Source organism: Paractinoplanes globisporus DSM 43857 (genome assembly GCF_000379645.1).
GTDB classification, from domain to species: Bacteria; Actinomycetota; Actinomycetes; order Mycobacteriales; family Micromonosporaceae; genus Actinoplanes; species Actinoplanes globisporus.
This window is the reverse complement of sequence record NZ_KB903306.1, coordinates 329,607-387,277: the sequence shown is the minus strand read 5'-3', so window position 1 is coordinate 387,277 and position 57,671 is coordinate 329,607. Positions and strand designations below refer to the sequence as shown.

Annotated in this window: 42 protein-coding genes, 1 tRNA gene, 2 pseudogenes and 1 riboswitch (2 of these 46 cut by a window edge); of the genes and pseudogenes, 27 read left to right on the top strand and 18 right to left on the bottom strand. The window is 72.2% G+C overall.

The genetic code is table 11. The annotated features are described in order from the left end of the window. The 5 genes in view from A3CQ_RS0122145 to rlmB are tightly spaced (at most 42 nt apart) and all read left to right on the top strand, a layout consistent with a single transcriptional unit that may run on beyond the window. Positions 1–427 carry the final stretch of an AfsR/SARP family transcriptional regulator gene (locus A3CQ_RS0122145; protein ID WP_020513138.1) on the top strand. The gene continues 2,471 nt to the left of window position 1, outside the view, so 427 of the gene's 2,898 nt are visible here — the last part of the coding sequence; its start codon lies off the left edge, out of view; it ends in the stop codon at positions 425–427. Further along, positions 424–3,312, top strand: a complete 2,889-nt coding sequence (locus A3CQ_RS0122140) for an AfsR/SARP family transcriptional regulator (protein ID WP_020513137.1) — start codon at positions 424–426, stop codon at positions 3,310–3,312. Before A3CQ_RS0122145 ends, A3CQ_RS0122140 begins: the two co-directional genes overlap by 4 nt. A gap of 42 nt (positions 3,313–3,354) precedes the next feature. Then, complete coding sequence (locus A3CQ_RS0122135) at positions 3,355–4,752, top strand: class II fumarate hydratase (RefSeq protein ID WP_020513136.1); 1,398 nt, start codon at positions 3,355–3,357, stop codon at positions 4,750–4,752. A 22-nt stretch (positions 4,753–4,774) separates the two neighbouring features. Continuing rightward, the gene (gene cysS / locus A3CQ_RS0122130; RefSeq protein WP_020513135.1) at positions 4,775–6,187 is read left to right on the top strand and encodes a cysteine--tRNA ligase; all 1,413 of its coding nucleotides are present in this window, start codon (positions 4,775–4,777) and stop codon (positions 6,185–6,187) included. Continuing rightward, a complete protein-coding gene (gene rlmB / locus A3CQ_RS0122125; protein ID WP_020513134.1) occupies positions 6,187–7,302 on the top strand; it encodes a 23S rRNA (guanosine(2251)-2'-O)-methyltransferase RlmB in 1,116 nt (371 codons plus the stop codon). The genes cysS and rlmB overlap by 1 nt, the downstream gene beginning before the upstream one ends. A 7-nt stretch (positions 7,303–7,309) precedes the next feature. On the opposite strand, the gene A3CQ_RS0122120 is transcribed toward rlmB, so the two are convergent. Next, positions 7,310–8,488 carry a low temperature requirement protein A gene (locus A3CQ_RS0122120; protein ID WP_020513133.1) on the bottom strand — a complete coding sequence of 393 codons (1,179 nt, stop codon included), beginning with the start codon at positions 8,486–8,488 and terminating at the stop codon, positions 7,310–7,312. After that, complete coding sequence (locus A3CQ_RS0122115; RefSeq protein ID WP_020513132.1) at positions 8,481–8,912, bottom strand: GNAT family N-acetyltransferase; 432 nt, start codon at positions 8,910–8,912, stop codon at positions 8,481–8,483. Before A3CQ_RS0122115 ends, A3CQ_RS0122120 begins: the two co-directional genes overlap by 8 nt. Positions 8,913–9,053: 141 nt before the next feature. Between A3CQ_RS0122115 and A3CQ_RS0122110 the strand changes: the two genes are divergently transcribed. Beyond that, a complete protein-coding gene (locus A3CQ_RS0122110; protein ID WP_020513131.1) occupies positions 9,054–12,206 on the top strand; it encodes an Hsp70 family protein in 3,153 nt (1,050 codons plus the stop codon). Between the two features lie 50 nt (positions 12,207–12,256). Here A3CQ_RS0122110 and A3CQ_RS0122105 read toward each other — a convergent pair whose 3' ends face one another. Beyond that, positions 12,257–13,345: an ABC transporter ATP-binding protein gene (locus A3CQ_RS0122105; RefSeq protein WP_020513130.1), complete on the bottom strand. Its 1,089-nt coding sequence runs from the start codon at positions 13,343–13,345 to the stop codon at positions 12,257–12,259. A 136-nt stretch (positions 13,346–13,481) separates the two neighbouring features. Between A3CQ_RS0122105 and A3CQ_RS0122100 the strand changes: the two genes are divergently transcribed. Further along, positions 13,482–13,555, top strand: a tRNA-Thr gene (locus A3CQ_RS0122100). Here A3CQ_RS0122100 and A3CQ_RS0122095 read toward each other — a convergent pair. Further along, positions 13,555–13,974 (bottom strand): MarR family winged helix-turn-helix transcriptional regulator, encoded by a 420-nt coding sequence (locus A3CQ_RS0122095; RefSeq protein WP_157296142.1) that lies wholly within the window; start codon positions 13,972–13,974, stop codon positions 13,555–13,557. The two genes, A3CQ_RS0122100 and A3CQ_RS0122095, sit on opposite strands and share 1 nt — an antisense overlap. A gap of 63 nt (positions 13,975–14,037) precedes the next feature. On the opposite strand from A3CQ_RS0122095, the gene A3CQ_RS0122090 reads away from it, so the two are divergent. After that, the gene (locus A3CQ_RS0122090) at positions 14,038–15,777 is read left to right on the top strand and encodes an FAD-dependent oxidoreductase (protein ID WP_020513129.1); all 1,740 of its coding nucleotides are present in this window, start codon (positions 14,038–14,040) and stop codon (positions 15,775–15,777) included. 50 nt (positions 15,778–15,827) lie between these two features. On the opposite strand, the gene A3CQ_RS0122085 is transcribed toward A3CQ_RS0122090, so the two are convergent. Next, positions 15,828–16,733 carry a hypothetical protein gene (locus A3CQ_RS0122085; RefSeq protein WP_020513128.1) on the bottom strand — a complete coding sequence of 302 codons (906 nt, stop codon included), beginning with the start codon at positions 16,731–16,733 and terminating at the stop codon, positions 15,828–15,830. A gap of 114 nt (positions 16,734–16,847) precedes the next feature. On the opposite strand from A3CQ_RS0122085, the gene A3CQ_RS0122080 reads away from it, so the two are divergent. Further along, complete coding sequence (locus A3CQ_RS0122080; protein ID WP_157296139.1) at positions 16,848–18,638, top strand: potassium channel family protein; 1,791 nt, start codon at positions 16,848–16,850, stop codon at positions 18,636–18,638. Here the strand turns inward: A3CQ_RS0122080 and A3CQ_RS0122075 are convergent. Next, positions 18,618–19,838: a DUF4032 domain-containing protein gene (locus A3CQ_RS0122075; RefSeq protein WP_020513126.1), complete on the bottom strand. Its 1,221-nt coding sequence runs from the start codon at positions 19,836–19,838 to the stop codon at positions 18,618–18,620. The two genes, A3CQ_RS0122080 and A3CQ_RS0122075, sit on opposite strands and share 21 nt — an antisense overlap. 114 nt (positions 19,839–19,952) lie before the next feature. On the opposite strand from A3CQ_RS0122075, the gene A3CQ_RS0122070 reads away from it, so the two are divergent. Together A3CQ_RS0122070 and A3CQ_RS0122065 are read left to right on the top strand one after the other, a co-directional pair. Then, on the top strand, positions 19,953–21,356 hold the full coding sequence (locus A3CQ_RS0122070) for a trypsin-like serine peptidase (RefSeq protein WP_040432707.1): 1,404 nt from the start codon (positions 19,953–19,955) through the stop codon (positions 21,354–21,356). 10 nt (positions 21,357–21,366) lie between these two features. Beyond that, positions 21,367–22,068 carry a phosphatase PAP2 family protein gene (locus A3CQ_RS0122065; RefSeq protein ID WP_020513124.1) on the top strand — a complete coding sequence of 234 codons (702 nt, stop codon included), beginning with the start codon at positions 21,367–21,369 and terminating at the stop codon, positions 22,066–22,068. Here the strand turns inward: A3CQ_RS0122065 and nagA are convergent. From nagA to A3CQ_RS62925, 3 genes are read right to left on the bottom strand one after another with little or no spacing between them, the layout of a single operon-like run. Further along, on the bottom strand, positions 22,034–23,125 hold the full coding sequence (nagA, locus tag A3CQ_RS0122060) for an N-acetylglucosamine-6-phosphate deacetylase (protein ID WP_040432665.1): 1,092 nt from the start codon (positions 23,123–23,125) through the stop codon (positions 22,034–22,036). The genes A3CQ_RS0122065 and nagA overlap by 35 nt on opposite strands. Then, positions 23,122–24,045 carry an ROK family protein gene (locus tag A3CQ_RS62930; RefSeq protein ID WP_020513122.1) on the bottom strand — a complete coding sequence of 308 codons (924 nt, stop codon included), beginning with the start codon at positions 24,043–24,045 and terminating at the stop codon, positions 23,122–23,124. Before A3CQ_RS62930 ends, nagA begins: the two co-directional genes overlap by 4 nt. Next, a complete protein-coding gene (locus A3CQ_RS62925) occupies positions 24,042–24,965 on the bottom strand; it encodes an SIS domain-containing protein (RefSeq protein WP_020513121.1) in 924 nt (307 codons plus the stop codon). The genes A3CQ_RS62930 and A3CQ_RS62925 overlap by 4 nt, the downstream gene beginning before the upstream one ends. A gap of 192 nt (positions 24,966–25,157) precedes the next feature. Here A3CQ_RS62925 and A3CQ_RS0122045 point away from each other — a divergent pair, with 192 nt between their 5' ends. From A3CQ_RS0122045 to A3CQ_RS0122025, 5 genes and pseudogenes are all read left to right on the top strand, one after another. After that, the gene (locus A3CQ_RS0122045) at positions 25,158–25,943 is read left to right on the top strand and encodes a DeoR/GlpR family DNA-binding transcription regulator (RefSeq protein WP_020513120.1); all 786 of its coding nucleotides are present in this window, start codon (positions 25,158–25,160) and stop codon (positions 25,941–25,943) included. Positions 25,944–25,987: 44 nt separating this feature from the next. Further along, positions 25,988–27,676: a hypothetical protein gene (locus A3CQ_RS0122040; protein ID WP_020513119.1), complete on the top strand. Its 1,689-nt coding sequence runs from the start codon at positions 25,988–25,990 to the stop codon at positions 27,674–27,676. A 31-nt stretch (positions 27,677–27,707) separates the two neighbouring features. Next, positions 27,708–28,679, top strand: coding sequence for an ABC transporter ATP-binding protein (locus A3CQ_RS0122035; protein WP_026206017.1), 972 nt, complete (start codon positions 27,708–27,710; stop codon positions 28,677–28,679). Then, positions 28,676–29,683: an ABC transporter permease subunit gene (locus A3CQ_RS0122030; RefSeq protein ID WP_020513117.1), complete on the top strand. Its 1,008-nt coding sequence runs from the start codon at positions 28,676–28,678 to the stop codon at positions 29,681–29,683. Before A3CQ_RS0122035 ends, A3CQ_RS0122030 begins: the two co-directional genes overlap by 4 nt. A 128-nt stretch (positions 29,684–29,811) precedes the next feature. Next, positions 29,812–30,063, top strand: a pseudogene (locus A3CQ_RS0122025) (DUF3263 domain-containing protein); the annotation flags it as partial. Between the two features lie 2 nt (positions 30,064–30,065). On the opposite strand, the gene A3CQ_RS0122020 reads toward A3CQ_RS0122025, so the two are convergent. After that, entirely contained in the window at positions 30,066–32,276 is a 2,211-nt protein-coding gene (locus A3CQ_RS0122020; RefSeq protein ID WP_020513115.1) for an AAA family ATPase, read from the bottom strand. 110 nt (positions 32,277–32,386) lie between these two features. Between A3CQ_RS0122020 and A3CQ_RS0122015 the strand changes: the two genes are divergently transcribed. Together A3CQ_RS0122015 and A3CQ_RS0122010 are read left to right on the top strand one after the other, a co-directional pair. Then, complete coding sequence (locus A3CQ_RS0122015) at positions 32,387–35,167, top strand: alpha/beta fold hydrolase (protein WP_020513114.1); 2,781 nt, start codon at positions 32,387–32,389, stop codon at positions 35,165–35,167. Next, entirely contained in the window at positions 35,164–36,024 is an 861-nt protein-coding gene (locus tag A3CQ_RS0122010; RefSeq protein WP_026206016.1) for a DUF2705 family protein, read from the top strand. The genes A3CQ_RS0122015 and A3CQ_RS0122010 overlap by 4 nt, the downstream gene beginning before the upstream one ends. Positions 36,025–36,274: 250 nt before the next feature. Here the strand turns inward: A3CQ_RS0122010 and A3CQ_RS59265 are convergent. Beyond that, positions 36,275–36,433, bottom strand: a pseudogene (locus A3CQ_RS59265) (transposase); the annotation flags it as partial. A gap of 122 nt (positions 36,434–36,555) precedes the next feature. Further along, positions 36,556–36,693, top strand: a riboswitch (SAM riboswitch). Positions 36,694–36,703: 10 nt separating this feature from the next. On the opposite strand from A3CQ_RS59265, the gene thrC reads away from it, so the two are divergent. Then, a complete protein-coding gene (gene thrC, locus A3CQ_RS0122005; RefSeq protein WP_020513112.1) occupies positions 36,704–37,984 on the top strand; it encodes a threonine synthase in 1,281 nt (426 codons plus the stop codon). A gap of 255 nt (positions 37,985–38,239) precedes the next feature. On the opposite strand, the gene A3CQ_RS0122000 is transcribed toward thrC, so the two are convergent. Next, complete coding sequence (locus A3CQ_RS0122000; RefSeq protein WP_084699176.1) at positions 38,240–38,701, bottom strand: GNAT family N-acetyltransferase; 462 nt, start codon at positions 38,699–38,701, stop codon at positions 38,240–38,242. Between the two features lie 147 nt (positions 38,702–38,848). Here A3CQ_RS0122000 and A3CQ_RS0121995 point away from each other — a divergent pair, with 147 nt between their 5' ends. Then, positions 38,849–39,775, top strand: a complete 927-nt coding sequence (locus tag A3CQ_RS0121995) for a hypothetical protein (RefSeq protein ID WP_157296137.1) — start codon at positions 38,849–38,851, stop codon at positions 39,773–39,775. A gap of 288 nt (positions 39,776–40,063) precedes the next feature. Next, a complete protein-coding gene (groL, locus tag A3CQ_RS0121990) occupies positions 40,064–41,686 on the top strand; it encodes a chaperonin GroEL (RefSeq protein ID WP_020513109.1) in 1,623 nt (540 codons plus the stop codon). Positions 41,687–41,768: 82 nt separating this feature from the next. Here groL and A3CQ_RS0121985 read toward each other — a convergent pair whose 3' ends face one another. Beyond that, on the bottom strand, positions 41,769–47,099 hold the full coding sequence (locus A3CQ_RS0121985; protein WP_157296135.1) for an Ig-like domain-containing protein: 5,331 nt from the start codon (positions 47,097–47,099) through the stop codon (positions 41,769–41,771). 64 nt (positions 47,100–47,163) lie between these two features. Between A3CQ_RS0121985 and A3CQ_RS64060 the strand changes: the two genes are divergently transcribed. After that, complete coding sequence (locus A3CQ_RS64060) at positions 47,164–48,504, top strand: RNA-guided endonuclease InsQ/TnpB family protein (protein WP_084699168.1); 1,341 nt, start codon at positions 47,164–47,166, stop codon at positions 48,502–48,504. Here A3CQ_RS64060 and A3CQ_RS0121980 read toward each other — a convergent pair. After that, the gene (locus tag A3CQ_RS0121980; protein WP_020513107.1) at positions 48,484–49,419 is read right to left on the bottom strand and encodes a GNAT family N-acetyltransferase; all 936 of its coding nucleotides are present in this window, start codon (positions 49,417–49,419) and stop codon (positions 48,484–48,486) included. The two genes, A3CQ_RS64060 and A3CQ_RS0121980, sit on opposite strands and share 21 nt — an antisense overlap. A 72-nt stretch (positions 49,420–49,491) precedes the next feature. Here A3CQ_RS0121980 and A3CQ_RS0121975 point away from each other — a divergent pair, with 72 nt between their 5' ends. Continuing rightward, complete coding sequence (locus tag A3CQ_RS0121975) at positions 49,492–51,291, top strand: glycerol-3-phosphate dehydrogenase/oxidase (RefSeq protein ID WP_026206015.1); 1,800 nt, start codon at positions 49,492–49,494, stop codon at positions 51,289–51,291. Beyond that, positions 51,288–51,557 carry a DUF4031 domain-containing protein gene (locus A3CQ_RS0121970; protein WP_020513105.1) on the top strand — a complete coding sequence of 90 codons (270 nt, stop codon included), beginning with the start codon at positions 51,288–51,290 and terminating at the stop codon, positions 51,555–51,557. The genes A3CQ_RS0121975 and A3CQ_RS0121970 overlap by 4 nt, the downstream gene beginning before the upstream one ends. On the opposite strand, the gene A3CQ_RS0121965 is transcribed toward A3CQ_RS0121970, so the two are convergent. Continuing rightward, the gene (locus A3CQ_RS0121965) at positions 51,532–52,176 is read right to left on the bottom strand and encodes an HD domain-containing protein (RefSeq protein WP_020513104.1); all 645 of its coding nucleotides are present in this window, start codon (positions 52,174–52,176) and stop codon (positions 51,532–51,534) included. The genes A3CQ_RS0121970 and A3CQ_RS0121965 overlap by 26 nt on opposite strands. 31 nt (positions 52,177–52,207) lie before the next feature. On the opposite strand from A3CQ_RS0121965, the gene A3CQ_RS0121960 reads away from it, so the two are divergent. Both A3CQ_RS0121960 and A3CQ_RS0121955 read left to right on the top strand, forming a co-directional pair. After that, the gene (locus A3CQ_RS0121960) at positions 52,208–53,374 is read left to right on the top strand and encodes an FUSC family protein (protein WP_020513103.1); all 1,167 of its coding nucleotides are present in this window, start codon (positions 52,208–52,210) and stop codon (positions 53,372–53,374) included. A 71-nt stretch (positions 53,375–53,445) separates the two neighbouring features. Next, a complete protein-coding gene (locus A3CQ_RS0121955; protein WP_020513102.1) occupies positions 53,446–55,158 on the top strand; it encodes a PrsW family intramembrane metalloprotease in 1,713 nt (570 codons plus the stop codon). 6 nt (positions 55,159–55,164) lie between these two features. Here A3CQ_RS0121955 and A3CQ_RS0121950 read toward each other — a convergent pair whose 3' ends face one another. Then, positions 55,165–55,461 carry a GroES family chaperonin gene (locus A3CQ_RS0121950; RefSeq protein ID WP_211216660.1) on the bottom strand — a complete coding sequence of 99 codons (297 nt, stop codon included), beginning with the start codon at positions 55,459–55,461 and terminating at the stop codon, positions 55,165–55,167. A gap of 181 nt (positions 55,462–55,642) precedes the next feature. On the opposite strand from A3CQ_RS0121950, the gene A3CQ_RS0121945 reads away from it, so the two are divergent. After that, positions 55,643–56,902, top strand: coding sequence for an AI-2E family transporter (locus A3CQ_RS0121945; RefSeq protein WP_020513100.1), 1,260 nt, complete (start codon positions 55,643–55,645; stop codon positions 56,900–56,902). Between the two features lie 48 nt (positions 56,903–56,950). On the opposite strand, the gene A3CQ_RS0121940 is transcribed toward A3CQ_RS0121945, so the two are convergent. Further along, positions 56,951–57,283 carry a DUF1416 domain-containing protein gene (locus A3CQ_RS0121940; protein ID WP_026206014.1) on the bottom strand — a complete coding sequence of 111 codons (333 nt, stop codon included), beginning with the start codon at positions 57,281–57,283 and terminating at the stop codon, positions 56,951–56,953. Between the two features lie 2 nt (positions 57,284–57,285). After that, positions 57,286–57,671 carry the end of a sulfurtransferase gene (locus A3CQ_RS0121935; RefSeq protein ID WP_020513098.1) on the bottom strand. The gene runs 463 nt beyond the window's last position, so 386 of the gene's 849 nt are visible here — the last part of the coding sequence; the start codon falls outside the window, past its right edge — the gene reads right to left on this strand; its stop codon occupies positions 57,286–57,288.

The window sequence follows — 57,671 nt, the reverse complement described above, 5'->3', positions numbered from 1 at the left end:
CCTGGCCCGGCGCAGCGGCAACCGGTCCGCCGAGGCCGAGGCGATCAACGAACAGGCACTGGTGCTGCGCGAGCTCGGCCGTCTCGCCGAGGCCATTCCGCTGCACGAGGCGGCGATCGCGATCATGCGCGACACCTCCGACTCGTTCTACGTGGCCACCTTCACGTACGACCTCGCGATCACCCGCGGCCTGACCGGAGACGGGGCCGGCGCGCTCGACCTGCACCGGCAGGTTCTGCGGGACGCCCAGACGCTCGGCGCGACCCACGTCGCCGCGTGCGCCGAGGCCGGGATCGCCGCCTGCCTGGCCGAGACCGACCCGGAGCGGGCGCGTCGCTCGTGGACGGCGGCTCTCGCCGACTTCCGCGAGATGGGCGTCCCGGAACAGTTCGACGTGGAGCGCCGCCTGGCGGCGGCGCCGGGATGACGTACGGGATCCTGGGCCCTCTCCTGCCCGCCGTGACGGCGGGCCGGGACCGGATCGTGCTGGCGATGCTGTTGCTGCACACCGACCGGGTGGTGAGCGTCGGCGAGCTGGTCGAGGCGGTGTGGGGCGACGATCCGCCGTCGACCGCCCGGGCTCAGCTGCAGGCCTGCGTCTCCCGGTTGCGCCGGGTGCTGCCGGATTTCGCGATTGGCACCGATCCGGCCGGTTACCGGCTGCGGGTCGGCGCCGGCGAGCTGGACTACCTGGTCTTCGCCCGGTTGATCGCCCGGGCCCGGGCCGAGGGCGACGCGGGACTGTTCCGCGAGGCGCTCGATCTGTGGCGGGGCGCGGCGCTGGTCGGCATCGACAGCCGGCCGGTGTGCATGGCCGCGGCCGCGCTGGACGAGCAATATGCGGCGGCCGTCGAGGACTGGGCCGAGCTCGAGTTGGCCGCCGGCCACGACCGCGAGCTGATCGGCGCGCTCTCCGAGCCGGTCGAGCGGTTCCCGCTGCGCGAGCGGCTGCGCGGGCAGTTGATCCGGGCGCTGGCCGGGGCGGGCCGGGCCGCCGACGCGCTGGCCGAGTTCCGCCGCGCCCGCGAGGTGCTGCGCGACGAGCTCGGCATCGAGCCGGGCCCGGATCTCCAGGAGCTGCACCGGCGGATCCTCAACGCGGCGGAAGTGGCGCCGGTCCGGAACCTGCCGCGCACGGTCGGCGACTTCACCGGCCGTGACGACGCGGTCCGGCGGCTGCTCCGGATGATCGAGGGGGGCGGTCACTGGTCGCCGGTCATCGCGCTGCTCGACGGGATGGCCGGCAGCGGGAAGACGACTCTCGCCCTGCACGTGGCGTCGCTGGTCGGCGACCGGTATCCCGACGCGCATCTCTTCGTCGACCTGTCCGGCTACGGCGAGCGCGAGCCGGTCGAGCCGTCGGCGGCGCTGCTGATCCTGCTGCGTCAGCTCGGCATCCCGGCCAAGGCGGTGCCGGCCGACCTGGACGGCCGGGTCACGATGTGGCGCAGCGAGCTGTCCCGGCGACGGGTGCTGGTGGTGCTGGACAACGCGTACTCGAGCGTGCAGCTCGCCGACCTGCTGCCCACCTCGCCGGGCACGCTGGCGCTGGTGACCAGTCGGCGGCGGCTGGCGGGAGTGGACGGTGCGTACCCGGAATCGCTGCCGGTGCTGGCCCTGGACGAGGCGATGGCGCTGCTGGCGAGGATCGCGGGTGATCGCGTACGGGCCGAGCCGGAGGCCACCGCCGAGGTGGTGCGCCGCTGCGGCGGGTTGCCGCTGGCGCTGCGGCTGGCCGGGGCGCGGCTCGCCCATCGGCCGCGCTGGCGGGTCGCCGACCTGGTGCGCCGGCTCGGCGAGTCGGCGCTGCCCGAGCTGTCCGCCGAGGACCGCTCGGTCGGCAGCGCCTTCGCCCTCTCGTACGGGCAGCTCGCCGACGGGGCGAAGCGGATGTTCCGGCTGCTCGGCCTCTATCCCGCGCCGCGCTTCGACGCCCCGGCCGCGGCGGCGCTCGCCGGGCTGCCGCTCGACGACGCGCAGGACCTGCTCGACGACCTCATCGACGTGCACCTGCTGGACGAGCCCGAGCCCGGCATCTTCCGCCCGCACGAGCTGCTGCGCGAGTTCGCGGCCACGCTCGCCGCCGACCTGCCCGCCGACGAGCGCCGCCGGGCGATCGGCGAGGTCCTCGACCTGCAGGTGCACGCGTTCGCGGCGTCGAATCCCCCCGCCCGGCGGATCGCCTTCGACGTGGATCTCGGCCGTCCCACACCCCGGCGCCCCGACCTGGTGGCCGCCGTCGCCGACCCACTGGCCCGGCTGGAGTGGGAGCGCCCGCAGCTGTCCTCGTACGTCGAGGCCGCGGCCGGCGCTGGCTTCGTCACCTACGCCTGGTGGATCCCCCGGGCGGCCTGGTGGTACCTGTTCAGCCGCAGCTACGGCGACGACATCGGGACGCTGTGCCGGCTGGGCCTGGCGGTGGTCGAGAAGGCCGGTGACCGTCGGGGCGTCGGGGTCCTCGCCAACTACCTCGCCTCGGCGTACATGCGGATGAACGTCTTCCCGCCCGCGCTGGACCTGCTCGAGCGATCCGTACGCGTGCACGAGGAACTGGGCGACCTGAGCGCGGTGGCCAAGGCGCTGGGCAACCGGGCCGGCGTCTACGCGGCGCTGGGCCGCTTTGCCGAGTGCGTCGCGTCGGGGCGGGCGTCGCTGCGGCTGCGTGCCCTGGCCGGCGACCGCACCACGTCCCGGGTGCAGCACCACAACCTCGCCGAGGGCTACCTCCGGCTCGGCCGCTACGAGGACTCGCTGCGCTCCGGCCGGCTGTCCCTGTTGGCCGCGATCGACAACAAGGATCCCGGGGCCGAGTCGGTCGCGCTGACCCACATCCAGCGGGCGAAGCGGGCGCTGGGGATCGGCGGGCATCGGCAAAGGCAGCTCTTCAATGCCGTCATGCTGCAGGCGACCAGGGCCGATCACCTCGGCTCGCTGGCGGACGGCCGCAACGAGCAGGCCATCACGCTGCGGGACGAGGGCGGTCATGCGGAGGCGATCCGGCAGCACGAGGCGGCCATCGCGATCACCCGGCGATACCACGACCGACTGCACGAGGCTCTCTACCTCACCGATCTTGCCCGTACGCGCCAGATCGCCGGCGATCCGGCCGGTGCGCTCGAGGACTTTCGGCTGGCGCTGAGCATCGCCGACGGGCTGGGCGCGCGGTACGTCTCCGCCCGCTCCCTGGCCGGTATCGCCGCCTGCACGGCCGACCCGGTGGAGGCCGGTCGATGGCGGGAGGTGGCGTCGGCCGCGTTCCGCGAGATGGGGGTGCCGCCCTGGGGTCTCCCCGACGACGGCGCTCGGTGGTGAGGATCATCTGCGTCCGGCGGCCGGGCGAGAGACGATAGAGCCGTGACTACCGAGCAGAGTGGCTTCCGGGTCGAGCGGGACACGATGGGCGAGGTCCGGGTGCCGGCCGACGCCCTGTGGCGGGCGCAGACGCAGCGCGCGGTGGAGAACTTCCCCATTTCCGGGCGAGGGCTCGAGCCCGCCCACATCGCGGCCCTGGCCCGGATCAAGGGCGCGGCCGCCCAGGCGAACGCCGCCCTCGGCGTACTGGATGAAGATCTCGCCAAAGCGATAGCGACGGCGGCGGCGCACGTGGCCGCCGGGGGTTACGAGGACCAGTTCCCGATCGACGTCTTCCAGACCGGGTCGGGCACCTCGTCGAACATGAACGCGAACGAGGTCATCGCCACCCTCGCCGCCCGCGACCTCGGCCGGCCGGTGCACCCGAACGATCACGTCAACGCCTCGCAGTCCAGCAACGACGTGTTCCCGTCCTCGATCCACCTGGCCGCCACCGAGGCCGTGGTGTCCCAGCTGATCCCGGCGCTCGGCCACCTGGCGACGGCGCTCACCGCCAAGGCCGACGAGTGGGCCACGGTGGTCAAGAGCGGGCGGACGCACCTCATGGACGCCACGCCGGTCACCCTGGGCCAGGAATTTTCCGGGTACGCGGCCCAGGTCGACGCGGGCATCGAGCGGATCACGTCGACGCTGCCCCGGCTGGCCGAGCTCCCGCTGGGCGGCACGGCCGTGGGCACCGGCGTGAACACCCCGCCCGGCTTCGCGGCCACGGTGATCGCCAATCTGCGCGACGCCACCGGCCTGCCGCTGACCGAGGCACGCAACCACTTCGAGGCACAGGGCGCCCGCGACGGCCTGGTCGAGGCGTCCGGCCAGCTCCGCACGATCGCGGTCGGCCTCTACAAGATCGTCAACGACATCCGCTGGATGGGCTCGGGTCCCCGGGCCGGCCTGCGCGAGCTGCGCCTGCCCGACCTGCAGCCCGGCTCGTCGATCATGCCCGGCAAGGTGAACCCGGTCGTCCCCGAGGCGGTCCGGCAGGTCTGCGCCCAGGTGATCGGCAACGACGCCACCGTGGCGTTCGCCGGCACCCAGGGCGACTTCGAGCTCAACGTCATGCTCCCGGTGATGGCTCGCAACCTGCTCGAGTCGATCCGGCTGCTGGCGCACGCGGCCCGGCTGCTCGCCGACCGCTGTGTGGCCGGCCTCGAGCCGAACGTCGAGGTGGCGCTCGCGTACGCGGAAGGCTCGCCGTCGATCGTCACCCCGCTCAACCGGTACCTCGGCTACGACGAGGCCGCCGCGATCGCGAAGGCCGCGCTCGCCTCCGGCCGCAGCATCCGCGAGGTGGTGATCGAGCGCGGGCACGTGACCGAGGGCCGGCTGACCGAGGCGCAGCTCGACGAGGCCCTCGACGTGCTCCGGATGACCCGTCCCTGACCGCGCTCGCTACCCTTGTACGGTGACGCTGCGCTTGTACGACACCGCGACCCGATCCGTCCGGGACTTCGTCCCGAAGACGCCCGGTCAGGTCGGGATCTACCTGTGTGGTCTGACCGTCCAGTCAACCCCGCACATCGGTCACCTGCGCGGCGGCGTCAACTACGACGTGCTGCGGCGATGGCTGCTGCACACCAACCACGACGTCACCTTCGTCCGCAACATCACCGACGTCGATGACAAGATCCTCGACAAGGCGGCGGTCTCGGGCCGGCCGTTCTGGTCGATCGCGTTCGCGAACAAGCTCGTCCTCGACGCCAACTACCGCGACCTCAACGTGCTCCCGCCGACGTACGAGCCGCTGGCCACCGGCCACATCCCCGAGATGCACGAGCTGATCGCCACCCTGATCGAGCTCGGTCACGCCTACCCGGCCGCCGGCGGCAACGGCGACGTCTACTTCGACGTGCCGTCGTACGCGCAGTACGGCGCGCTGTCCGGTCAGAACCCCGACGACATGCGCCCGCCGACCGACGGCGGCGAGCCCGACAAACGGGACTACCGCGACTTCGCCCTGTGGAAGGGCGTCAAGGCCGACGAGCCCGCCGACGCGTCCTGGCCCTCCCCGTGGGGCCGCGGCCGCCCCGGCTGGCACATCGAGTGCTCCGCGATGGCCCGGCGCTACCTGGGTGACGAGTTCGACATCCACGGTGGCGGCCTCGACCTGACGTTCCCGCACCACGAGAACGAGATCGCCCAGTCCCGCTCGGCCGGCCTGCCGTTCGCCCGCTACTGGGTGCACAACGCGCTGCTCAACCTGGGCGAGGCCAAGATGAGCAAGTCGCTGGGCAACGTGATCGACGTGGCCGCGGTGACCGCGATGGGCATCCGCCCGGTCGAGCTGCGCTACTACCTGGCCGCGCCGCACTACCGCTCCCGCATGGACTACTCCGACGAGTCGCTGCGCGAGGCCGCCGTGGCGTACCGGCGGATCGAGGGTTTCGTGCAGCGGGCCGCCGAGGTCGTCGGCCCCGGCCGCCCCAAGGACGTGCCCCCGTCGTTTGCCGCGGCGATGAACGACGACCTCAACACGTCGGCCGCGCTCGCCGTCGTGCACGACACGATCCGCGAGGGCAACACGGCGCTCGCGGCCGGCGACGAGGCGGGCATCCGCGGGGCGCTCACCGCCGTGCGGGCCATGCTCGGCCTGCTCGGGCTCGACCCGCTCGACCCGGCGTGGGGGAACGGCGAGGCCAAGAGCGACCTCAAGCCGGTCGTCGATGCGCTGGTCAAGCTGGCGCTCGAGCAGCGGGCGCAGGCCCGGGCACGCAAGGACTGGTCGGCCGCCGACTCGGTCCGTGATCAATTGAAGAACGCGGGAATTCAGGTGGAGGACACTCCGGCCGGTCCGCGATGGACGGTAGGAGAGCACTGATGCCGGGTACTTCCCGAAACCCGAGTAAGCGGGTCGTGTCCAAGAAGGTCGCGTCCGGCGGCTCCGGGGGTAAGAACAGGGCCGGCCTCAAGGGCCGGGGCAAGACCCTGCCCGCCGACGAGCGTCCCTGGCACAAGGGCTACTCGGGCAGCGAGAAACTGCCCGAGAAGACGGCCCGCAAGCAGGACAAGGAGCGCCGGGCCGCGGCCGCCGAGGGCCGCGCGCCCAAGGTCGGCGTGCCCGGCACCAAGGACACGACGTGGGGCCGCGGCGGGCGCAACGCCGGCCGTCCCACTCCGCAGCGCGGCAAGCTGCCCGGGCGCGGTGGGCCGCGGGTCGCACCGGGCCGCCGCTCCAACCCGACCAAGGAGGGCCCGGAGCTGCTGCTCGGGCGCAATCCGGTGGTCGAGGCGCTGCGGGCCGCGGTGCCGGCGACGGCGCTCTACGTGGCCCAGGGCATCGACATCGACGAGCGGATCACCGAGATCGTCCGTACGGCGGGCGACCGCGGCATCCCGATCCTGGAGATCGGGCGGCACGAGCTCGACCGGATGACCGGCGGCGTGCTGCACCAGGGCATCGGCCTGCAGGTGCCGCCCTTCGCGTACGAGAACTTCGACGACCTGATCGCCGCGTCCCTCGAGCAGACCGCCCCGCTGCTGGTGGCGCTCGACGGCGTGACCGACCCGCGCAACGTGGGCGCGGTCATCCGCTCGGTCGCCGCGTTCGGCGGGCACGGCGTCTTCATGACCGAGCGCCGCGCGGCCGGCATCACGGCGACAGCGTGGCGCACCAGCGCGGGAGCCGCGGCCCGCGTCCCGGTCTCCCAGGTGGTCAACCTGACCCGGGCGATCAAGGCGGCGCAGAAAGAGGGCTTCACCGCGATCGGCCTCGACGCCGACGGCGAGACCGACCTCTACCAGCTGGAGGCCGCGATCGGCCCGCTGCTGGTGGTGGTCGGCTCCGAGGGCCGCGGCCTGTCGCGCCTGGTCGGCGAGACCTGTGACCTGCGGGTGAGCATCCCGATGGCCTCCGACGTGGAATCGCTGAACGCGAGCGTGGCGGCGGCCGTGACGCTGGCCGAGGTCGCCCGGCGCCGCCTCTACGGTCGGTAGGGGCGGTTCACGCCACCCGGTCGGGGACGCGCCTGCTCAGCATTCCGTTGACCGCCACCAGGACGATCATGAGGGCGGCCAGCAGCTCCAGCGTGGCCGGGGCCAGCGGAGTGAGCAGGACCAGTACCGCCGCGACCGGGAACGCCGCCAACATCGGGCCGCTCTGGTGCGGCCGGATGTGCAGCAGCCAGACGAAGAACAGGTAGACCGCCACCGGCACGGCGATCGCGTAGCCGACCATCACCGACGAGATCTCGGTGTGGTGGGCCGCGTGGTCGACCGAGACGCCCAGGCCGGCGCCGACCGCGGCGGCCGACGCGAAGATGAAGTAGTGGCCGTAGCCCCACAGGATCGAGGTGCGCAGCGAGTTGAGCAGGTTGTGCGCCGAGCGGTCGAAGTAGAGCCACCAGAGCCCGAAGACCACCACGAGACCGGCCACGGCCAGCCGGATCAGCGCGGCCACGTGCTCGCCCTCGTCGAGGGCCCCGCGGAAGGCGACCGTGGCCGCCGACACCGACTCGCCGAGCACGATGATCGTGAACAGTCCGTACCGCTCGGCGATGTGGTGCGGGTGGTAGGTGGTCGGGCCGCCCGGCGCCCGCTCGGCCCAGATCGGCACCGCGAGCTCGAGCACGACGAGCAGCATGAAGACCGGCACGACCGGCCACGACTCGGGGACGGCCAGCCGCAGCAGCCAGAGCAGCTGGATCACGGCGACCCCGGCCGCGTAGCGCAGGGCGGTCGCGCGTCGATGCGGGTCGGACTTGGCGGCGCGCAGCCACTGCGCCACCAGGGCCAGCCGCATGATCACGTACCCGATGGTGATCACGCGGTAGTCGGTCTTCTCGAACGCCGGGCTCACCCCGGCCGCCAGGACCAGCGCGCCGGAGATCTGGACGAACGTGGTGATCCGGTAGACGTCGTCGTCGGTGTCGTAGGCCGAGGCGAACCAGGTGAAGTTCATCCAGGCCCACCAGATGGCGAAGAAGACCATCAGGTACGAGCGGAGGCCGTCGAGCACGTGATGCTCGGCGACGGCGTGATGCAGCGGCGCGGCGGCCTGGGCCACCGCCACCACGAAGCAGAGGTCGAAGAAGAGCTCGAGCGGGGTGGAGACTCGGAACTGCTCGTCGGCCGACCGGCCAACCATCGGCGTCAGGAAGCGCCGTTTCGGCTGCTCAGACATCGGCGGCGCCCTCGATCAGATCCCAGCTGAGCAGCGTGAACGGCGCCTCCTCGGACGCGCCGGCCCGGCGGTACGTGGCCAGCGCCGCGTCGTTGCCGATCTCGGTGCCCACCCACATGCCGTAGCAGCCGTTGCGCCGGGCGATCGCGCCCAGCTCGGCCACCAGCCGCGAGCCGATGCCCTGCAGGCGGGCGGCCGGCGCGACGCCGAGCTCGTAGATGAACATCTCGGTGCCCTTGTCCGGGTGGGTCATCTCGATGCCCGAGATCATGCCGACCGCGCGGCCGCTGTCGTCGTAGGCGAAGAGCAGGTGGTGCCCCGGTTCCGCGAGGAAGCGCTCGGTTGCCGCCGAGATCGGCGGCGCATCAAAGAGGTCCGCCGCGGCATGCACCGCGTCGCAGCTCAAGATCCGTTCGATGCGCATGGCAGCACTCTAGGGGCCGATGGTCACGGGCTGGTCATGCTCCCCTCGCCTGAGCGATCGGCGGGTCGCGCCCGTCGCCGGGGATGTCGTAGGCGGGTCGTAGCATGACGGGGCCGAGGTGGTGGCTGAAGGGATACCAGCGTGACCGACATCGACGGCTTCGTGCTCGGCGTCGACCTGGGCACGTCGCACACGGTCGCCATGCTGCGGCACCCCGACGGGCGTACCCGGCCGCTGCTGTTCGACGGCCAGCCGCTGATGTCCTCGGCGGTCTATCTCGACACGACCGGCCGCCTGCATGCGGGCGCCGACGCGGTGCGCCTCGGAAACGCCGATCCCGGGCGGCTCGAGCCCCATCCGAAACGCCGCGTCGACGACGGCACGGTGCTGCTCGGCGAGGGCGCGGTGCCGGTGGCCGACCTCCTCGCGGTCCTGCTCGGCGCGGTCGCTCGTGAGGCGGTGGCGACGGCCGGCCTGCTGCCGCCCGCGATCCTGACCTACCCCGCCGCCTGGGGCGCGGCTCGCCGCGCCGTGCTCACCGAGGCGCTCGGCAAGGCCGGGTGGCCGGCCGGGACCCGGCTGGTCCCCGAGCCGGTCGCCGCCGCGCGATACTTCGCCGACGTGCTGCGCCGCCCGGTGTCCTCCGGCGCCTCACTCGCGGTCTTCGACTTCGGCGGCGGCACGCTCGACGTCGCCGTGGTGCGCAACGACGGGCCCGGCCCGGGTGGCCGTCCGCAGTTCTCGGTCACCGCCTCGGGCGGCGCCGACGATCTGGGCGGCCTCGACCTCGACGCCGCGCTCGTCGACCACCTGGGCAAGTCGCTGGCCGGGTCCGAGCCCGAGGCGTGGCGGCGGCTCACCGAGCCGGTGACACTGGCCGAGTGGCGGGCCCGGCGCCAGTTCTGGGAAGACGTGCGCGGCGCCAAGGAGATGCTGTCCCGCGGCTCGTTCGCGCCCGTCCCGGTGCCCGGCGTCGAGCACGCGGTGCAGCTGACCCGCGACGAGCTCGAGGCCGCGATCGACCCGCTCGTCCGCCGGGGCGTCGGCGAGGCCGCCGCGGTGCTGGCGGCGGCCGGCCTGCGCGCCTCCGAGCTGGCCGGCCTGTTCCTGGTCGGTGGCTCCTCCCGGGTGCCGATGGTCGCCCGCCTGCTGCACGCCGAGTTGGGCATAGCCCCGACCGTTCTCGAGCAGCCCGAGCTCCCGGTGGCCGAGGGTGCAATCATCGCGGCGGGCGCCGCCACCCCGCCGCGCTTCGCCCCGGGCCAGGGCACGGCCGCGACCCCGACGCCCACGCCGCCGACCGTGCCCGACTCGCCGCCCCCGATCACCGACACCCGGGCCGACCCGGCCGCGACCCCGACGCCGAGTCCGGCCCCGGCGTCGGCTCCGAGTTCGCCCCCGTCGTCTGGGCCGAGTCCGCGGCCGGGTCCGACTCCGATTTCGACCGCTCCTGCGGCCCGCCGGCCGGACGAGCCCACCGACGAGCGGCTCAAGTCCGAGCCGGTCGACCCCTGGGCGACCGGCGAGGCGGCCGCGCTCGCCGCCGGCGGCCACGGCGCCCCGATCTCCCTTCCGCCCACGCCGTCGTCGCCACCGACACCCTCGCCTCCGTCGCCGGTCGCGACCTCACCGCCGCCGTTCGGCACACATCAGCCGTCCGGAGGTTGGGCGGCGGCCGGCAGCCCGGCCTACCCGAGCAGCCCGGCCTACCCCGGCGGCGCGGTTCATCAGGTCTCACCGGGCGGCGCGGGTCATCCGGTCTCGCCCGGCGGCGGGGGTCGTCCGGTCTCGGCGGGCGGCACGGGACACTACGCGGCGTCCCCCGGGCCGGGGCAATACGCGTCGCCCGCGGGGCCGGGGCACTACGCGCCAGCCGGCCCGGACCACCCGGGACAGCCCGGCGGCTGGGCGCCGGGGGCGACCACCCCGAAAGCGGCCCGTGCACGCCATCGACTTGGCAAACGCTCGTACATCTTGATTGCCGTGGCCTTGATCATCGCACTGGGCGCAACCGCGACGTGGTATTTCTGGCCGGGCTACGGGGCGCTCGACTATCAACCGCTCAGCGAGCCGAAACGGATCGCGCCGGTGGTGCCGGTCGGCTCGGACTGGTCGGACGCCGAGATCCTCGACGGCCGGGTCTATTTCGCCAGCTCCGACTCCGCGTCCGGCAACGCGGGGGTGGTCGCGATGGGTCTGGGCGACTCGAAGCCCGCCTGGCGGATGACGGTCGCGGGCGGCAAGGACGTCCGGTGGAAATCGATGATGGCGCTGCCGGTCGGGGTGGCGCTGTTCACCGAGACCGACTCGACCAGCTCGACCCGCCAGATCGTGGTGCTCGGCGCGGAGAAGGGCAAGACGCTCTGGAGCCGGACGATCGGCGGCACCGACGTCGTGCTGTTCGCCGGCGGCACTGCGGTGATCGCCGACCGGAAGCAGCATCAGTTGATCGGCGTGCGGCTCAGCGATGGCAGCGTGCGCTGGACGCAGCCCGATCCGCCCAGCCAGTACCCCGAGGACACCAACGTCGTCGCGGTGACCACGCCGAAGGACCTGGACGGGCCGGCCACCGTGTTCGGGCGGCCGTTCGAGCCCGACTTCACCGATGACCCGCGGATCGTGCAGATCGGGGCCGACAAGTCGGCCCGGGTGATCAACGCGGACACCGGCAAGATCCTCGTGACCCGGCAGAACGTCGCCGATCCGGACGACGAGGTCGTGGCGCACAACGGGCGGCTGATCGTGCTGCAGCCCGACGACCAGCGGATCGTCGCCTACGACCTCGGCAAGTTCGGTGAGCCGCGGGTGCTCTACACGACCCAGCAGCAGCACAGCCAGATGAAGGACGTCACCCCGTGCGGCGACGACCGGGTCTGCTTCGACGAGGAGGTCGGGTACGACGGGAAGTCGGCCACCGTGGTCGCGCTCGACGTGGCCGACGGCAAGCAGCTGTGGCGCTACCCGCTGGCGAACACCGAGTCGATCGTGCCGGTCGGCGAGGCGCTGCTGGTCACCACCACGACGCCCGACATGACCCTGCTCGACCCCAAGGGCACCAAGGTCTGGACGCACACCGGCGAGGCGGCCCGGCTCGACGCCGGCAACCTGCTGGAGTTCTCGCAGCAGCTCAGCCGGAACGCGGGCGAGACCGCGCTCTACGGCCGGCACCTCGGCGACGAGGCGGTGCCGCTCGGCTCGTTCACCGACGTCCGCGCCGACACCTGCGCGTGGGACACCTCGATGCTGGCCTGCGTCGCCGACAAGGACTTCATCATCCAGCGGTTTGCTCACTAGGAACGAAACGGGCGGCCCGAGGGCCGCCCGTCACGTGCGAAACTTCCGGATCAGATGCGCTCGCCGCTCTGGGCGTTGAAGACGTGGAGAGCGTTGACCTGCGGCTTCACGTACACCGTCTCGCCCATCGACGGCATGTGCCGCCGGTCGGTGCGGACCACGAAACGCTCCGCGCCGCTGTCGAGCTCGGCGTGGCCGTAGACGTTCGCGTCCGAGCCGAGGTCCTCGACCAGGTCGACGACGATCGGGAAGCCGCCCTCACCCTCCGCCACCAGGTCGGCGGCCTCGGGACGGAAGCCGATGGTCACCTTGCCGTCGCCACCGGCCTTCGCGGCCGCGATCTGCTCGCGGGTCAGCGGAACGGCCAGCGAACCGAAGTGGCCACCCGCCTCGGTCAGCGGGACGGTCTTGAGGTTCATGGCCGGGGAGCCCATGAAGCCGGCGACGAAGACGTTCCCGGGGGCGTCGTAGAGCGTCCGCGGGGTGTCCACCTGCTGGAGCTCGCCGTCCAGCATGACCGCGACCCGGTGACCCATGGTCATGGCCTCGACCTGGTCGTGGGTGACGTAGACGGTGGTGACGCCGAGCTTGGCCTGCAGCGTGGCGATCTGCGAACGGGTCTGGACGCGGAGCTTGGCGTCGAGGTTCGACAGCGGCTCGTCCATGAGGAAGACCTGCGGCTCACGCACGATCGCGCGGCCCATTGCGACACGCTGCCGCTGGCCACCGGAGAGGGCCTTCGGCTTGCGGGAGAGGTACTCATCGAGCTGCAGGAGGGCCGCCGCCTCCTTGACCCGCCGGTCGATCTCGGCCTTCGACGTCTTGCGCAGCTTCAGCGCGAAAGCCATGTTCTCGTACACCGACATGTGCGGGTAGAGGGCGTAGTTCTGGAAGACCATCGCGATGTCGCGGGACTTGGGCGGCAGGTTGGTGACGTCCTTGCCCTCGATCAGGATGCGGCCCTTGTCGACGTCCTCGAGGCCGGCGAGCATGCGCAGGCTGGTGGACTTGCCGCAACCGGAGGGGCCGACCAGAACCAGGAACTCGCCGTCGCCGACCTCGAGGTTGAGCTCGTTGACGGCGGGACGCTCAGACCCGGGATAGATCCGGGAGGCGTGGTCATAAGTGACGGTGGCCATGGTGAAACCAACTTCCTTTCCACCGGCAGGAACGTGCCGGACGATCCGAGTGGAGGAACAGCGCTGTAAACGTAAAGCTTTTTACGCGACGTGCCAAGGCGAGCACTAAGTAATGGGACGTTATGCTGGCGTCCGCGCCTCCTTAGCTCAGTTGGCCAGAGCACCCGTCTTGTAAACGGGAGGTCGTCGGTTCGAGCCCGACAGGAGGCTCATCGCAGCCCCTCCAGCAACGCCGAGAGCCGGGCGATGACCTGGTCAAGGTCGGTTTTGTCGCCGCCCCAGGCGGTGGAGAGCTGGGCCGACCAGGAGGCTCGCAGGCGGTCGAGGGTGTCGACGGCCTGGGGAGTGACGTCGATGCGTACGGCGCGGCCGTCGTGCTCGTCCTTGCGGGAAGTCAGATAACCGAGCTCGCGCAGCTCGGTGATGGCCGCGCTGACGTTTGCCCGTTTTACGCCCGTGTGGTCGGCGATCTCGGAGGCCTTGCAGCCCGGATGGCCGTGCACGTACCGCATGACCTGGCTCTGGGTCTGGTTGAGCGGGACACCGGGGCCGGGCACCGCACCCCGGATGCGGATCTCCCGCGCCACGTCGATGACGAGGTCGGCCAGCGTGGCGAAGCGCGGATCCACGGCGCGCACCCCTCTTGCTCCGAGATAGTTATGCCAACATAATCATCTCACCACCGAGGAGGGATGACGATGCAGCCTATCGAGACGGAAGTCCTGGTCATCGGGGCCGGCCTGACCGGGGCGAGCGCCGCCGTGATGCTGGCCCGGCACGGCGTCCGGACCATGATGATCAGCCGCGGGCGCTGGGTGGCGGACTCGCCGCGGGCGCACATCATCAACCAGCGCACTATGGAGGTGATGCGCTCGATCGGGCTCGAGGCCGCCTGCGAGGCCGCCGCGACCCCCGGCGAGCTGATGGCCAACCACGTCATGATGACCGCGGTCAACGGCCTGGAGTTCGGCCGGATGTGGACCTGGGGCAACGACCCGGCCCGCGCCGGCGAATACCTCGCGGCCAGCCCGGGCAAGGGCTGCGACCTGCCGCAGGACCGGTTCGAGCCGATCCTCGTCGACGAGGCGGCCAAGCGGGGCGTGGTGAGCCGGTTCGGCACCGAGTTCGTGTCGCTGTCGCAGGACGCCGACGGGGTCACCACCACGCTGCGCGACCTGGTCACCGGCGCGACCTTCGCGGTGCGCTCGCGGTACGTCATCGGCGCCGACGGCGGGCAGAGCCCGGTCGCCGACGCCATCGGCCTGCCGCTGAGCGGCGAGTCCGGCATCGCGCCTGCGCTCAACGTACGCTTCAATGCCGATTTATCGCGGTATTTTGCCGAGCGGCCGGGCTCGATCTTCTGGATCCTCCAACCCGGCCGCGAGGGCGTGCTCGGCAACGCGATGCTCCGCATGGTGCGGCCCTGGCACGAGTGGGTCATCGGCTTCGTGCACCTCGGCGCGGCCGCCGCCGACCTCAGCCGCGAGCAGCTCACCGCCCAGGTCCGCGAGATCATCCAGGACGACACGATCGACGTCGAGGTGACCGGCGCGTACCCATGGCGGATCAACCACGTCGTCGCCGAGCGCTACTCGGCGGGCCGGGTCTTCGGCGCCGGCGACGCCGTGCACCGGCACCCGCCGATGAACGGGCTGGGCGGCAACACCTGCATCCAGGACGCGTTCAACCTGGCCTGGAAGCTCGCCGCCGTGTTGCGCTGGGGCGCCGGCCCCGAGCTGCTGGAGACCTACGACGCCGAGCGGCGCCCGATCGGCCGGGCCGTGGTCGACCGGGCCATCGCCAGCTGGCGGCAGAACCCCGACGTGATCCGCTCGCTCGGCGTCGACCCCGCGGCGGAGCCCAAGGAGCGCACCGCGCAGTTCGAGGAGCTGCTCGCCGACTCGCCGGCCGGCGAGGCTCGCCGGGCCGCCTTCGCGGCCGCGAAGCGATCCAAGGACTTCAGCTATCACGCGCACGGCATGGAGATGAACCAGGTGTACGCGTCGAGCGCGGTCCTCGACGAGGGCGCCGCGCCGATCGTCTACGAGCGCGACCAGGTCCTGCACTATCAGCCGAGCAGCCGCCCCGGCGCCCGCGTCCCGCACTGCTGGGTGGGGCACGCCGGCCGTACGGTGTCCACTCTGGACCTGTGCGAGCCGGAACGGTTCACGTTGCTCACCCGGGCTCGCGGCGGCGTCTGGCGGGAGGCCGCGGCCGAGATCGACGGCGTCCCGCTGACGGTGCTGCGGATCGGCCACGGCGGGGAGGTCGCCGACCTCTACGGCACCTGGGCCGAGATCGCCGAGATCGGGGAGACCGGCTGCCTGCTGGTGCGCCCCGACCAGCACGTGGCGTGGCGCCGGGTGGAGGCGCCGGGCGACCCGGCGACCGAGCTGCGCGCCGCCCTGCGGGCTTGCCTGTCGCTGCGGTAACGGCCGAGTGCCCCGCCCGGACGTCCGGGCGGGGCACTCGCGACAGGGTTCTACCGGTATTGCTCGTCGATCCCGGCGACCGGTCGGCCGTCGGGCGAGAAAGCCCGGCGCGGCGCGGTCGCGTCGGTGTCGATCGGCTCCTCGTGCAGGCGCGGGTCGTCCGGCGTGACCACCGGCTTCGGGCGCTGCGGCTTGTCCTGAGCGGCCGGCTTTCCTTGCGGGGCGGGCTGAGCCGCAGCGGGCTGAGCCGCAGCGGGCTGAGCCGCGGCGGGCTGGTTCGCGGCGGGCTGGCCGAAGGTCGGCGTGGTCGCGGCCGGAACGATCGCGATCCCACCGGCGGGCAGGCCGGACGCATCCGGTACGCCCGGGATGTCCGGACCGTCGCCGGAGCGGGGCAGGGTGTTCGCCGGCAGCAGTCCGCCCAGCCCGCCGAGCAGCGGCATCCCGCCGTCGAAGTACTCGGCCTGCCGCATGGTCGGCCGCTGCCCGAGGCTCGGCGTGCCCCCGTTCGGCAGCAGACCGCCGAGCAGGCCCAGCAGCGGCAGGTTCTGCAGCGGAAGCTGCTGCACGTTGACGTTCCGGACGGGGAGCCCGTCGCCGAGCCGCTGCGGAGCGCCGACGACGTCGGCCTGCGGCAGCTCGGTGTTGCCGATGCCGGGGCCGGACTCCTGAGTGGACTCGCCCGGGAGCAGCGGGTTGAGGTCGGGCGAGTTCTGCCCCGACTTGAACTGCAGCACCGGCCGCGAGCCCAGCGGCGAGCCGCCGATCGTGCTGTAGCGCAGCGGGTTCTCCAGATTGACCCCGTTGGTCTGGCCGAGCAGGTCGGTGAGTTGGTCGTCCGCCTGCTGTCCGGCCGTCCCGGTTCCGGGCAGCACGTCGGCCTGCGCGGGGGCGGCGGCGCCGAACAGGAAGATCCCGCCTGCGACGACCGCACCGGCATACCACAACTTGCGCACTGAATCTCCTCCTGGACGTGGGCACTGCAACAACTGTGCAAACTCGGACGAATAGCGTCGGAAGGGGCAACGAGCGGCCCCGGGACGGGGTTCCGGCTGGTTACCATCGCGAGCGTGGCTACGGAACCGGTGAAAGATGTTCCGCGCCGGTCCCTGGTGTCCCGGCTGCGCGAGCGCAACGGTGACGACCGGCCGCATTTCGTGGTCTGCGGGGCGGACGCGCTGGTCTACACGCTGGCCGAGGAGCTGATGAGCTCCGGCCGCGGCATGCGCCTCACCCTGATCGTCCCGCCCGAGCTGCGGCCCGACGTGCCCGACTTCGACGATCTGAAGTCCCGCGGGGTACGCGTCATCACCGCGGCCCGGCTCGACGAGCGCACCTTCCGCGAGGCCGGCCTGGCCGGCGCGGCGGCGCTCGCCTTGGTCATGCCCGACGACATGATCAATTTGCATGCGGCGCTGTGTGCCCGCGCGATCGAGGGCGACCTGCGGCTGGTCATCCGCATGTTCACCACCGGCCTCGCCCAGGGCGTGCGCCGCCTGTTCACCGACTGCGCGGTGCTTTCCGATGCCGGCATGGCCGCGCCCGCCTTCGTGGCCGCGGCGCTCGGTGGCGTCGCGCCGACCCATTTCCGGTACGCGGGCCGCACCCTCTACGTCGCCCGCCGCGGCGAGGTCGCCGAGGAGAACGTGGTGCTGACCCTGACCGCGCCGGTCGGCGGCGGGCAGATCGCGGTGCTCCCGGCCGAGCCGGCGCCGGGCGAGCGCCTGCCGGCCGATCTCGTGCTGGTCGAGGCGACGGGCCGCACGGTGGCGCCCGCCGCGGCGACCCGGCGCCTGGTGCGGTCCGGCCGGCGTCGCCGCTCCCGGCTGTCGCTGCGCCGCGCGTTCCGGGTCGGCGTCACGCCCAAGCTGCTGATCCCCGTGCTCGTCGCGCTGGTGATCACGGTGGCGGCCGGCGCGATCCTGGCCGCCCGCACCGGCGTGCACGGCGTCTGGGAATCGGTATACCTGACGCTGCTGACCGTGGTCGGGTCGTCCGATGTGGAGCCCACCCGCAGCCCGGTCGCGCAGGCGGCCCAGGTCGTGCTCACGGTGGCCGGCGTCGCGCTGCTGCCGCTGATCACCGCCGCGATCGTCGACGGGATCGTGAAGACCCGGCTGGCCCGCGACCGCGGCGAGGTCCTCGGCGTGCACGCCGACCACGTCGTGCTGGTCGGCTTGGGCAACGTCGGCACCCGGGTGCTGCGCCAGCTCAACGACCTCGGCATCGACGTGGTGGCGATCGACCGGGCGCCGGACGCGCGGGGCGCCAAGGTCGCCGAGGATCTGGGCGTGCCGCTGATCGTCGGCGACGCGTCCCGCGACGAGATCCTGCGCGCGGCCTCGATCGACACGTGCCGGGCGCTGCTGGTGCTCTCCACCGACGACGCGGTCAACCTGCAGGCCGCGTTGCACGCGCGCGCCGCGAGCGCGGAGATCAGGGTCGTGCTGCGGCTGTTCGACGACGACTTCGCCCGCCGGGTCGGCGACGCGTTCAACATCAACATCTCGCGCAGCGTCTCGCGGCTCTGCGCGCCGGTGTTCGCGGCCTCGATGCTCGACCGGGAGGTGCTCGCCACGATCCCGGTCGACCGGCACGCGGTGCTGGTCGCGACGGTCAAGGTGCTGGCCGGGTCGGCACTGGACGGTGCGCCGCTGAGCCGCGCCGACAAGCCGGAGAGCACCCGGGTGATCAGCATGCGGGCCGCCGGCGAGGAGTGGGTCGACTGGGCGCCCGACCCGCGGCGGGTGCTCGCGGCCGGCGACGAGGTCGTCGTGGTGGCCCGCCGGGGCGGCCTGCGCGTCCTGCTGGAACAGGCCACCCCCGTGGGCGACGGCGAGCTAAACGCCGCCGGCCAGTGATTCCACCTCGACGCCGAGGATCGCCTGCTCGTCCGGCTTCTTGGCGAGCACGTCGGTGAGGTAGGACTGCACCGCGGGGGCCATGCCGACGTCGCGACCGGCCTTCTCGGACAGCAGCCACTTGTGCTGGATGATCTGGGTGAAGATCTCCTGCGGCTCGAGCTTGCGCCGCATGCCCTGCGGCACCGCCCGCACGACCGGCTCGAAGACCTCGGTGAGCCAGCGGTGCGCGGCCTGCTGCTCGTCGGTGAGCAGGCTCTCCGCCCGGTACGTGTCGAGGTCGTTGAGCAACTGCCGGGCCTGGTTCTCCTCGGCGTCCAGGCCGGTCAGCCGCAGCAGGCGGCGGGTGTGGTACCCGGCGTCGACGACCTTGGGGCGTACCCGGTAACCGCCGTCCACCGTGGACAGGGCCACCTCGGCGACGTCGAAGCCCAGCTCGTTGAGCCGCCGGATGCGCCGCTCGATGTCGTGCCGCGCGTCCCGCTGGGCGACCTCCTGCTCGTAGGTCACCTCGTGCCACAGCCGCTCGTAGCGGGCCACGATGTCGTCGACCACGGCCTCGGGGTCGATCGAGTCGTGCAGCAGCTCGGCGGCCTGCAGGTCGAGGCACTCGCCGAAGATGTTGACCCGCATGATCTCGACGTCCTCGCTGCGCTGCCCCTCGGACAGCTTCGGGTAGAGGTTGCCGGTCTCGGCGTCCACCAGGTACGCCGCGAAGGCGCCCGCGTCCCGCCGGAACAACGTGTTGGACAGCGAGCAGTCGCCCCAGGAGAAGCCGGTCAGGTGCATCCGGACGAAGAGGGCGACCAGCGCGTCGAGCAGGCGGTTGAGCGTCTCGGGCCGCAGCACGTGCGAGAAGAGCGCGCGGTACGGCAGCGAGAACTGCAGGTGCCGGGTGATCAGGATCGTTTCCAGCGGCTCGCCGTCGGCGTCCTGCCGGTCGGTGACGGTCGCCACGGCTTCCACCGCGGGGAAGTCGATCCGCTCGAGCGCGCGCAGGAGGTCGTACTCCTTTTCGGCGATCCGCTCGCGGGTCTCCTTCAGGGCGTAGACCGTGTCGTTGAGCTTGACGAACCGGACGATGTGCCGGGAGATGCCCTGCGGCAGAGCCACCAGGTGGTCGGCGGGCCACTCCTCGAGCGGGACGCCCCACGGCAGATCCAGCAGTGCCGGGTCGATGAGGGCGGACGTGATGCGCACCGAACCAGTGTGCCCGCGTCCCCGGCGCGTCGCGGCCGCAGGTGGCTCGTTACACAGGTGCGAGAACGCCGGAATAGTACATATGTCCCAGATATGACGTGAATGGCGGTGGAGATGCGACGCAAGGCAGGCATTGCCTTCGGGGCGTGCGCGGCCCTGGTGCTGACCGGGACGGCCGGGGTGACGGCGTGGGCGGCCGGCGGCGATGGCCGGGTCGGCACGTGGCACGAGGCGCCGGCGATCTCCCGTACACCCGTCGCGGCGGAACTCTCGCAACCTGGCGCGACCACCGCGACCACTGGGACCTCGGCGGCGCCACCGGCAGCCGCCGGCCGGGCCGCCAGTCCGGCGATCACCGAGACCCGGCCCGGCGCCACGAAGCTCAAGACCACCCGGCACGGCGCCCCCGAATCGGCCTCCGCCGCCGACGGCCGCCAGCGCGTCGGCGAGCTGCTGAACGTCGACCGGCTGCTCGGCTACCTGGGCAAGGGGCCGCAGCGGGAGACGTTCCGTTACCCGGGCGCGTCCTACGTGAAGCTGCATTTCCGGCGGATGGCCATGCTTCCGGGCGACTACCTGACCGTCTCGAATGCCGACGGGACCGAGTCCTACCGCTACGACGCGCCGAAGGTCCTCGAGACCGGGTCGGTGGACAAATGGGCGATGTCGGTCACCGGCGACACCGCGGTGCTCGAGATGCACCGCACCGCCGACGTGCTCGGCCTCGGCAGCCTGCTCGGCACGCTCGGTGTCGACGTCGACCACGTGGCCCGCGGCTTCAGCCGCACCGAGCAGGCCCGTCAGCCCGAGGGGCAGCTCACCGCGCCCGGGCGTACCGGCCGCGAGGAGTCGGTCTGCGGGAGCGACACCTCGGCCGACGCGGTCTGCTACCGCTCGGCCGACCCGGTCGCCTACACGAAGTCGAAGGCCATCGCCCGGCTGCTGATCAACGGGACCGAGCTGTGCACCGGCTGGCGGGTCGGCGCGAACAACCGGATGCTCACCAACAACCACTGCTTCACCACCTCGTCCGAGGCGTACGACACCGAGGTGTGGTTCAACTACCAGTGCGCGAGCTGTGGCGGCTACGACGTCTTCCAGCCGACCAAGGTCTGGGGGAGCAAGGTTCTCTCCACCGACCACGTGTACGACTACACGCTGTTCACGGTCGACAACTTCCCCGCGGTGCGGAAGTTCGGCTACCTGCAGCTCGACACCGTCCGGCCGGCCAAGGGGCAGGAGCTCTACGTGCCGCAGCACCCGGCCGGCGAACCCACCCGGATCGCCGGCTCGCTGGGCGAGAAGGCCGGCAACTGCTCGGTCGCCGACCCGAACTACACGGGATATGCCGCCAGCTCGGACGTTTCGTACTACTGCGACACCGAGGGCGGGTCGTCCGGCTCGCCGGTGCTGTCCCGGGCCACCAACCGGGTCGTGGCGCTGCACCACTTCGGCGGCTGCCCCAACTCGGGCGTACGCGGCGACCTGCTCGCGGCCCGGTTGCGATCCCTCCTCTAACTTTGAGGGCGTGACCGAGACGATCCCGCCGCCCGCACGCACCCGCCCGCTCGGGGGCTGGTGGCTCGACCTCGTGCTGGTGGCGGCGTTCGCCGGGCTCACCGCTCTGCTGGCCGGCGGTCATCTGCTGGCTCTCGATCAGTGGGTGGCCGACTGGGCGTTCGCGCACCAGCCGGCCCCGATCTACTGGACCGCGCGCGTCTTCAACTACCTGGGCCAGGGCGGCCAGGTGCTGATGCCGGTCGCGCTGATCCTGACCGGGGTGCTGGCCTATCGCAGCCGGTCGTGGCGCGCGGTGCTGCCGTTCGCGGCGGCGTTCGTGCTCACCTACATCACGATCGGCCCGCTGAAGATCTGGGCGGGTCGGGCGGCGCCGGCCTTCGACGGGCCCGACAAAGCGGTGATGTTCAACCCCTACGCCACCGGTGCCAAGGCCATGAGCTATCCCTCGGGCCACATGGGCAACGCATTTGTCTGGTACGCGGTGATCGCGCTGCTCCTGGCCGCGGTCCTGGGGCGAGAACTGAGCCGGCGGGAATCGTTCGCGGTGCGGGTCCTCCCGGTGGCGATCCTCTTCTGCACCACGATCTACACGGGCTTCCACTGGCTCACCGACTCGGTCGCCGGCGTGCTGCTGGGGCTTTTCCTGGCCCGCCTGATCGAGCGGATGCCCCTTCTCAGACCCACGCCCCCGAGCGCATCACGCGCTTGACCCGCAGCTCGGCGTCGAGCACCACGAGATCGGCCCGCAGGCCCGCCTCCAGGGCGCCGACCTCGTCGTCCAGGCCCAGCACCCGGGCCGGCGTGGTGGAGGCCATCGCCACCGCGTCCGCCAGCGGGATGCCGGCGGCGACCGTGTTGCGCAGGGCCGCGTCCATGGTCAGGGTGCTGCCGGCGATCGAGCCGTTGCGGGCCAGCCGGGCCACCCGGTCGGCGACCACGACCTCCTGGCCGCCCAGCTCGTAGGTGCCGTCCGGCATGCCGGTGGCGTCCATGGCGTCGGTGATGAGGGCGGCGCGGTCCGGCCCGGCGGCGCGGGCCGCGAACGCGAGCATCCCCGGGTGCAGGTGGATGTTGTCGGCGATGAGCTCGCAGACCGCGGCCGAGTCGAGCAGGCCGATCACCGGGCCGGGCTCGCGGTGGTGTGGCGGGCGCATGCCGTTGAACAGGTGGGTGCCGACCGTCCCGCCGGCGGCGAGGCCGGCCTTGGCCTGCTCGTACGTGGCGTCGGTGTGCCCGATCGCGGCCAGCACGCCGTGCGCGCGCAGGAAGGCGATCGCCTCGGCCGCTCCGGGCAGCTCGGGGGCGACGGTCACCATGCGGACCGCGCCCTCGCCCAGCTTGACCAGCTCGGTGAGCTCGGCGACCGACGGATCGCGCAGGAACTCCGGGTTCTGGGCGCCGCAGCGCGCGCCGGAGAGATACGGACCCTCGTAGTGCACACCGGCGAGGACGCGGTCGCGGACCAGCGGCAAGTAGGCGGCGGTGGCGTCGCGCATCAGCTCGAACGGGGAGCTGACCAGGCTCGCGAGCATCGTGGTCGTGCCGTGCCCGAGGTGGAAATCGGCGGCGCCGCGGGCCGCGGTCACGTCGCCGGTGGTGAACGTGTGCCCGCCGCCGCCGTGGCAGTGCAGGTCGACGAAGCCGGGCACGATGATGTCGTCGCCCACCCGGTTGTTCTCGGCCACGTCGATGATCGTCGGGCCGTCGATCTCCACGTGGCCGGGGACGACGGCGCCTGGCCGCACGATGCGGCCACTGATCCTCATGCCTTGTGCTCCAGGTGGTCGAGGGCCAGCAGGGCGGCGCCCTTGCAGCCGGCGGTGTCGCCGAGCGCGGCGCGGACGATCTTGGGCATGCGGTGGAAGGTGAGCCGCTTCTCCATCTCGGATTTCAGCGGCAGCAGCAGGGTGTCGCCGGCCTCGGCCAGGCCGCCGCCGAGCACGAGCACGCTGACGTCGAAGAGGGCCTGGGCGGTGATCAGGCCGTCGGCCAGGGCCTGGATCGCCTCGTACCAGACCTGCCTGGCGATTTTGTCCGAATTCAAGCGGCTCACCACGTCGAAGGCCGTCGCATCCTTCAGGCCGGACAGCTCGGCGTATCGCTCGCCGATGGCGCGTGCCGACGACACCGCCTCCAGGCAGCCGCGCGCTCCGCACGGGCAGGGGGTGCCGCCGGGACGGACCACGATGTGCCCGAGCTCGCCGGCCGCGCCGTGTGCGCCGTTGTATCCGGAGCCGTTCACGACGAGGGCGGCCGCGATGCCGGTGCCGATCGCCGCGAACAGCACGTGCCGCTCGCCCCGGCCGGCGCCGAGACGGGCCTCGGCGATCCCGCCGACGCGTACGTCGTGGCCGAGAGCGGCGGGGAGGCCGAGCCGCTCCTCGATGCGCGCCCGCAGCGGGACGTCGCGGAAGCCGACGTTCGACGACCAGACCGCGATGCCGTTCTCCTCGTCGACGACGCCCGGCACGGCGATGCCGACCGCCACCGGCTCGAGGCCGTCGGCGCGGGCCTTGCCGGCCAGGCCGGACGCGACCTCGAGGATGTTCTCGACGACCGCCTCGGGTCCGCGGGCGGCGAGCGTGGGGTGCCGCTCCTCGTGGTGGACGGTGCCGTCGGGACTGACCAGCGCGCACTTCATTCCGGTGCCGCCGACGTCGAGGGCAACGACGACGCTGTTCTTCACCCCAGCACGACCGACCGGGTCAGGTGGCGCGGGTGATCGGGGTCGAGGCCCTGGGCGGTGGCGAGCAGCACGGCGACGCGCTGGGCCAGCACCAGGTCGGCCATCGGGTCGAGCGGGGCGCGGCCGCCGCACCAGCTGCCCAGCGCCGCGTACCCGCCGTGGTGGCGGCTGTGCACGAACGAGGCGCCGGTCGCCTCGACGTCGTCGGCCAGGCCCGGCGGGATCTCGCCGAACGCCCACACCACCCGGCGCGGTCCGGCGATCGAGATCGGCCCGTGCCGGTAGTCCATGGCCGGGTACGACTCGGCCCAGTAGGCGGCGGCCTCGCGGCACTTCAGGGCGGCCTCGTGGGCCAGGCCGACGGTCCAGCCCCGGCCGAGGAAGGTGATCTGCTCGGCCAGCGCCGGGTGCACCGGCAGCGGCAGGCGCACCGCGACCTCGGCGTCGGCCGCGACCGGGTCGATGTCCTCGCCGAGGTGGGCCCGCAGCAGTGCCAGCGCGCTGGTCGCGAAGCGGGTCTGCACCACGGACTGCTCGTCGGCGAAGTCGAGCACGATCGCGTCGGTGGCCAGGGCGGCGGCCGGCTGCCCGGCGTCGGCGGTCAGCACGGTGGTCGGTGAACGGCCGTCGAGCGCGTCGAGCAGCTCGATGATCTCGGTGGTGGTGCCGGAACGGGTGATCGCGACGACCCGGTCGTAGCGCCGGCCGCGCGGGAACTCGGACGCCTGGAACGCGTCGGTCTCGCCCTCCCCGGCCAGCTCGCGCAGGGACGCGTACGCCATGCTCATGAACCACGACGTGCCGCAGCCGACGACCGCGACCCGCTCGCCACGGGCCGGAAGGCCGGGCGAGTCCGCGAGTTTGGCGGCGAGACGCCAGCATTCGGGCTGGCTGGCGATCTCCGACTTGACGTGCGTCATGGGCCACCCTTCACACCGTCGCGGCTGCGCATAAGCGCTCGGATCCCCGCAATTTCGAGCGCCATTCTGCGCGGAGCGGTCGCACGCGCGCAACCGTCATCCCCCGACCGCGCAGCGCGGAGCTTTGCTTCCCGGCCTTTCGCGCACTAATGTGCACACACTTATCACAGAACGTGCATCGGGAGTGTGTTGGTGGACCGGTACGCGCGGTGGAATGCCCTGCTCGAGCTACTGACCGACAACGGGCGGGTCAGCGTCGAGGACGCCGCCACGCGCCTCGACGTCTCGCAGGCCACCATCAGACGCGACTTCGACCAGCTCGCCCAGCAGCAGATGATCACCAGAACCAGGGGCGGTGCGGTCGCCAACGGCGTCTCGTACGACCTGCCGCTGCGCTACAAGAGCGCCAAGCACTCCGCGGAGAAGCAGCGCATCGGCGAGGCGGCGGCGGGCCTGGTCACCCCGGGGACGGTGGTCGGTCTCAACGGCGGCACCACGGTCACCGAGGTCGCCCGCGCCCTGGCCGTACGCCCCGACCTGAACGCCGGCGGCGAGGGCAGTCAGCTGACCGTGGTCACCAACGCGCTGAACATCGCCAACGAGCTGCTGGTCCGCTCCCGCATGAAGATCGTCGTGGCCGGTGGCGTGGTCCGCCCGCAGTCCTTCGAGGTGGTCGGCCCGCTCGGCGGCGCCCTCCTCAAGGAGGTGACGCTCGACATCGTCCTGCTCGGCGTGGACGCCGTCGACGTCGAGCTGGGCGCCGCCTCCCATCACGAGGGCGAGGCCGCCATGAACAGCCTGATGGTCGCCCGGGCGAAGCGCGTCGTGGTCATCGCCGACTCGTCCAAGCTGGGCGGCCACGCCTTCGCCCGCATCTGCCCGATCACCAAGATCGAAACCCTCGTCACCGACTCCAACGCCCCGGCGTCGACCGTCGCCGCCTTCCGTGAGGCCGGAGTCCACGTCATCACCGCGTGAGGTAATGATCACCACCCGTGTTGTCCCCGGCTAGGGTCGTGGGCATGGGGTCGGGGGTGCGCGAGCGAACAGCGCGGACGGTTGGTGCGGCGACGGCCGCGCTCGCGGCGCTGGCCACGATCGCGGTGACCAGTCTGTCGGCCCTCAACGGCGATGTGCGGTACGCCCTCGGCTGCCTCGAGACGGCCGGCAAGGGCGGCGTCAGCATCTGGGACATCTTCGTCTCCCGGCCGCTCGCCTACAAACTGCTGATGGCGGCGCTCGACCAGGGCCGTCTCCGGCTGGTCGGGGGCACCTCGTCCGACACCACGAACCTGGTGATCCGGATCGAGACGTACGTCGTGGTCGTCGCCGTGATCGCCGTGCTGTTCCTGGGTGTCCGGCGGGTCGCCGGGCGACCCGCGGCGGTCGGGATCGCCGGCGCCACCGGCCTGGCGCTGGTCATCGCGCCGCCCTGGCACTTCCTCGAGCCGGACTGGGTCGCCGCGCTCGCCGCCGTGCTGGCGGTCGGTGCGGCCTGCGCGCCCCGGTGGCCGTGGCTCGGCGGGCTGCTGGCCGGCCCGGTCGCGATGCTGGTCGTGGCGGTCAAGCTCTCCACCTTCCCGATCGCGCTGATCGCCCTGCTGGTCATCGGCGTGCTCGACCGGCGCCGTGCCGCGTGGGCGACGCTGTCCACGGTGGTCTGTGTTGCGCTCTGGTACGCGCTGACCATGCGTTTCCAACCGTGGGAGTGGACGTGGCTGCGGGACCTGGCGAACCTCGTGCACAGCGAGCCGCAGGGGATCCACGCCGCCGACCTGCTCAAGCTGCGGTACGCGGTCGGCGACGCGGCGGTGCTCAGCCCGGTCCTGGTGCTGGGGCCGGCCGCGGCGGTGGCGCTCGTCTCCCGCGCGACGGGCCGTCGGCGATGGGCGGCCGCGGTGGTCGCGGTGGTCGCGGGCGGGTTGTCGCTGGCTCCCGCGTACGGGCAGGGCGAGTTCTACAACTACCACTTCGCCTCGACCGTCGTGCTCGCAGCCGGGGCGTGGGGCGCTGCCTTCGCGCTCCGCCCCGGGTTCCGGCTGCCGCTGGCCGCCGCCACCGTGCTGGTCACCGGGGTCAGCCTCGTGCTGCTGCGCCAGCCCGTCCCCTGGCGCCTGGCGCACGGCGTGCCGGTGGTCTGGGCGTACGAGGGCGCCGCGGTCGCCCTGGCCGTCGCCGCCGGGTTCCTCGCCGGCCGGAAGGTGGTGTCTCTGCCGTGGTCCGCCGGCGTGGTCGCGCTCAGCTTCGCTCTGCTGCCGCCCGTGCTGCCGGGTTCCCCGTACGCGTTCAGCACCTACGACTACAACGTCGGCAACGGCGGATCGGCCGACACGGAGCTGGTCGAGCTCGGCCGGCGGCTCGGCCCGGACACCCCGGTGCTGTACCTGACGTACGGCACGATCAACCACGCCATGGGCAACCCGACGACCTGCCGATACCCGTCGCCGCTGTGGTTGCAGCGCGGGATCAGCATCCCGCGGGTGCGCACCCGCCCCAGTTATGCCGACAACCTGCGCTGCCTGACCGAGGACCGCGACGCAAAATACCTGGTCGTACAAAACGGCTGGTTCAGGATCCCGGAGTCGGCCCCCGAGGTGCGAGCGGCGATCGACGAGCGGTTCGACTGCTCCCCGGCGGCCCGGATACCGGCTCCGCCACCGATCGTGGTCTGCCCGGTCAGAGGAACGGCCAAAGGGACGGCCGGAGGGTAGGTATTGACGATGGTGCCTAGAGTCTCGCGGCATGGATGCCGTACTCGAGATCGCTGGGCTGCGGAAGAGCTATCGCGGCCGGAAAGGTGTGCGCCGAGCTCTTGATGGCTTCGACATGGTCGTCGGGGCGGGGCAGGTGCACGGGTTTCTGGGGCCGAACGGGTCCGGCAAGACGACCACGTTGCGTACGCTGCTCGGGCTGATCCGGCCGAACGGGGGCCGGATGGCGCTCTTCGGCCAGGAGGTGCCGCGACACCTGCCGCAGGTCGCCGGGCAGCTCGGGGCGATCGTGGAGAGCCCGCAGTTCTTCGGCAACTTCACCGCGCGGGACACGCTGTCGCTGCTCGCCGAGGCCGGTGGAGTGCGCCGGGAGCGGGTCGACGCCGTGCTGGAGCTGGTCGGCCTGCGCGACCGGGCCCGGGAGCGGGTGCGCACCTACTCGCTCGGCATGAAGCAGCGGCTCGCGGTCGCGTCGGCGCTGCTCAAGGAGCCGAGGCTGCTCATTCTGGACGAGCCGGCGAACGGCCTCGACCCGGGCGGGATCCGGGAGATGCGCACGCTGATGCGCAACCTCGCCGAGTCCGGCATGACCGTGCTGCTCTCCAGTCACATCCTCGGGGAGATCCAGCTGATCTGCGACCACGTGACGATCATCTCGGCCGGACGGCGGGTGGCGGCCGGCTCGGTGGCCGACGTGCTCGCGCGGAACGCGTCGGCGAGCGTGCGGGTGCGGCTGGAGCCGGGGGTCGATCTGATCGGCGCGGCCGCGATCCTGAAGGCCAAGGGCGCCGAGGTGACGGTGCAGACGGATCACTTCGTGGTCGGTAACGCCGGCAACCCGGCGCAGATCACCCGGATTCTCGCCGAGAAGGAGATCTACGTCAGCGAGCTCTCCCCGGTGGAGGCCGACCTGGAGAGCGTCTTCCTCGAGCTCACCGGCACCGGCCCGGTGGAGGGAGCCAACCGGCAGGTGGACGAGGTCGGAGCGGGGTGGGGTCAGTGAGCCTCGCCAAGGCCGAGACCCGCCGGCTGGTCAAGCGCCGGTTCACCAGGCTGTTCGTGCTCTGCGGCGTGCTGGTGCTGGCCGCCGTGGCGGCCGGCGTCCTGCTCACCAACCACAAGACCGGGCCCGAGCAGATCGCGAAGGCCACCGCCGAGGCGCAGGCCAACTACCAGCAGACGGTGCTGGCCAATGACCGCATCAAGCAGGAGTGCCAGCGGGCGCAAGGCACGCCGGACGCGAGCAACTTCCCGCCGAACTGCGAGATCTCCGATCCGGCCCCGTCCGATTTCGACCCGAAGTGGTACCTGCCGCCGACCTTCGACTTCCGGGAGAGCTTCGGCGAGATGGTGACCACGTTCGCCGCGGTGCTGGCGCTGGTGGCGTACATCGTCGGCGCGTCCTTCGTGGGGGCCGAATGGAGCAGCGGCGGCATGATGAACCTGCTGCTCTGGCGCCCGCGGCGGCTGCAGGTGCTGGGCACCAAGCTGGGCGTGCTGCTGAGCTGGACGACCGTGCTGACCGTGGTGCTGGGTGTCCTGTGGACGGCCGGCTTCTACTTCATCGCGAAGGCGCGCGGCACGACCGACAGCATGACCTCCGGCGCCTGGCAGTCGATCGGGCTGATGGAGCTTCGGGCGCTGGTGCTGGTGCTGGTGGCGGGCGCCCTGGGCTTCGGCCTGGCCTCGCTGGGCCGGCACACGGCGACGGCGCTGGGCGTGGCGATCGGCGTGACCGTGGTGCTCCAGTTCGGCCTGGCCGTGCTGCTCGGCCTGGCCAACGTGAAGTTCCCCGAGGTCTACCTGGCGCCGTTCTGGGTCTTCGCCTGGCTGAACAAGCAGTACGTCTCCCAGGACTTCAAGACCTGCGACTTCTCGCCGACCGGGGGCTGTCAGCCGGAAACGTTCACGATCACCTGGCAGATGTCGGGCGTCGCGCTGGTGGCGTTGTTCGCGCTTGTCGTGGGTGGCGCAATGTGGACAATGCGTAAGCGGGACATAACGTGAGGTAACGTCGGGGCGGTCGTGCGGGCGGGTCGCCCGCGATTTATGCTGCTCGCGGCCTTCGCCCTCGTCTTTGGAGCACCATGCAGCCCGCGGATCGGTCCGACGAGTCCTCGACCCCACAGATCCCGGCCCAGCGAGCGACGGAGCCGACCGGGCTCACCGAGCGTGAGCGAGAGATCCTCGCCTTCGAGGCGCGCTGGTGGAAACACGCCGGCTCGAAGGAGCAGGCCATCCGGGACACGTTCGGCCTCTCCTCGACGCGCTATTACCAGCTGCTCAACACACTTCTCGACAAGCCCGAGGCCACCGAGCACGACCCCGTTCTCGTCGGCCGCCTGCGGCGCCTCCGGGCCACCCGGGCACGCACGCGCCGTCGCTGACCTCAGCTTGGTTGATGTTCTTTCGCGTACGTCGAGAGCCAGGCGACCTGGACCGGGTCGAGAGAGGCCCGCACTCGCTTGCGCGCGGTCTCCACGTTCGCCGCCGTGACGGTGGTCGCCTCGAGTGAGTCACGCATGGCGGACAGCGCCGACTCGCGGATGAGCGCCGCGCAGTCGGCCGCCGAGAAACCGTCGAGCTCGGCCCCGAGCGCGTCGAGGTCGACCGACTCGTCCAGCGGCACCTGTTTCGAGGATGCTCGCAGGATCGCCGCGCGGGCGGGGCCGTCCGGCGGCGGAACGTAGACGAGCCGCTCGAGCCGCCCGGGCCGCAGCAGCGCCGGGTCGATCAGGTCGGGCCGGTTGGTGGCGCCGACCACCACCACGTTGCGCAGGTCTTCGACCCCGTCGAGCTCGGTCAGCAGCGCCGCCACGACTCGGTCGGTCGTACCGCCGTCCGTGGCCTGCCCGCGGGTGGGCGCGAGCGCGTCCACCTCGTCGAGGAAGACCAGCGTCGGTGCCGCGTCCCGCGCCCGGCGGAACAGCTCGCGCACCGCCCGCTCGCTGTCGCCGACCCACTTGCTGAGCAGCTCGGCGCCCTTGACCGAGAGCACGTTGGCCTTTCCGGTGCCGGCGATGGCCTTGACCAGGTACGTCTTGCCGCAGCCGGGCGGGCCGTAGAGCAGCACGCCGCGCGGCGGGGAGACGCCGAGCCGGGCGAACGTGTCGGGGTAGGTCAGCGGCCACAGCACCGACTCGGTGAGCACCTGCTTGACGTCCTCGAGGTCGCCCACGTCGTCGAGGGTCACGGCGGCGACCTCGAGCGTCGAGTCGGCCATCGAGGTGGGCCGGACCACGTCGAGCGCGGCCTCGAAGTCGTCCATGGTCACCGTGGGCGACTCGGCCTCTTTCTGCCGAAGGGCGGCGCGGACCCCGGCCTCGCGGGCGAGCGCGCCCAGGTCGGCGGCGACAAATCCGGGGGTACGCCCGGCGACGTCGTCGAGGCGGACGTCCTCGGACAGGGGCATGCCGCGGGTGAGCACGCCGAGCTGCTGGCGGCGCATGGCCGCGTCCGGCAGCGGCACGGCCAACTGCACGGCGAGCAGGTCGGGGGCGCGCAGCGACGGGTCGACCGATTCCGGCCGGCTGGTCGTGCAGACCACCGCCACGCCGGCCCGCACCGTTTCCTCCAGCAGCTGGTGGAAGACGGTGGACAGCGGTCCCGGCTCGTCGCGCGGCGCGAGCGCCTCGACGTCGGAGAAGAGCAGCACGGCCGGTCCCTCGGCGCGCGCGTCCTTGGCCAGCGCCCGCAACTGCCGGGCGGCCGAGTCGTTGGTGAGCGCCGCGAGCGAGGGCGCCCAGGCCGGCAGCACCCGGGCGCCGACCTGGGCGGCGACGGCTCGCACCAGCGCCGACTTGCCCGAGCCGGACGGCCCGGAGATGAGCACGCCGAGCGAGACCTTGGTGCCGAGCCGGGCCAGCACCTCGCCGTGGTGGAAGCCGAGGTCGAGCAGCTCCTCCAGCTCTTTGGCCTGGGCGCGGAGGCCGGGCAGGTCGTCGAGGCTGGGCGGCGGCACCTCGGGATCGGTGGCGGCGGGCGCGGTGGCGGCCACGGCCCGGGTGGTCGCGGTGCCGCCGATGGTCTGGTATCCGTCCGCCCAGCCGACCACCGTGTCCATCGTCACCAGGGCGGCGTCGGTCTCCTCGACGGCGGTCACCGTGAGCAGGGCGGTGGTCCAGCCGTAGCCGACCCGGTTGGCGAGGCTGCGCCGGGCCGCCTCGACCAGCGAGCGGTTGCCGGCGTCGGGCAGTACGTCCTGCGGCAGGAGCGAGACGTCGTCGCCGGCGCTGACCACCTTGCCGAGCAGCGCGAGCCGCAACATCTCGGGCGAGACGACCGCGACGATCTCGGGCGGGCCGGTGAGCGTGACCCGGCGCGCCTCGACCACCGGCAGCGACGCGATCGTGACCTGGCCGCCGTCGCGCATGCCGAGGTTGCCGATCGTGAGGTCGTCGGCGTAGAGCAGGGCGCGGCTCGCCGTCGCCTCGGCCCGGGCGGCCACGCCGGCGGTCGTGCGGTTGCCGGCCAGCCGCACCGGATCGCCGGGGTTGATCGCCAGGGCGGCCATGACCTCGGGGTGGAGCCGCACGACGCCACGCCGGGCATCGAGGGCCGCCGGCCGCAGGGTAACGGTCAGCGTGAGTTCATCGGCCACCGCGGCATGCCTCCGTCGTCGCTCCGGATTCAGGTGTACACGCTATCCCGGTCGCGCCGCCCCCGATGGCTCACAGCCGGGGCTCAGATCCGGGCGGATAGCTTTGGCTCATGTCACTGTCGAGCCGGTTGCGCAAGGGGATCACCCGCCGCCGCGTCATCGCGGGCTCCGTGGTCCTTGTGCTGGTCGCCGGGCTCGTCGGCTGGGCGGTCTGGCCCAGCACCCCGGGCTGGACGGCCACCGACCAGCGGATCACCGTGCGGTCCGGGCCGGGCGGCGATCAGCCGGTCGAGCTCGACACCCGCTTCTACCTGCCTCGCGACCGCAGCGGCCGGGTCCCGGCGGTTCTGTTGGCGCACGGCTTCGGCGGTACGAAGGACTCCGTCAGCGACGACGCCCAGTCGCTCGCCGAGCGCGGTTATGCGGTGCTCACCTGGACCGCCCAGGGCTTCGGCCGCAGCACCGGCCAGATCCACCTCGACAGCCCCGACTACGAGGTGAAAGACGCCCAGCGCCTCCTCGACTGGCTGGCGGCCCGGCCCGAGGTGCGACTCGACGCGGCCGGCGACCCCCGGGTGGGCGTGGTCGGCGGCTCGTACGGCGGCGGCCTTGCCCTGCTGCTCGCCGGCCAGGACCCCCGGGTCGACGCGATCGTCCCGTCGATCACCTGGAACGACCTGACCAAGGTCTTCCTGCCGCAGTCGGCCGACCCGACCACCGCGACCGGCGTCTTCAAGAAGGGCTGGGCCGGCCTCTACTTCGGCAACGGCGCGGCGGTGGGCCAGTCCGCCCTCGGCGGCGGGACGGGCGAAGACGCGGGCGCCGGCGGCGGAGCCGGTGCGACCGACCCGGCCTGCGGGCGGTTCGCGGCCGACGTCTGCCAGGCCTACCTTCAGCTCGCCACCACCGGCAAGCCGGACGCCGCGACCCTCGCCCTGCTGCGGCGGTCGAGCCCGGCCACCGTGCTCGACAAGATCAAGGCACCCACGCTGCTGATCCAGGGCGAGGTCGACACGCTCTTCCCGCTCTCCGAGGCGGATGCGAACGCGAAGGGCATCGCCGCCACCGGCACCCCGGTGCGGGTCGCCTGGTTCACCGGCGGCCACGACGGCGGCGCCGGACCGCAGACCGACCAGGACAGGGTCAAGTTCCTCACCGTCCAGTGGCTCGACCACTACGTGAAGGGCGAGGGCGACGCCCCGAAAAACAGCTTCACCTACTCCCGGGTCGCCGGTTTCAGCGCGCTCGACCGGGGCTTGGTGACCAACGGGTACTCCACCGACACGTACCCGGGAATGACCGGAACCGGAAGTACCCAGGTCTCCCTGGCCGGGTCGGCGCAGCCGATCGCCAACCCGCCGAACGGCAACCCGGGCGCGCTCTCCTCGCTGCCCGGCGCCGGCGGCCGGCTCAGCGAGCTGCTCGGCGGCATCGCGGGCGACATCCCCGGCCAGTTCGCGACGTTCGAGTCGACGCCGGTGACCAGCGCGATCGAGGTGGCCGGCGCGCCCACCGTGCGGCTGCGCGCGGCCTCGCCGACCGGGGAGGCGACCGTCTTCGTCAAGCTCTACGACGTCGACGAGTCGGGGGCCGAGACGCTCAGCGCCGGCCTGGTCGCCCCGGTCCGGCTCACCGGCCTGCCGGCCTCGATCGACCAGGCGCACGAGGTGACGGTCACCCTGCCCGCGATCGTCCGGCGGATCGATTCCGGTCACACCGTCCGCGTCGTCGTCGCCACCAGTGACCAGGCGTTTCTCACCCCGGCGCAGCCGACGGTCTACACCGTTCAGGTCGGTGGGGCGATCACGCTGCCGACCGTGGTCGGCACCCCGATCGCCAACCCGCAGACGATCTGGCGCTACGTCCTGGCCGGCCTGCTGGTGGCGATCGTGCTGGGTCTCGCGGTGGTGCTGCTCGTGCGCCGTCGCCTGCGTCGTCGCCGGCACGACGAGGTGGTCGCGGAGTTCGCGGAGACCCCGCTCGTGGTCCGAGACCTCCGCAAGGCGTACTCGGACGGCTTCGTCGCGGTCGAGGAGATCAGCTTCACCGTCGAGCGCGGGCAGGTCGTCGGTCTGCTCGGGCCGAACGGCGCCGGCAAGACCACCACGCTGCGGGTGCTGATGGGCCTGACCATGCCGACCGGCGGCGACGCCCTGGTCTTCGGCCACCGGCTGAGCCCGGGCGCGCCGATCCTGTCCCGGGTGGGCGCGTTGGTCGAGGGGCCCGGCTTCCTGCCGCACCTCAGCGGCCTCGACAACCTCAAGGCCTACTGGCGGGCGACCGGCCGGCCGGAATCGGACGCGCACTTCGAGGAGGCGCTCGAGATCGCCGGCCTCGGTGACTCGGTGCACCGCAAGACCCGCAAGTACAGCCACGGCATGCGGCAGCGGCTCGCGATCGCGCAGGCCATGCTGGGGCTGCCCGAGCTGCTGGTGCTCGACGAACCGACCGACGGGCTCGACCCGCCGCAGATCGCCGAGATGCGCCGGGTGCTGCGGCGCTACGCCACCGACGGCCGGGCGGTGCTGGTCTCCAGCCACCTGCTAGCCGAGGTCGAACAGACCTGCACGCACGCCGTGGTGGTGAACAAGGGCCGGATCGTGGCGTCCGGGCCGGTCGACGAGATCGTCGGCGAGTCGCCCTCGGTCCTGCTCGACGTGTCGGACGTGCCGGCCGCCTCCCGGGTGCTGCAGGGGCTGGGCGTGCGCTCGGTGACTCCGGACGGCCCGTCCGGCCTGATCGTGGACGTGAACGGCACAGCCCGGGCCGAGGTGGTGGCCTCGCTGGTGCGGGCCGGCGTCGACGTCGACCGGGTGGTGCCGCGCCGACGGCTCGAGGACGCGTTCCTGGCCCTGGTCGGCGACAACTCGCGGGGGAGTGGGGACCGATGAGCGGCAGCGCGCTGGGGTATAGGGCGTCGGCGACTCTGCCCGTGTGGGCCGAGGTGCGGCGTCAGGCCACGCGACGGCGTACGCAAATGGCCCTGGGTTTCATGGTCTTGTTGCCGATCATCATCCTGATCGCCTTCGAGTTCGGCGGGGGCGGCGGCGACAGCGGCGACCAGAACGGCGGCGCGTTCGGCAGCCTGGTCGATCTGGCCACCTCGGGCGGGCTCAACTTCGCCCTGTTCTGCCTCGCGGTCTCGGCGGGCTTCCTGCTGGTCGTGGTGGTGGCGCTGTTCTGCGGCGACCCGGTGGCCAGCGAGGCGAGCTGGGGCAGCCTGCGCTACCTGCTGGCGATACCGGTGCCGAGGGTCCGGTTGCTCGCGGTCAAGCTGGCGGTAGCGCTGGCCTACTCGTTGCTAGCGCTCCTGATCTTGACAGCCACCGCGCTGCTGGTCGGCACTCTCCGGTACGGCTGGCATCCGCTCGGCAGCACCGTGGCCGCCGCCATCCCGCCCGGACCGGGCCTGCTCCGGCTCCTGGGCATCGTGGCGTACCTGGCGATCATCATGCTGGTCGTGGCCGGCCTGGCCTTCCTGCTCTCGGTGTCGACCGACGCGGCGCTGGGCGCGGTCGGCGGCGCCGTGCTGCTCTGGATCCTGTCCAGCATCCTTGACCAGATCACCGCGCTCGGCAGCATCCGGCTCGGCCTGCCCACCCACTACAGCGACGCCTGGCTCGGGCTGCTCTCCACCCCGCCCCAGGTGGATGACCTGGTCAAGGGCGCGATCGCGGCGATCTGCTACGCCACGCTCTTCTGGTCGCTGGCGTTCTGGCGCTTCACCCGCAAGGACATCACCTCCTGAACGCCGTTCGGACCGAGGTCGCGGGTCGAGAGGTCCCGCGGCCCGCACCCGGCCGCCGTCCCGGCTGCTGAGCCGCCGTTGCGCGCCTGTCGCGCACGGGTGGGTGGCTGGACTGGGCGTGCCATGGCCCGGGGTGCTGCGTGGTCATGCCCGGTTCGGCCCGCGCAGCTCGGCGGAGCGCTGGCCGCGGCGAGTTTGGCAAGTTGGTGTCGCGTCCGCTGGCGTGGTGTACGAACGGCCATCGCTGATCCTTCGCGAGCAGGTTGCGCGGGTAGTGAGTGCGGCAGCGTTGCCAGCCGGCGCCCGGCAGGGCGGCACCGATCGTGGTGACCAGGCCGCGGTAAGCGTCGGAGATGACCAGGCGAACCCCGGACAGGCCCCGGGCCGTCAGCGACCGCAGGAACGCCAGGTCGCAAACCCGTCGGACGCGGACCTTGCCCTCTGTGTCTGGCCGTGCGGGGTGGCTCACACCTCGGGATGACGCGTGAGGGTTCGGCCGGGCACGACGTAAGGTGTGGGAAACAACTGAATACCTCATCCAGAGGGGCAGAGGGAACGGCCCGATGAAGCCCCGGCAACCACCGCGTATGTCTCGATGGAGAGGCCGCGCGCGGCAGGTGCTAATTCCGTCCCTGGCTCGGCAGGCCGCCGTCCGGGGAAAGATGAGAGGAAGGCCTCGATGACGTCTGCCGTCAGCACACCCTCGTCCACCGACTCCCCGGCCCGTGGCCTCGTCTGCCGCGCGTGCGGCGCGGAGTACCCGCTGATCGCCCAGCACGCCTGTTACGAGTGTTTCGGCCCGCTCGAGGTGGCCTACGACCAGGCCGCACTCGCGCGGGTGACCCGTGAGCAGATCGAGGCCGGCCCGCAGAACATCTGGCGTTACGCCGGCCTGCTGCCCGCCGGCCAGGACCCAGCCTCCCGGGTCACCCTCGACCCCGGCCTGACCCCGCTGGTGAGCGCGCCCGCCCTGGCCGCCGCGATCGGCCTGCGCGCGCCGCTGTACGTCAAGGACGACTCGGCCAACCCGACCCACTCGTTCAAGGACCGGGTCGTCTCGGTGGCGCTCACCGCCGCCCGCGGCCTCGGCTTCACGCGCTTCGCCTGCGCCTCCACCGGCAACCTGGCCAACTCGGTCGCCGCGCACGCGGCCCGGGCCGGCGCGCCCAGCATCGTCTTCATTCCGTACGACCTCGAGCAGGGCAAGGTCATCACCACCGCGGTCTACGGCGGCGAGCTGGTCGCGATCGAGGGGTCGTACGACGACGTCAACCGGCTCTGCGGCGAGCTGGTCGAGACCGACGAGTTCGAGGACACCGCGTTCGTGAACGTGAACGTCCGCCCGTTCTACGCCGAGGGCTCCAAGACGCTCGGCTACGAGGTCGCCGAGCAGCTGGGCTGGCGCATCCCGGCCCAGGTCGTCATCCCGATGGCCTCCGGCGAGCTGCTGACCAAGGTGGACAAGGCGTTCCAGGAGCTGGTCGAGATCGGCCTGGCCACCGCGCCCGAGGGCGGCTGGACCGTCTTCGGCGCCCAGTCGGCCGGTTGCAACCCGATCGCCGTGGCCCTGCAGAACGGCACCGACGAGATCGTCCCGGTGAAGCCGACCGGCATCGCGAAGTCGCTGAACATCGGCGACCCGGCGGCCGGCGCGTACGCGATCGAATCGGTCCGGCGCACGGGCGGCTGGATGGACTACGCCGACGACGACGAGATCCGCGACGGCATCCGGCTGCTGGCCGAGACGACCGGCGTCTTCGCCGAGACCGCGGGCGGCACCACGATCGCGGTCCTCAAGAAGCTGGTGGCCGCCGGGAAGCTCGATCCCGAGAAAGAGACCGTCGTCTACAACACCGGCGAGGGACTCAAGACGCTCGACGCGGTCGCGGGCCTGGTCGGGCCCACTCACCAGATCAAACCGTCGCTGCGCGGGGCACGCGAGGCCGGCCTGCTGGGATGACTGTCGGTAGTCAACTGTCTGCCAATAGTTGAAGATTCCATCCTCGGAGGACTTGCGCACCGATCTCAGGGTCGGCAGGATGCTCTCTGCGGGAGGGCCGACGCCGTACTGAGGCCCCTCACCTTCGAGCTTGGCGACAATCTCCGAGGGTGCCCAACGACCCAGTGCCGGAGGCGCTGTGCGTCTACCCCTCCCGACCAACGTGACATTCGTGGCCGTCGCTCCCCGGAGCTGACGGCCACGAATGTTTCCGCCTCAGATGCGCCGCCGCATCCTCAGTTCGGTCAGTACCGGAAGCACCGGGTGGGGGACCCGCTCGCCCGTGTCCTCAAAACCCAATTTCTCGTACGCCCGGACGGCGCGCTCGTTCCCGGCGACGACCTCGAGCATGAGCTGGTCCCGCCCGTGCGCCCGGGACCAGGCGGCGACCGCCTCGACCAGCTCGGCCAGCAGCTTGCCGCCGCGGTGTTCCGGGGTCACGTAGACCGCGAAGATCACCGTCTCGCCCGGCTCCTCGGGCAGGACGGTCCCGCCGGCGTGCCCGATCAGCCGGGCCCGGCCGCCCGGGTCGGCGACGAACTGCGCGAGCCGGCCGCCGCGGGCCGCCTCGGCGACGCGCCGCCGATAGGCCTCGTGCGGACGGGCCGCCGCCTGGGCCAGGGTCTCGAGGAAGGCGAGCGGGCTGTCGGCCAGCATCTCGAGGCGCAGCGCGCGCATCCGGGCCGCGTCGTCGAGGGTCACCCGGTGCACGCGCCAGCTGTTCACGCTGTTCTCCCTACCCTGTTCCGGCTCGGCCCGGCAACCTGGTTGCGCAAAACCGGACGGGGGTGGCGCTGCCGCCGACGCCTGGGGCAAAGTGTGTCGATGGATTCGGGCGATGGCCACATGCGGATGGTCGAGGGCCCGGTGGTCGAGGCCGCCGACCCCTGGGACCCGGAATCCCGCACGGCCGAGATCGCCCGTCCCAGCGTCGTGGCGGAGGCCCCCGACCCGTACGACCCGATCGTCCCGCCGCGCTACTCCGGCCGGGCCGCCTGGTTCGCCCGCTGGCGCGGCATTCTGGGCCGCTGCGGCCGGGGGCTGGTGCCGATCGGCCTGCTCGCGGCCGTGCCCATGCACTTCTTCGTCGGCCGGGTGGACGACACGGTCGTGGCCGCGCCCGCCCTCTCCGACATGCTCGGCGGCTTCGCCCTGCTGCTGCTCCCGGTGATGTGGCTGGCGTACTTCGCGGTCTCCGCGCTGCCGCTGGTGATCGGCCTGGCCGCCACGGTCGCGGTGGCGGCGACCGAGGCGGTCACCGGGTCGCTGCCCGGCCCGCGCCGGGTGTGGCGCCTGGTCGCGTATCGCCTGCGCCCGCTCTGGCTCTGGTTCGCCGCGTTCGGCCTGCTGACCCAGGCGCTGCCGCTGCTGCTCACCGCCGACCGGCTGGGCGCGGCGGTGGCGGCGCCGCTGGCGCTCGGCCTCGCCGCGCTCTCCACCGCGGTGCTGACCTTCACCGGCGTCCTCGGCTGCGTCGTGCTGTTCGAGCGCCGGCACGGCCGGCGCCGCGCCCAGCACCTGTGCGCGCTGGCGCCGCTCGGCGGCCTGATCGTGGCCTCGCTCGGGGTCACCGTGCTGCCCCGGCTGACCGACCTGATCTGGGACGGCGTCCTCTCCGGCCTCGTCGCGGTGGTCGCCGTTCTGCTCTGGGCGATCGCCGCCCTGGTGACCTACGCGCGGGCCCGCCGGGCCGAGCGGCCGGTGACCAGCGGGTCGCTGTTCGCCGAGCTCTCGGCGCCCGAGCCCGAGTGACCCCCGGCCGCCCGCGCGCAAGGTGGCGTTTCCTTGCACTCGCCCCCCGGGAGTGCTAAACAGGTCATTGGCACTCGCGACTGCTGAGTGCCAAGCAGGTCGGGACGGTGGGGTTCCGGTCGCGGCGCCGCCATCGGCGCCGGGGCACGGCACCGGTCGTCGCGGGCTATCCGGCTCGGCCTGAGGACGTCACATCGCCAGGTGGTGACGTCCGCAGATCCGCAACGTGCGGGAATGCGGGGCCCCCAGCGGGCCCGGCACCGCGAATGTCCAGGAGGACACAGCCGAATGGCCAAGATCATCGCATTCGACGAGGAAGCTCGTCGGGGCCTCGAGCGAGGCATGAACCAGCTCGCCGACGCCGTCAAGGTGACGCTCGGCCCCAAGGGCCGCAACGTCGTCCTTGAGAAGAAGTGGGGCGCCCCCACGATCACCAACGATGGTGTATCCATCGCCAAGGAGATCGAGCTCGAGGACACCTTCGAGAAGATCGGCGCCGAGCTCGTCAAGGAGGTCGCGAAGAAGACCGACGACGTCGCCGGTGACGGCACGACGACGGCGACCGTCCTGGCCCAGGCGCTGGTTCGCGAGGGCCTGCGCAACGTCGCCGCCGGCGCCAACCCGATGGCCCTGAAGCGGGGCATCGAGGCCGCCGTGGCGAGCGTCTCCGAGGGTCTCTCGCAGATCGCCAAGGACGTGGAGACCAAGGAGCAGATCGCCTCCACCGCCTCCATCTCCGCCGGTGACTCCACGGTCGGCGAGATCATCGCCGAGGCCATGGACAAGGTCGGCAAGGAAGGCGTCATCACCGTCGAGGAGAGCAACACCTTCGGCCTCGAGCTCGAGCTCACCGAGGGCATGCGCTTCGACAAGGGCTACATCTCGGCGTACTTCATGACCGACGCCGAGCGGATGGAGGCCGTCTTCGACGACCCGTACATCCTCATCGCCAACAGCAAGATCTCCGCGGTCAAGGACCTGCTGCCCGTCCTCGAGAAGGTCATGCAGGGCGGCAAGCCGCTGGTCATCATCGCCGAGGACGTCGAGGGCGAGGCCCTGGCGACCCTGGTGGTCAACAAGGTGCGCGGCACCTTCAAGTCCGTCGCCGTCAAGGCCCCGGGCTTCGGTGACCGCCGCAAGGCCATGCTGGAGGACATCGCCATCCTGACCGGTGGCGCCGTCATCAGCGAGGAGGTCGGCCTCAAGCTCGACAACGCCGACCTGAGCCTGCTGGGCACCGCTCGCAAGGTCGTCATCACCAAGGACGAGACCACCATCGTCGACGGTGGCGGCGACGCCGAGCAGATCCAGGGCCGGGTCAACCAGATCCGCGCCGAGATCGAGAAGTCGGACTCCGACTACGACCGCGAGAAGCTGCAGGAGCGCCTGGCCAAGCTGGCCGGCGGCGTTGCGGTCATCAAGGTCGGCGCGGCCACCGAGGTCGAGCTCAAGGAGCGCAAGCACCGCATCGAGGACGCCGTTCGCAACGCGAAGGCGGCCGTCGAGGAGGGCATCGTCCCCGGTGGTGGCGTCGCGCTCGTGCAGGCCGGCAAGACCGCGTTCGAGAAGCTGGACCTGGTCGGCGACGAGGCGACCGGCGCGACGATCGTGAAGCTCGCGCTCGACGCCCCGCTGCGCCAGATCGCCGTGAACGCCGGCCTCGAGGGCGGCGTCGTGGTGGAGAAGGTGCGCAACCTCGAGGCGGGTCACGGCCTCAACGCCGCGACCGGCGAGTACGTCGACCTGCTGGCCGCGGGCATCATCGACCCGGCCAAGGTCACCCGCTCGGCGCTGCAGAACGCCGCGTCGATCGCCGCGCTGTTCCTCACCACCGAGGCCGTCGTGGCCGACAAGCCCGAGAAGACCCCGGCTCCGGCCGGTGCCCCGGGCGGCGGGGACATGGACTTCTGAGTCCAGTCCCATAGCTCCATAGCTCCATTCGGAAGGCGGGTCGCTTCGGCGGCCCGCCTTTCGCGTGCCCGAGTCGGCCGGGTCAGGGGCGGTGGCGGCCCGGGCGGCGGTCCCGGTCGGCCAGCCAGCAGAGCGTGCCGCCGGTCGCGATGGCCAGCAGCCCGGCCCGCGCCACGGCCAGCACGTCGTGCCCGGTGGTCGGCAGGTCCGCGGCCGCCACGACCTGGATCGTCACCCGCCCGGTGGCCCGGCCGCCGTGCCCGTCGCCGATCGTGTAGCCGAGGGCGTCCGTGCCGGCCGCGCCGGCTCGGTAGGTGACGGTCGTGGCGGTGGCCAGGGCCGTGCCGTGCGCGGGCCGGCGGATCGCGATGATCGTGAGCGGGTCGCCGTCCGGGTCCCGGTCGTTGAGCAGCGGCCGGATCACCACGGTGTCCCCGGCGGCGACCGTGACCGTGTCGTCGGCCGCGACGGGCGGCCGGTTGCGGTGGACCGGCGGCCCCGGGTGGCTCGGCGTCGACGGCGTGGGGGAGGCGGTCGGGGCCGGCGAGGGCGTCGGGGAGGTCGTCGGCGGGACGACGACCGGTGCCGCGGGCACGATCACCGAGACCATCGCCATCGCCACGTTGCCGTCGGCGTCCACCACCTCGTACGTGAAGGTGTCGATGCCGAAGAAGCCCGGGTCGGGCACGTAGGTGACGGTGCCGTCCGCGTTGATCACGGCGGTGCCGTGCTGCGGCCGGCCGACGCGGTTGAGCGTGACCGCGCGTCCGTCCTGGCCGGTGCCGGGCAGCCCGATCACGACCGAATGACCGTCGAGCACGGTCGCCTGCTTGTTCGGCACCGAGGGCGGGACGCCGACCACGATCTCGACGGTCGCCGTGGTTTGGTGCCCGGCGTCGTCGGTGGCCGTGTAGCCGAGTGTCGCGAGACCGGCGAACCCGGCCGAAGGCGTGTAGGTCACGTCGCCCGCGGTGAAGGTGGCGGTGCCGTGGTCGGGCACGTCGACCGCGGTGACGGCGAGGGTGCCGGCCGGGTCAAGGTCGTTGGTGAGCACGTCGACAACGATCGCGTGCTGGAACGGCGTGTCCCGGGAGTCCGGCACCGCCACCGGGACGCCCTGCGACACCGTGATCGAGACCGTTCCGGTCGTGAAACCGCCGGCGCCGTCGCCGACCAGGTACGTGAAGGTGTCGGGGCCTACATAGCCGGTTGCCGGGGCGTACCGAATCTGTCCGGAGACGACGGCGGCCGTGCCGTGCCCCGGAAGCCCGGCCCCGACGATGCCGAGGGTTTGACCGGGGTTGGCGTCGGTGTCGTTGGCCAGCACATCCACCAGCACGGTCCGGTCGGAGAGCAGCGCCGCGGTGTCCGCCCGCGCGACCGGCACGGCGTTCGCGACCTGCACCGTGACCTGCGCGGATGCCGTGTTTCCGGCGTCGTCGGTGATGGTGTACCCGAACGCGTCCGCCCCGAGGAAGCCGGGATCCGGCCGGTACTCCACCGTCCCGTTCGCGTTGATCCGGGTGGCGCCGTGCGCCGGCGAACTCGCCGCGCTCACCGTGAGCGGCCGCGACTCCGGGTCGGCGTCGTTGGCCATGACCGCGATGTCGACCGCCGTGTCGGCCGGGATCGGGACGAAGTCGTCGGCCGCCATCGGCACCCCGTTGATGACGATCGCGACGTGGGCCGTGTCGGTGCTCCCGGCGTCGTCGGTGACCACGTAGTCGAAGCCGTCCACCCCCACCGTGCCGGGGTCGGCGCGGTAGGTCAGCACTCCGCCGGAGAGTGTCACCGTGCCCTTCGCGGGTGTGGTGGCCGAGCCGACGCTCAGCGTCTGCCCGGTGTTCGGGTCGGTGTCGTTGGCGAGCACCGGCAGCGCGACCGGCACCGTCGGCCGGGCCGCGAAGATGTCGTCGTTCGCGATCGGCGCGCCGTTGCGGACGGTGATCGTCACGATCGCCGAGTCGGTGAGCCCCGACGGATCCCGGATCGAGTAGACGAAGGCGTCCCCGCCGAAGAAGCCGGTGTCCGGCACGTACGTGATCGTGCCGTTCCCGTTGGGGGTGACCGTGCCGTGCCCGCCCGTCGCGACCGCCGTCAGCGTCACCGAGTCGCCGTTCGGATCGTCGTCGTTGGCCAGCACCGGCACGGTCACCGCGGTGTTGGTGTCGGTGCTGACCGCGTCGGGCCGGGCCACCGGCGCGGTGTTCACGATCGTCACCGTCACGGTCGCGCCGACCGGCGTGCCGTGCCCGTCGTCCAGCGTGTAGTGGAACGAGTCGGTGCCGAGGTAGTGCGCCGGGGTGTAGGTGATCCGCCCGTCCGCCCCGACCGAGGCCGTGCCGTGCGCGGGCGCGACGGTGACCGCCACGTGGAGCGTCTCCCCGTTCGGATCGTCGTCGTCGTTCGCCTGCTCGTCGATCACCAAGGGGGTCCCGCCGACCACCGTCACCGAGTCGTCCCGCGCCACCGCGAGCCCGTTGAGCACGGTCACCGTCACGGTGGCGGTGTCGGTCCCGCCGTTGCCGTCGTCGATCGTGTACGCGAACGAGTCGGACCCCGAAAAGGCGGCGTCCGGCTGGTAGGTGAGGGTGCCGGACGGGTCGCGGGTGACCACTCCGTGCGCCGGCGCGGTCACGCCGGAGACGTGGGTGGTATCGCCGTTCGGGTCGGTGGCCGCGGCCACCACGTCCAGCGTGAACGCCTGGTGATAGCCGGTCGTCGGCGAGAACGGCTGGGCGACCGGCGGGGCGTCGCCGACGGTGATGGTCACCGTCGCGGTGTCGGTCCCGAGGTGGCCGTCGTCGACCGTGTACGGGAACGTCACCGGCCCCCGGAAGCCGGGCGGCGCGGTGTAGGTCACGACGCCCCCCACCAGCGTCACCGTCCCCGAGGCCGGGGTGCCGACCGCGCTCACGGTCAGCGTGTCGTGGTTCGGGTCGGTGTCGTTGGCGGCCGCCGGCACCACCACGCCGGCCCGGGCGGCCGCGTACGTCACGCTCAGCCCGTCGTCGGCCGCGGTCGGCAGCGCGTTCGCCACGTCGACGTACACATTCGCCGTCGCGGTGCCGCCGTTCCCGTCGCTGATCGTGTACGTGAAGGCGGCCGTACCGGCGAAGGCGAGGGTCGGCGCGAACATGACGTCGGTCCCCGTGAAGGTCACCACGCCGTCGCTCGCCGGCACGGGCTGGGTGACCCCGACGACGGTGAGCGGGTCGTGGTTGGGGTCCACGTCGTTCTGCCGTACGTGGATCGTGACGGCGGTGAAGGGCGGCGTGTTGATCATGTCGTCGTTGGCGACCGGCGCCGCGTTCTGCGTGGTCACCGTGACGGTGGCGGTGTCCGAGCCGCCGTGAGGGTCGGCCACCCGGTAGGTGAAGGTGTCGACGCCGGCCCAGTCCGGGTCGGGCGTGTAGGTGATGGTCTGGTTGGCGTGCGCCACCGCGACGCCGTGCGACGGGCCGCCGAGCACCGAGAAGACCAGGCTCGCGAGCGGGTCGTCCGGGTCGCTGTCGTTGCTCTTCACCGTGATCGTGACCGGGGTGGCGAACGGGGTCGTGGCGGCGTCGTCGACGGCCTGCGGTGAGGAGTTGACCGCGAGCGCCGCCGTCGCGACGTCGTTGGCGGCGTTCGAGTCGGAACCGGTGCCGCTCGCCTGGAGCGAGGCGACGGCCGACGACGCCGCGGTGTTGTCCACGGTCGCCGGGATCGTGGCGTTCCCCGAGCTCCCGGCGACCAGCGGGCCGAGCGCGCAGGTGACGACCTGACCGGCGATCGAGCAGCCGGCGGGCGCGGTGCCGGGCGAGACCCCGGCGGGCAGGGTGAGCGTGGCGACCGCGGCCGGTTCCAGGTCGCCGGAGGAGTTGGTGACCGTGACCGTGTAGCTCACCGCGACCGGCGTGCCGGCCCGCTGCACGAAGGCGGGGCTCACGGTGAGCCCGGCGGCCAGGTCGGCGTGCGGCCGCAGCACGGTGGTGGCGACCGTGCCGCCGGTCGCGGCGACGCTGACGCTGATGGTGCGGCCGGTGTAGCTGACGTTGACGAGGTTGGTGATGGCGTACCCGACCGGCACGCCCGCCTGGACCACGACCCGGAACGTGACCCAGGTGGTGCCCAAGTACGGGATCGAGCCCAGACTCCAGCCGGCGGTGCCGGACGCGTACGAGCCGCCGTCGGCGTCGCCGGTGGAGTCGGTGACCGGGGTGCCCTGCACGGTGAGCGAGCCGGGGACGTACGTGGTGAAGGGCGGGACGGCGTCGGCGAGCTTGACCCCGTCCGCGGTGTCGCTGCCGTCGTTGCGCACCGCGATCCGGTACTCGATCACGTCGCCGGGCAGCAGGTCGCCGCCGTTGACGTCGGTGCCGGTGAGCGTGGTGGTGATCTTGGGGGCGTAGAGGTCGATGGTGAACGTGATGACGCCCGGGTAGTACTGGTCGCCGCTGGTGGTCAGGGTCAGCGTCGTCGAGGTGGCGCCGTTCGCGAACATCCCGGACGCGTCGACCTGGTCCACGTCGAAGCCCATCAGGTTCGGGTACCCGGGATTTCGCCCGCCGACCGCCGCGCCCGAGTCGCTCACCGTGCTGTTGAAGAAGTTGTTCGCGGGGTTCTGGCCGTCGGAGAGCGGCTGGCCGTCGACCTCCAGGCTGTCCCCGGTCGTTCCGCGGTCGCCCTCGTACGCGACCGCGCCGATCTTGGCATGCACGATGCCCGAGTGCGGCGTCTCGAAGCCGGTGACCGGAATGTCGGTGTCGGTGCCGGAGACCTGACCGAAGCCGTCGTAGACGCGCAGGCTGCGCATGTCCTCGGCGTCGTTGTGATAAGCCACGACCAAGGACCAGCCCGCGTACGACCCGGCGAGGATCGACGCCTGGATGTTGGCCACCCCGTACACGCCGTTGCCGGTGCCCGCGACCTGGGTGGTCACGTCGGCGAAGCCCTGATAGATGGTCCCGTTCGGGAAGAGCACGCCCGCCGTGACCGAGCTGTACGACGTGCCGCCGTTCACGCTGAACAGAACCTGGTTGCGCGACGCCGAGCCGGAGTCGGCGCCCCAGTACAGCCCGGCGAACAGCACCGTGCTGCCGGCCGGCATGCTCAGCGTCGCCGTGCTCGAGTTGAACGTGGTCGGCAGGCTGTCGGTGTCGACGTACGCCATCGTGTAGTTGTTGTTGTTGAGGGTGGCCCCGGTGGCCGGCGGCGTGATGCTGCGCGCCTGCGGACAGGGGGCCTGCGCGGTCACGCAGGTCAGGTTGGAGTTCCCGCGCAGCAGGATCGACCCGTTGGTGTTGATGTCGAAACGCGCGGCGAACGGCGTCGTCACCGCGGCCTCGGCCCGGCCGGTGACCATGGTCGTCGCCGCCAGCAGCACGGCGACCACCACCATCAGGGCCGCGGACGCCCGGCGCACCCCCACGATCTGAGGCTAGTGCCGTTTCTGCAAGCGTTGGGCGAGGTTGAGCGTTATCGCTCCAGCACCTATGCTTGCCTGGTGCCTAGATGTCGCGAAGCTATGGCCAGTCCGGTCGGACACCGTACTGCCCGGATCGGGTTGCGGCTTACTCACGCGCAGCGGCAGCGGTGCTTCGGCCAGTTGCGGTGAACTGGGCAGTGTGGGAGCCCGGTCGGTCCTGCGCCGGTATTCGGATGCCTGGTTCTCAGCGGCCGCTCGCCGCAAGGGCGGTGCGGTCAACGTCCGATACCCGCGTCGGCGGCGCGCTCTGATGCCGGTGCGTTGGTATCACGGCACGTTCAAGCTGACTGGCCGGGCGTTGCGGCTTCCGGTCGCGCAAGGCCATCCGCCTTTGTTAGTCCGCTTGGATCGGGCGGTGCCATATCCGCCCGATGCCGTGCGGTCGGTGACATTGCTGTTCGCCGACGGACGGTTGTGTGTTGATGTCACTGCTGAGCTTTCCGTAGCCAGCTATCCCAGCGGCCGGGCACCCGACGTTGCGCGGGTCGCCGGTGTCGACCTCGGGATCATTCACCCGTTCGCAGTGGCCAGCACGGACGGTGACAGTCTGCTGGTGTCCGGGCGAGCGATCCGCGCCGAGCATCGCCTTCACCTGGCTGACACCAAGGCCCGCCATCGGGCGGTAGCCGCCCGCGCGCCGAGTCGTGGTCAGCGTGGGTCGCGACGGTGGCGCAGGACCCGGCGCCGAGTCCGCCTGGTCGAGGGTCGGCATCGGCGGCGGGTTCGGCAGGCGCTACATGAGGCCGCGAAGGCCGTCATCGACTGGGCCGTCGAGCGGCGTATCGGCACGCTGACCGTGGGCGATCCGCGAGGAGTATTGGATCGGTCGTCCGGGCGGGTGCACAACCTGCGCCTGCGGCAGTGGCAGATTGGTCGCACACTGCGGATCCTGCAGGACAAGGCCGCTCTCGCCGGCATCCAGGTGCACCTGGTCGACGAGCGAGGTACCTCATCGACCTGTCCCGCCTGTGCGAAGCGAATCTCTAAGCCGACTGGACGGAACCTCTCCTGTCGGCATTGCCAGTTCGTCGGGCATCGCGATCTCGCCGCGGCGTTCACCATCGCCACCCGCACCCCGGGCGGCGTGAACACCACCCCACCTCGGATGGGTGGGATGGTCACGCACCGTCGAGCCGGATCACACCTTCCTGGTGTAGGTCGGGCACGGCGTGACCCTCGCCGCCGGCCGCCTCGGGCGGCGGCAGGGGCATCTGGCCGGCGGCGGCCCGTCCCGCCCTTGGTGGGAAGTCGCTCGTCCACACGAGTGGGCGAGGATCCAGAACAGCATCGGGACCAACCGGTGTATATTCCTGGATGCCGCACTATTTCACAATTGCTTCCGGTATAGGAAGAACACCCTTTCGACCCGGGCGCCGACAGCGGTGGAGTAGAAGGGCATCGGGCCGACCCAGCCGATCTGGGCGGTCTCGTGGCCGTTCGCGCGCTGGTCGGCCAGGCAGCGGCGCAGCAGCACGGCGCCGATGCCGCGGCCGCGGGCGGCGACCGTGGTGCCCATCGGGCCGAACCAGCTCGGGCGGGACGAGCCGTACGCGGCGAAGCCGAGCAGCGTGCCGTCCGCCTCGACGGCGAGGTGACAGCCGGCGCGTTCCCGGCCGATCGAGTGGCTGATCTCACCGGCCCAGCCCTTACCGAAGTTTGCCAGCGCGAAGTCGACCAGCGCGGCGGTGTCCGGCGGCTCGGCCCGGCGGATCGTCACGCCCTCGCCGGCCAACCGCTTCTCGTCCGGCTCGGTGGGGGCGAGGGTGCGCAGGTCGACGGTCATGTTCCAGGCCGGCTGGTCCTGGGCGAAGCCGAGCGCCATGGCCGCGCAGAGGGCCGGTGTGTACCGCACGTCGATGCCCGGCCAGGCGTAGTAGGGCGCGTTCCCGGCCAGCACCACGTCGCCCGCGCCCAGCCCGGCCAGCGCGCCCTCGATCCGCCCCATCAGCGCCCGGCCGACGCCGCGCCGCCGTTCGGCCGGGTCGACCGCGATCAGGTCCACGTGCCCGATGGAGGCGTCGCGATGCGAGACCGAGCCCAGCACCACCCCGATGACCCGATCGCCCGGGGCCACGGCCAGGAAGCCGGCCAGCCGGCGCGGAATCGGCGACCAGCCCTCGGTGCCCGTGGTGTCGCGCAGGCGCCGCACGATCTCGGCGGCCTCGGCCGCGTCCTCGGGGAGATCCAGCGCGTTCCGGCACAGGGCGATCACGGCGGGCAGGTCGTCGTCGGTCAGCTCGGCAATCCAGAACTCGCGGTCCACAACCGCCGAACCTATCCGACAGTGAGATTTTCATCCGCCGGGGTGACCCGCACGGGCGCTAACGTGGGACGGGTGCGCGATCCCTCCGTCTCCCGCTATTCGGCCGGTCGACTCTCCCCGATCCGCCGGTTGTCCGACATCCGGCGTCTCCGCGACGAGCAGTTCGACGTCCTGGTCATCGGCGGCGGGGTCACCGGCGCCGGCGCGGCGCTCGACGCCGCCTCCCGAGGGCTCAAGGTGGCCCTGGTCGAGGCGCGTGACCTGGCCGCCGGCACGTCCAGCCGGTCGAGCAAGCTGATCCACGGCGGCCTGCGTTACCTGGAGCAGCTCGAGTTGCACCTGGTGCACGAGGCGCTGACCGAGCGCGGCCTGCTCTCCACCCGGCTCGCGCCGCACCTGGTGCGCCCGGTGCCGATCCTCGTGCCGCTGCCCGCCTCGTCGCCGCCGGCCCGGGCCTGGCATCGCGCCTACTACGGCCTCGGCGTCGCGGCCTACGACGTGTTCGCCGGCGTCTTCGGCACCGGCCGGGGCATGCCGCTGCACCGCCACCTCACCCGCGACGGCGCCCGCCACCTGTTCCCGAGCCTGCGGGCCGACGCGATCACCGGCGCGATCCGCTACTTCGACGGCCAGGTCGACGACGCCCGCCTGGTGGTCACGCTGGCCCGCACGGCGGCCAGCCTCGGCGCGGCCGTGGTCACCAGCGCCCGGGTGGTCGGCTTCGTGCGCGAGGCGCGCGAGGTGGTCGGCGTCCGGGTCCGCGACCTCGAGTCGCCCGACTCGCCGGAATTCGAGGTGCGGGCCCGCACGGTGGTCGGCGCCACCGGCGTCTGGAGCGACGACATGTCGCAGATGCTCAAGGACGTCGGCGTCCGCCCCGGCCTGCGGGTTCGTGCCTCCAAGGGCGTTCACCTGGTGGTGCCGCGCTCGGCGATCACCGGCGAGGCCGGGCTGATCCTGCGCACGCCGACCTCGGTGCTGTTCGTGATCCCGTGGGGCGGCCACTGGATCATCGGCACCACCGACACCGACTGGAAACTCGACCGCTCGCACCCGGCCGCCTCGGCCCGCGACATCCGATACCTGCTCGACCAGGTCAACACGGTGCTCGACCGGCCGCTGACCACCGACGACATCGAGGGCGTCTACGCCGGGCTGCGCCCGCTGCTCTCCGGCGAGGCCGACTCGACCTCGAAACTCTCCCGCGAGCACGCCGTGTTCGAGCCGATGCTGGGCCTGATGCTGGTCGCCGGTGGCAAGTACACGACGTACCGGGTGATGGCGGCCGACGTCATCGACCGGGCGGTGCGCCGGCTGGGTGGTCCGGCGCTGCCGTCGCGCACCGACCAGCTGCCGCTGCTCGGCGCGGACGGCTATGCCGCCGCCTGGCGCGATCGGCACGACACAGCCCGGCGGCACGGCGTCAGCGCCGGGGTGGTCGAGCATCTCCTCGAGCGGTACGGGACGCTGACCGTCCATCTGCTCGCGATGATCGCCGCCGAGCCCGGGCTGGCCACCCCGCTGACCGGCGCACCGGAATACCTGGCCGCCGAGATCGCGTACGCGTCGCTCGCCGAGGGCGCCCTGCACCTGGACGACGTGCTCACCCGCCGTACCCGCATCTCGATCGAGACCGCGCACCGCGGCACCGAGTCGGCCGCCCACGCCGCCGCGATCATGGGCGACGCCCTGGGCTGGGACAAGGCGGTGCGCGAGCGGGAGATCGAGCACTACCTGGCCCGGGTCGCCGCCGAGCGGCAGTCGCAGACCATGCCCGACGACCTGACCGCCGACGCGGCCCGGATAGGCGTGCCGGACGTCCGCGGCTTCGCGGCCGACCGGGGGATAGACCTCCTAGAGATCGATCTTTGATCCTCGTCGACGAGCCGCTCTGGCCGGCCCGGGGTCGCCTCTGGTCCCACCTGGTCAGCGACGTGTCGTACGCCGAGCTGCACGTGTTCGCCGAGATGCTGGGCGTGCCGCGCCGGGGCTTCGACCGGGATCACTACGACATCCCGGAGCAGCGGTTCCGCAGCGCGCTCTGGCTCGGCGCCACCCTGCTGCCCTCCCGCGAGCTGGCGTTCCGCCTGCGGGCGGCCGGATTACGCCGGCCTAAGCACCTCGCAGCTCGCGGGTGAGGTTGGCGCGCGCCTTCTCCTCCCAGGCCGCGCGCAGCGGCTCGAGGCGGTAGATCGACGGCAGCTCGAGCAGCGCCTTGAGCACCTGGGCCCGGCCGTCGCGGAAGGCGTCGTCGGGGACGTGCGCGTACTCCCGGCGGATGGCGGCGGTGTAGTCCGCGTACGCCTGCTCGTCGCTCGCCAGAATGGCCAGGTCGGCGTCGCAGAGCAGCTCGCCGTCGGGGTCGTCCTCCTCGGTGGCGTGTCCTGCCGTCAGCCCCACCAGCCGCGCCACCTCGGCCCCGGTCGCGGCCGGCACGCCCAGCGTCGCCAGCAGGCCCTCGGCGAACTCGGCGCTGTCCCGCTCGTTCGCGTCGCCGAGCGCCCGCGGGTCGTAGACGGCGTCGTGCATCCACGCCGCCAGCCGCACCCTTTCCGGATGCGGCGCGAGCCCGGCATAAAGATCCACCACATGGAGTACGGCCGACAGGTGCGCCACGGTGTGGTAGTGCCGCTGCGGCTCCGACCAGCGGGAGAGCAGGTACTGGCCGGCGGCCGTCAGATCGGCGTCGTCCGCGGTGGCGCCGGCCTGCCGGGCCGCCGTGCGGAACTCGTCCACGAGTGATGTCACGACCGCCATCCTGGCACGCCCGTCAGTAGGGTCTGAGTCCATGACGTCCGCGCCGGCCCGGCTCGTGGCCCGGTCGCGCGCCGGGCTGGCCGCGGGCCTGCACCGGGTGCGCGGCGGCCTGGCACTCGCCGTCCAGGCCGGGTTGGGCGCCGGGATCGCCTGGTTCCTCGCGCACGACGTGATCGGCCGCCCGGCGCCGTTCTTCGCACCGATCGCCGCCGTGATCACGCTGGCGTCCTCGGTCGGCCAGCGCGCCCGCCGCACGGTCGAGCTGGTCATCGGGGTGGCCATCGGCATCGGCATCGGCGACGCGCTGATCCTGCTGATCGGCAGCGGCCCGTGGCAGATCGGCCTGGTCGTGCTGCTGGCGATCCTGGTCGCGACCGCGGTCGGCGGCGGCACCCCGCTGGTCGTCCAGTCCGCCTCCTCGGCCGTGCTGGTGGCCACCCTCACCTCGGCCTCCGGCCTGCCCTGGACCCGTTTCTTCGACGCGCTGGTCGGCGGCGGGGTCGGCCTGGTGGTGATGACGGTGCTGCTGCCGCTCAACCCGCTCAGCGTCGTGCGGCGGGCGGCCGACCCGGCGCTGCGGGCCCTCGCCGACGGCCTGCACGACGTCGCGACCGGTCTGCGGGCCCGCGACCGGGACGAGATCGAGGCGACGCTGGTACGACTGCGCGCGGCCGAGACGTCGTTCGCCGCGTTCTCCACGGCGGTCACCGCGGCCCGGGAGAACGTCGCCTTCGCGCCCGCCCGCTGGCACACCCGGGGCGCCCTGGCCCAGTACGTGGACGGCGCGGCCCAGGTCACGTACGCGCTGCGCAACGTGCGGGTGCTGATCCGCCGGGTGAGCACCGGGCTGGGCGACGAGGAGAAGATGCCGCCGGTGCTGGCGACCGCCATCGAGCTGCTCGGGGACGCGGTCGACCTGCTGCGCCAGGAGTGGGCGCGGGCGGACGAGCCGCTGGCGGCACGGGAACGGGCGCTCGGCGCGGTCGCGGAGGCCGCCAAGGCGTACGACGAAGGGGTTGGCTTCTCCGGAGGCGTGGTGGTCGCCCAGATCCGCTCGACCGCCACCGATCTGCTGCGGGCGAGCGGGGTCGACTTCGCCGAGGCCCCGCGCCTGGTCCGGCGGGCCGCCGGCTGGCACAACCGCCCCCGGGCCACCCGGCGCTCCGGCCGCCGCCCGCCGTCTCCGGGCCATACCTGACCCGTCTTTCTTGATCGTCTGAGCGCACCGCGGGACCGCCCGCACCCGTCCGGGTGACTACGCTGGCGGGCATGGCCGACGTTTCACCGGGCGGGCCGCCCGACCCGAGCGCCCCCACCCAGGCCGTGCCCTACCCGGGCGCGCCGGGGTACCAGGGGTATCCGGCGTACCCGGCCGCTCCCGGCCCCGACTCGGCCTTGGCGATGCCCCCGGCCCTGGGGCCGTCCCCGCGCCGCCGGCAGTGGGATCGCATTCTCCCGATCGCCGGCGTGATCCTGTTCCTGGCGGCCGGCGCGATCAGCCTGCTGATCTACCTGGGCGTCAAGATCGGCATCACCGACCTCCTGGTCGGGCTGGGCGCCGCGGTCATCCCGGTCCCGCTGCTGGTGGCGGCGTTCATGTGGCTCGACCGGTACGAACCGGAGCCGGTCCGCCACCTGGCGTTCTGCTTCGCCTGGGGCGCCGCGATCGCCACCGGGGTCGCCCTGCTGGTCAACAACGGGGCGTCCAAGCTCTTCGACTCGCTGGGCCTGTCCGACGCGCTGGTGGCCGTCCTGGTCGCGCCGTTCATCGAGGAGTCGATGAAGGCGCTCGGCCCGATCCTGCTCTTCTGGCGCCGCCGCAGCGAGTGGTCCGGCATCACCGACGGCATCGTCTACTGCGGCATGTCGGCGGTCGGCTTCGCCATGGTGGAAAACATCCTCTACCTCGGCAAGCACGGCTACGGCGCGGGCGTCGAGGAGTACGGCCCGGCCAGCGGCCTGCAGAACCTCTTCTTGATCTTCATCGTGCGCATCCTGTTCACGGGCTTCGCGCACCCGCTCTTCACCTCGATGACCGGCATCGGCCTGGGCATCTCGGCCCGCTCGGGCGACCGCCGGGTCCGCTGGCTCGCGCCGATCGCCGGCCTGCTCGTGGCGATGATCCTGCACGGCACGTTCAACCTGCTGCCCACGCTCGCGGCGACCCTCTCCCAGCCGCTGATCATGCTGTACGGCTACGTGGGCTTCATGGTCCCGTTCTTCTTCGCCGCGGTCGGCTTCGCCATCGCGCTGCGCGGCTGGGAGGGCCGCCTGACCGAGCGGGTGCTCCCGCTCTACGTCCGCACCGGCTGGTTCTCCCCGCCCGAGGTGGCGAGCCTGGGCAGCCTCGGCCGGCGGCACTCCGCCCGCCAGTGGGCCGAGCGGGTCGCCGGGCCGGTGGGCCAGCGGGCCATGCGCGACTTCCAGTTCGCCGCCACCCAGCTCGCCCTGCTGCGCGACGGCATGCAGCGCGGGCTGCACCGCAAGCCGGAAGAACAGCTGAAATCCACCACTGAGGAGCACCGCCTGCTGACGGAGCTGCAGTCCTATCGGCAGGAGTTCACGGCGAAGGACCCGACGACGCCGCAGGCCTTCTGGGACGGGGTGAACTACCACATCGTCTTCCCCGACGGCATCCAGCGCACGCTGCCGGCGCCGGCCGACCCGGTCGTCCCGGTCCCGATCCGCCTGCCGGTCTACTCGCCCTACGCCCCGGCGTACACGCCTCCGGGCCCGGGTTACGGGCCGCCGGGTTATGCGAACCCCGGTTACGGGCCGCCGGGTTATGCGGGTCCCGGCTATGCGCCTCCGGGCTACGCGGGTCCCGGTTACGCGGCGCCCAACCAACCGGCGCCGGGCTACGGATATCCGCCGCCCCCGGGTTACCCGGCTCCGCCGCCGTTCGCGCAACCCCCGTACCCGTACCCGTCGCCATCACCGAGCCCGACCACCCCGCCGGCGGACCCGAACCGCCCGGCGTAACCAACCTCAGAGGTAAAGGCCCGTCCCGTCGGACTCGACCCGGCTGGCCGCCACGGCGTGCACGTCACGCTCGCGAAGCAGCACGTACTCGCGGCCGTGGAGCTCGACCTCGGAGCGATCGTCCGGATCGAACAACACCCGGTCACCGACCACGATCGAGCGGACGTTCGGCCCGACACCGACGGCCGTGGCCCAGGACAGTCGCCGGCCGACCGACGCGGTGGCCGGAATCACGATCCCGGCGGACGATCGCCGTTCCCCCTCGCCGCCGTCCTGACGAACAAGTACACGATCATGCAACATCCGGATCGGCAGTCCGGCCTCGGTGCGGGTATCGGCGCTCACGCTTGCAGACGGTACGCCGCCGGTCGGTGCGGTTACCCGGCGGTGGCGGCGGGCACTCTGCGGCGCGGGACCACTACGGTGGTTACCGCGCGCCGCACCGCGGTGCCGCGACGGCAAGGGGGTAAGCCGGTTGAACCGCATGCAGCGTGTCCGTGACAACCTGCGTCGCGCGTACGACTCGGGTCGCGAGTCGGTGCGCCAGGCGCGCGCCGAGGAGGCGGTGGTGGAGCCGGACATCGACGACGATTTCGAGCCGCCGCCCCCGGAACCGCCGGCGGTCGTGCACGACTCGACGAACAGCCGCGACGACGCCGAGGTGCCGCACTCGCTGCGGATCGCGGCCGCCTGGAGCTGGCGGCTGATCGTGGTCGGCCTCGTCGGCTGGGCGCTGCTGCATTTCTTCGGCATGGTCAGCATCGTGGTGGTCCCGCTGTCGATCGCCCTGCTGCTGTCGGCCCTGCTCGCTCCGGCCGTCGGCTGGCTGCTCCGGCTGCGGCTGCCCCGCTCGCTGGCCACGTTCCTGGTGTTGATCTGCGGGCTCGCCGCGGTCGTCGGCACGTTGACCCTGGTGATCTCGCAGTTCATCGACGGCGTCCCCGAGCTGACCCAGAAGACCAGCGACGGCGTACGGCAGATTCAGGACTGGGCCCGGACCGGCCCGCTGCACCTGTCGGACGCCCAGGTGAACAACGCGATCGACAACGCGCAGGACTGGGTGAACACGCACACCTCCCAGTTGACCTCGACCGGCATCGCCACCGCGGCGACCCTGTTCGAGCTGGTCACCGGCATGCTGCTCGTGCTGTTCTCGACGTTCTTCTTCCTGCGCGACGGCCGGAAGATCTGGCGGTTCATCGTCCGGCTGTTCCCGGTGCAGGCCCGCTGGTCGCTGGCGGACGCCGGCGACGCCTCTTGGGCGACTCTCACCGCGTACGTGCGGGCGACGGTGCTGGTGGCGTTCATCGACGCGGTCGGCATCGGCACCGCCCTGGTGATCCTGAACATCCCGTTCCCGTTCCCGCTGGCCGCGCTGGTGTTCCTGGGCGCGTTCATCCCGATCGTCGGCGCGAGCGTGTCGGGGGCGGTGGCGGTGCTGGTGGCGCTGGTCGACCAGGGCTGGGTGATCGCGCTGATCGTGCTCGGCGCGGTGATCCTGGTGCAGCAGGTCGAGGGACACGTGCTGCAGCCGTTGATCATGGGCCGGGCGGTCGCGATCCACCCGCTTGTGGTGATCATCGGGATTGCCTGCGGCGCGACGGTGGCCGGGATCATCGGTGCACTGGTGGCGGTGCCGTTGATCGCCGTGCTGAACACGGGCGTCCGGCGGCTGACTCGGCGACGGCCGGAGGTGCCGTCGACCGCGGTGGTGGTCGGCGGCGGCACGACCGCGGAGACGTGAGAAGGGCGGGACCCGACGGGTCCCGCCCTTCTTCGAACAGAGCGCGGGCTAGGCCGCGGCCACGCTCAGCGCGACCTCGTTGACGCCACGGGTGGCGTCGACCGCCAGCTCGCCGTTGCCGGACCGGCTCAGCGCCCGCAGGGTCCACGACCCCGGCGCGGCGAAGAACCGGAACACTCCCTCGGGCGAGGTGACGACCTCGGCGGTGAACTCGCCGGAGGAGTCGAGCAGCCGCACGTACGCGCCGCCGACCGCCTCACCCTCGGCGGTGCTCACGATGCCGGTGATGACGGTTTCCTTTTCCAGGTCGACGCTTGCGGGGAGGGGCGCCGACTGGTCGGGTGCGGCGCAACCGGCCGCGACATTGGACGGGGAAGTCATGATCACGCCTTCCCGGGCTCGTCGCCGAGAGCGATCGGCACGGCGATGAGCGAGCCGTACTCGGTCCAGGAGCCGTCGTAGTTCTTCACGTTCTGCTGGCCGAGCAGTTCCTTCAGCACGAACCAGGTGTGCGAGGAGCGCTCGCCGATGCGGCAGTAGGCGATGGTGTCCTTGCTGCCGTCGAGGCCGGCCTCGCCGTAGATCTTGGAGAGCTCGTCGTCGGACCGGAAGGTGCCGTCCTCGTTGGCCGCCTTGCTCCACGGCACGTTGATCGCCGTGGGGATGTGGCCGGCCCGCTGCGACTGCTCCTGCGGCAGGTGCGCCGGCGCGAGCAGGCGGCCCGCGAACTCGTCGGGGCTGCGTACGTCGACGAGGTTCTTCACGCCGA

Coding starts and splice junctions, on each gene's coding strand:
- A3CQ_RS0122035 (WP_026206017.1), top strand. CDS start 27,708: ATGGATGCCGTACTCGAGATCGCTGGGCTGCGGAAGAGCTATCGCGGC.
- A3CQ_RS0122040 (WP_020513119.1), top strand. CDS start 25,988: ATGGGGTCGGGGGTGCGCGAGCGAACAGCGCGGACGGTTGGTGCGGCG.
- A3CQ_RS64060 (WP_084699168.1), top strand. CDS start 47,164: ATGCTTGCCTGGTGCCTAGATGTCGCGAAGCTATGGCCAGTCCGGTCG.
- thrC (WP_020513112.1), top strand. CDS start 36,704: ATGACGTCTGCCGTCAGCACACCCTCGTCCACCGACTCCCCGGCCCGT.
- A3CQ_RS0122120 (WP_020513133.1), bottom strand. CDS start 8,488: ATGTCTGAGCAGCCGAAACGGCGCTTCCTGACGCCGATGGTTGGCCGG.
- A3CQ_RS0122090 (WP_020513129.1), top strand. CDS start 14,038: ATGACGATGCAGCCTATCGAGACGGAAGTCCTGGTCATCGGGGCCGGC.
- A3CQ_RS0121950 (WP_211216660.1), bottom strand. CDS start 55,461: ATGTTGCATGATCGTGTACTTGTTCGTCAGGACGGCGGCGAGGGGGAA.
- A3CQ_RS0122015 (WP_020513114.1), top strand. CDS start 32,387: ATGTCACTGTCGAGCCGGTTGCGCAAGGGGATCACCCGCCGCCGCGTC.
- A3CQ_RS0121960 (WP_020513103.1), top strand. CDS start 52,208: ATGACGTCCGCGCCGGCCCGGCTCGTGGCCCGGTCGCGCGCCGGGCTG.
- A3CQ_RS0122000 (WP_084699176.1), bottom strand. CDS start 38,701: ATGCGCGCGCTGCGCCTCGAGATGCTGGCCGACAGCCCGCTCGCCTTC.
- A3CQ_RS0121965 (WP_020513104.1), bottom strand. CDS start 52,176: ATGGCGGTCGTGACATCACTCGTGGACGAGTTCCGCACGGCGGCCCGG.
- A3CQ_RS0122115 (WP_020513132.1), bottom strand. CDS start 8,912: ATGCGCATCGAACGGATCTTGAGCTGCGACGCGGTGCATGCCGCGGCG.
- A3CQ_RS62925 (WP_020513121.1), bottom strand. CDS start 24,965: ATGACGCACGTCAAGTCGGAGATCGCCAGCCAGCCCGAATGCTGGCGT.
- A3CQ_RS0122105 (WP_020513130.1), bottom strand. CDS start 13,345: ATGGCCACCGTCACTTATGACCACGCCTCCCGGATCTATCCCGGGTCT.
- nagA (WP_040432665.1), bottom strand. CDS start 23,125: ATGAGGATCAGTGGCCGCATCGTGCGGCCAGGCGCCGTCGTCCCCGGC.
- A3CQ_RS0121940 (WP_026206014.1), bottom strand. CDS start 57,283: ATGACTTCCCCGTCCAATGTCGCGGCCGGTTGCGCCGCACCCGACCAG.
- rlmB (WP_020513134.1), top strand. CDS start 6,187: ATGCCGGGTACTTCCCGAAACCCGAGTAAGCGGGTCGTGTCCAAGAAG.
- A3CQ_RS0121955 (WP_020513102.1), top strand. CDS start 53,446: ATGGCCGACGTTTCACCGGGCGGGCCGCCCGACCCGAGCGCCCCCACC.
- A3CQ_RS0122010 (WP_026206016.1), top strand. CDS start 35,164: ATGAGCGGCAGCGCGCTGGGGTATAGGGCGTCGGCGACTCTGCCCGTG.
- groL (WP_020513109.1), top strand. CDS start 40,064: ATGGCCAAGATCATCGCATTCGACGAGGAAGCTCGTCGGGGCCTCGAG.
- A3CQ_RS0121945 (WP_020513100.1), top strand. CDS start 55,643: ATGCAGCGTGTCCGTGACAACCTGCGTCGCGCGTACGACTCGGGTCGC.
- A3CQ_RS0122070 (WP_040432707.1), top strand. CDS start 19,953: ATGCGACGCAAGGCAGGCATTGCCTTCGGGGCGTGCGCGGCCCTGGTG.
- A3CQ_RS0122140 (WP_020513137.1), top strand. CDS start 424: ATGACGTACGGGATCCTGGGCCCTCTCCTGCCCGCCGTGACGGCGGGC.
- A3CQ_RS0121995 (WP_157296137.1), top strand. CDS start 38,849: ATGGATTCGGGCGATGGCCACATGCGGATGGTCGAGGGCCCGGTGGTC.